At 72.2% G+C, this 55207-nt stretch carries 54 protein-coding genes and 1 riboswitch (1 of these 55 running past the window's edge); of the genes, 28 read left to right on the forward strand and 26 right to left on the reverse strand.

What is annotated here, in order from left to right; translation table 11 throughout:
• The first annotated feature begins 172 nt into the window (after nt 1-172).
• Nucleotides 173-2824, forward strand: coding sequence for an alanine--tRNA ligase (gene alaS, locus ABD269_RS17780; RefSeq protein ID WP_344118910.1), 2652 nt, complete (start codon nt 173-175; stop codon nt 2822-2824).
• A 130-nt stretch (nt 2825-2954) separates the two neighbouring features.
• Here alaS and ABD269_RS17785 read toward each other — a convergent pair whose 3' ends face one another.
• Nucleotides 2955-4142, reverse strand: a complete 1188-nt coding sequence (locus ABD269_RS17785) for an acyl-CoA dehydrogenase family protein (RefSeq protein ID WP_344118912.1) — start codon at nt 4140-4142, stop codon at nt 2955-2957.
• Between the two features lie 137 nt (nt 4143-4279).
• Complete coding sequence (locus tag ABD269_RS17790; RefSeq protein WP_344118914.1) at nt 4280-5062, reverse strand: phosphatase PAP2 family protein; 783 nt, start codon at nt 5060-5062, stop codon at nt 4280-4282.
• 248 nt (nt 5063-5310) lie between these two features.
• Here ABD269_RS17790 and ABD269_RS17795 point away from each other — a divergent pair, with 248 nt between their 5' ends.
• Entirely contained in the window at nt 5311-5961 is a 651-nt protein-coding gene (locus ABD269_RS17795; protein WP_344118916.1) for a TetR/AcrR family transcriptional regulator, read from the forward strand.
• On the opposite strand, the gene ABD269_RS17800 is transcribed toward ABD269_RS17795, so the two are convergent.
• A complete protein-coding gene (locus ABD269_RS17800; RefSeq protein WP_344118919.1) occupies nt 5901-6602 on the reverse strand; it encodes a maleylpyruvate isomerase family mycothiol-dependent enzyme in 702 nt (233 codons plus the stop codon). The genes ABD269_RS17795 and ABD269_RS17800 overlap by 61 nt on opposite strands.
• Nucleotides 6603-6793: 191 nt before the next feature.
• On the opposite strand from ABD269_RS17800, the gene ABD269_RS17805 reads away from it, so the two are divergent.
• A complete protein-coding gene (locus tag ABD269_RS17805; protein WP_344118921.1) occupies nt 6794-7993 on the forward strand; it encodes a serine hydrolase domain-containing protein in 1200 nt (399 codons plus the stop codon).
• Between the two features lie 70 nt (nt 7994-8063).
• On the opposite strand, the gene ABD269_RS17810 is transcribed toward ABD269_RS17805, so the two are convergent.
• Complete coding sequence (locus ABD269_RS17810) at nt 8064-9692, reverse strand: phospholipase D-like domain-containing protein (protein ID WP_344118923.1); 1629 nt, start codon at nt 9690-9692, stop codon at nt 8064-8066.
• A 345-nt stretch (nt 9693-10037) separates the two neighbouring features.
• On the opposite strand from ABD269_RS17810, the gene ABD269_RS17815 reads away from it, so the two are divergent.
• On the forward strand, nt 10038-11069 hold the full coding sequence (locus tag ABD269_RS17815) for a tetratricopeptide repeat protein (RefSeq protein ID WP_344118925.1): 1032 nt from the start codon (nt 10038-10040) through the stop codon (nt 11067-11069).
• 53 nt (nt 11070-11122) lie between these two features.
• The gene (locus ABD269_RS17820; protein ID WP_344118927.1) at nt 11123-12172 is read left to right on the forward strand and encodes a polyprenyl synthetase family protein; all 1050 of its coding nucleotides are present in this window, start codon (nt 11123-11125) and stop codon (nt 12170-12172) included.
• Between the two features lie 30 nt (nt 12173-12202).
• Here the strand turns inward: ABD269_RS17820 and ABD269_RS17825 are convergent, their stop codons facing one another.
• From ABD269_RS17825 to ABD269_RS17840, 4 genes are all read right to left on the reverse strand, one after another.
• Nucleotides 12203-13771, reverse strand: coding sequence for an alpha/beta hydrolase (locus tag ABD269_RS17825; protein ID WP_344118929.1), 1569 nt, complete (start codon nt 13769-13771; stop codon nt 12203-12205).
• Nucleotides 13772-13886: 115 nt separating this feature from the next.
• Nucleotides 13887-14444, reverse strand: a complete 558-nt coding sequence (locus ABD269_RS17830; RefSeq protein ID WP_344118931.1) for a hypothetical protein — start codon at nt 14442-14444, stop codon at nt 13887-13889.
• A gap of 130 nt (nt 14445-14574) precedes the next feature.
• Entirely contained in the window at nt 14575-15717 is a 1143-nt protein-coding gene (locus ABD269_RS17835) for an alpha/beta hydrolase family protein (RefSeq protein WP_344118933.1), read from the reverse strand.
• 51 nt (nt 15718-15768) lie between these two features.
• The gene (locus ABD269_RS17840; RefSeq protein WP_344118935.1) at nt 15769-16467 is read right to left on the reverse strand and encodes an SDR family oxidoreductase; all 699 of its coding nucleotides are present in this window, start codon (nt 16465-16467) and stop codon (nt 15769-15771) included.
• A gap of 109 nt (nt 16468-16576) precedes the next feature.
• On the opposite strand from ABD269_RS17840, the gene ABD269_RS17845 reads away from it, so the two are divergent.
• The gene (locus tag ABD269_RS17845) at nt 16577-16894 is read left to right on the forward strand and encodes an ArsR/SmtB family transcription factor (protein ID WP_344118937.1); all 318 of its coding nucleotides are present in this window, start codon (nt 16577-16579) and stop codon (nt 16892-16894) included.
• A gap of 34 nt (nt 16895-16928) precedes the next feature.
• Here ABD269_RS17845 and hemC read toward each other — a convergent pair whose 3' ends face one another.
• The 3 genes from hemC to ABD269_RS17860 form a co-directional block, all read right to left on the reverse strand.
• The gene (gene hemC / locus ABD269_RS17850) at nt 16929-17864 is read right to left on the reverse strand and encodes a hydroxymethylbilane synthase (protein ID WP_344118939.1); all 936 of its coding nucleotides are present in this window, start codon (nt 17862-17864) and stop codon (nt 16929-16931) included.
• 193 nt (nt 17865-18057) lie between these two features.
• A complete protein-coding gene (locus ABD269_RS17855; RefSeq protein ID WP_344118941.1) occupies nt 18058-18495 on the reverse strand; it encodes a cupin domain-containing protein in 438 nt (145 codons plus the stop codon).
• A 33-nt stretch (nt 18496-18528) separates the two neighbouring features.
• A complete protein-coding gene (locus ABD269_RS17860; protein ID WP_344118943.1) occupies nt 18529-18744 on the reverse strand; it encodes a hypothetical protein in 216 nt (71 codons plus the stop codon).
• A 176-nt stretch (nt 18745-18920) separates the two neighbouring features.
• On the opposite strand from ABD269_RS17860, the gene ABD269_RS17865 reads away from it, so the two are divergent.
• From ABD269_RS17865 to ABD269_RS17875, 3 genes are all read left to right on the forward strand, one after another.
• The gene (locus ABD269_RS17865) at nt 18921-20195 is read left to right on the forward strand and encodes a sensor histidine kinase (RefSeq protein ID WP_344118945.1); all 1275 of its coding nucleotides are present in this window, start codon (nt 18921-18923) and stop codon (nt 20193-20195) included.
• Nucleotides 20192-20878, forward strand: a complete 687-nt coding sequence (locus ABD269_RS17870; RefSeq protein ID WP_344118947.1) for a response regulator — start codon at nt 20192-20194, stop codon at nt 20876-20878. Before ABD269_RS17865 ends, ABD269_RS17870 begins: the two co-directional genes overlap by 4 nt.
• 290 nt (nt 20879-21168) lie before the next feature.
• Entirely contained in the window at nt 21169-23310 is a 2142-nt protein-coding gene (locus ABD269_RS17875) for a PIG-L family deacetylase (RefSeq protein ID WP_344118949.1), read from the forward strand.
• An 83-nt stretch (nt 23311-23393) separates the two neighbouring features.
• On the opposite strand, the gene ABD269_RS17880 is transcribed toward ABD269_RS17875, so the two are convergent.
• Entirely contained in the window at nt 23394-24158 is a 765-nt protein-coding gene (locus ABD269_RS17880) for a thioesterase II family protein (protein ID WP_344118951.1), read from the reverse strand.
• A 166-nt stretch (nt 24159-24324) separates the two neighbouring features.
• Nucleotides 24325-25542 carry an acyl-CoA dehydrogenase family protein gene (locus ABD269_RS17885; RefSeq protein ID WP_425572915.1) on the reverse strand — a complete coding sequence of 406 codons (1218 nt, stop codon included), beginning with the start codon at nt 25540-25542 and terminating at the stop codon, nt 24325-24327.
• Nucleotides 25543-25704: 162 nt separating this feature from the next.
• Here ABD269_RS17885 and ABD269_RS17890 point away from each other — a divergent pair, with 162 nt between their 5' ends.
• Entirely contained in the window at nt 25705-26361 is a 657-nt protein-coding gene (locus ABD269_RS17890) for a TetR/AcrR family transcriptional regulator (protein ID WP_301889510.1), read from the forward strand.
• A gap of 124 nt (nt 26362-26485) precedes the next feature.
• On the opposite strand, the gene def is transcribed toward ABD269_RS17890, so the two are convergent.
• Complete coding sequence (gene def, locus ABD269_RS17895; RefSeq protein WP_344118956.1) at nt 26486-27025, reverse strand: peptide deformylase; 540 nt, start codon at nt 27023-27025, stop codon at nt 26486-26488.
• Between the two features lie 166 nt (nt 27026-27191).
• Here def and ABD269_RS17900 point away from each other — a divergent pair, with 166 nt between their 5' ends.
• From ABD269_RS17900 to ABD269_RS17920, 5 genes are all read left to right on the forward strand, one after another.
• A complete protein-coding gene (locus ABD269_RS17900; RefSeq protein ID WP_301889506.1) occupies nt 27192-28430 on the forward strand; it encodes a MurT ligase domain-containing protein in 1239 nt (412 codons plus the stop codon).
• A gap of 30 nt (nt 28431-28460) precedes the next feature.
• Nucleotides 28461-29189 (forward strand): type 1 glutamine amidotransferase, encoded by a 729-nt coding sequence (locus tag ABD269_RS17905; protein ID WP_301889505.1) that lies wholly within the window; start codon nt 28461-28463, stop codon nt 29187-29189.
• 129 nt (nt 29190-29318) lie between these two features.
• Nucleotides 29319-30344, forward strand: coding sequence for a 6-phosphofructokinase (locus ABD269_RS17910; RefSeq protein WP_301889503.1), 1026 nt, complete (start codon nt 29319-29321; stop codon nt 30342-30344).
• Between the two features lie 105 nt (nt 30345-30449).
• Nucleotides 30450-31400 (forward strand): cytochrome c oxidase assembly protein, encoded by a 951-nt coding sequence (locus ABD269_RS17915; protein WP_344118962.1) that lies wholly within the window; start codon nt 30450-30452, stop codon nt 31398-31400.
• A 104-nt stretch (nt 31401-31504) separates the two neighbouring features.
• The gene (locus ABD269_RS17920; protein WP_344118964.1) at nt 31505-31663 is read left to right on the forward strand and encodes a hypothetical protein; all 159 of its coding nucleotides are present in this window, start codon (nt 31505-31507) and stop codon (nt 31661-31663) included.
• Between the two features lie 17 nt (nt 31664-31680).
• Here the strand turns inward: ABD269_RS17920 and ABD269_RS17925 are convergent, their stop codons facing one another.
• From ABD269_RS17925 to ABD269_RS17960, 8 genes are all read right to left on the reverse strand, one after another.
• On the reverse strand, nt 31681-32073 hold the full coding sequence (locus ABD269_RS17925; RefSeq protein ID WP_301889499.1) for an SSI family serine proteinase inhibitor: 393 nt from the start codon (nt 32071-32073) through the stop codon (nt 31681-31683).
• 259 nt (nt 32074-32332) lie between these two features.
• The gene (locus ABD269_RS17930; protein ID WP_344118967.1) at nt 32333-33925 is read right to left on the reverse strand and encodes an alpha/beta hydrolase; all 1593 of its coding nucleotides are present in this window, start codon (nt 33923-33925) and stop codon (nt 32333-32335) included.
• A gap of 174 nt (nt 33926-34099) precedes the next feature.
• The gene (locus tag ABD269_RS17935) at nt 34100-34897 is read right to left on the reverse strand and encodes an urease accessory protein UreD (protein ID WP_344118969.1); all 798 of its coding nucleotides are present in this window, start codon (nt 34895-34897) and stop codon (nt 34100-34102) included.
• Nucleotides 34894-35589 carry an urease accessory protein UreG gene (ureG, locus tag ABD269_RS17940; RefSeq protein WP_344118971.1) on the reverse strand — a complete coding sequence of 232 codons (696 nt, stop codon included), beginning with the start codon at nt 35587-35589 and terminating at the stop codon, nt 34894-34896. The genes ABD269_RS17935 and ureG overlap by 4 nt, the downstream gene beginning before the upstream one ends.
• A 128-nt stretch (nt 35590-35717) precedes the next feature.
• Nucleotides 35718-36410, reverse strand: a complete 693-nt coding sequence (locus ABD269_RS17945) for an urease accessory protein UreF (protein WP_344118973.1) — start codon at nt 36408-36410, stop codon at nt 35718-35720.
• Nucleotides 36410-38131, reverse strand: coding sequence for an urease subunit alpha (locus tag ABD269_RS17950; RefSeq protein ID WP_344118975.1), 1722 nt, complete (start codon nt 38129-38131; stop codon nt 36410-36412). The genes ABD269_RS17945 and ABD269_RS17950 overlap by 1 nt, the downstream gene beginning before the upstream one ends.
• Nucleotides 38124-38435 (reverse strand): urease subunit beta, encoded by a 312-nt coding sequence (locus ABD269_RS17955; RefSeq protein WP_116210452.1) that lies wholly within the window; start codon nt 38433-38435, stop codon nt 38124-38126. Before ABD269_RS17955 ends, ABD269_RS17950 begins: the two co-directional genes overlap by 8 nt.
• 15 nt (nt 38436-38450) lie before the next feature.
• Nucleotides 38451-38753: an urease subunit gamma gene (locus ABD269_RS17960; RefSeq protein ID WP_301889493.1), complete on the reverse strand. Its 303-nt coding sequence runs from the start codon at nt 38751-38753 to the stop codon at nt 38451-38453.
• An 805-nt stretch (nt 38754-39558) separates the two neighbouring features.
• A riboswitch (cyclic di-AMP (ydaO/yuaA leader) is annotated at nt 39559-39724 on the forward strand.
• 4 nt (nt 39725-39728) lie between these two features.
• On the opposite strand from ABD269_RS17960, the gene ABD269_RS17965 reads away from it, so the two are divergent.
• The gene (locus ABD269_RS17965; protein ID WP_116210454.1) at nt 39729-40199 is read left to right on the forward strand and encodes a C40 family peptidase; all 471 of its coding nucleotides are present in this window, start codon (nt 39729-39731) and stop codon (nt 40197-40199) included.
• Between the two features lie 57 nt (nt 40200-40256).
• On the opposite strand, the gene ABD269_RS17970 is transcribed toward ABD269_RS17965, so the two are convergent.
• Nucleotides 40257-40697, reverse strand: coding sequence for an ATP-binding protein (locus ABD269_RS17970; protein ID WP_116210455.1), 441 nt, complete (start codon nt 40695-40697; stop codon nt 40257-40259).
• Nucleotides 40698-40938: 241 nt separating this feature from the next.
• Here ABD269_RS17970 and ABD269_RS17975 point away from each other — a divergent pair, with 241 nt between their 5' ends.
• Both ABD269_RS17975 and ABD269_RS17980 read left to right on the forward strand, forming a co-directional pair.
• Entirely contained in the window at nt 40939-41808 is an 870-nt protein-coding gene (locus ABD269_RS17975) for a helix-turn-helix domain-containing protein (protein ID WP_344118982.1), read from the forward strand.
• 9 nt (nt 41809-41817) lie between these two features.
• A complete protein-coding gene (locus ABD269_RS17980; RefSeq protein WP_344118984.1) occupies nt 41818-42072 on the forward strand; it encodes a DUF397 domain-containing protein in 255 nt (84 codons plus the stop codon).
• A 2-nt stretch (nt 42073-42074) separates the two neighbouring features.
• Here ABD269_RS17980 and ABD269_RS17985 read toward each other — a convergent pair whose 3' ends face one another.
• A complete protein-coding gene (locus ABD269_RS17985) occupies nt 42075-43226 on the reverse strand; it encodes an 8-amino-7-oxononanoate synthase (protein WP_344118986.1) in 1152 nt (383 codons plus the stop codon).
• A gap of 197 nt (nt 43227-43423) precedes the next feature.
• On the opposite strand from ABD269_RS17985, the gene bioB reads away from it, so the two are divergent.
• From bioB to ABD269_RS18025, 8 genes are all read left to right on the forward strand, one after another.
• Nucleotides 43424-44626, forward strand: a complete 1203-nt coding sequence (bioB, locus tag ABD269_RS17990; protein ID WP_344118988.1) for a biotin synthase BioB — start codon at nt 43424-43426, stop codon at nt 44624-44626.
• Nucleotides 44619-45923: an adenosylmethionine--8-amino-7-oxononanoate transaminase gene (locus ABD269_RS17995; protein ID WP_344118990.1), complete on the forward strand. Its 1305-nt coding sequence runs from the start codon at nt 44619-44621 to the stop codon at nt 45921-45923. The genes bioB and ABD269_RS17995 overlap by 8 nt, the downstream gene beginning before the upstream one ends.
• A 223-nt stretch (nt 45924-46146) precedes the next feature.
• On the forward strand, nt 46147-46866 hold the full coding sequence (bioD, locus tag ABD269_RS18000; protein ID WP_301889484.1) for a dethiobiotin synthase: 720 nt from the start codon (nt 46147-46149) through the stop codon (nt 46864-46866).
• Nucleotides 46867-46956: 90 nt separating this feature from the next.
• Complete coding sequence (locus ABD269_RS18005; protein WP_344118993.1) at nt 46957-47664, forward strand: class I SAM-dependent methyltransferase; 708 nt, start codon at nt 46957-46959, stop codon at nt 47662-47664.
• Between the two features lie 76 nt (nt 47665-47740).
• Nucleotides 47741-48616, forward strand: coding sequence for an LLM class F420-dependent oxidoreductase (locus ABD269_RS18010; RefSeq protein ID WP_344118995.1), 876 nt, complete (start codon nt 47741-47743; stop codon nt 48614-48616).
• A 197-nt stretch (nt 48617-48813) separates the two neighbouring features.
• Complete coding sequence (locus ABD269_RS18015; protein ID WP_344118997.1) at nt 48814-50157, forward strand: hemolysin family protein; 1344 nt, start codon at nt 48814-48816, stop codon at nt 50155-50157.
• A complete protein-coding gene (locus ABD269_RS18020) occupies nt 50154-51167 on the forward strand; it encodes a hemolysin family protein (RefSeq protein ID WP_344118999.1) in 1014 nt (337 codons plus the stop codon). The genes ABD269_RS18015 and ABD269_RS18020 overlap by 4 nt, the downstream gene beginning before the upstream one ends.
• Nucleotides 51168-51236: 69 nt before the next feature.
• Nucleotides 51237-52043, forward strand: a complete 807-nt coding sequence (locus ABD269_RS18025; RefSeq protein ID WP_344119001.1) for an SGNH/GDSL hydrolase family protein — start codon at nt 51237-51239, stop codon at nt 52041-52043.
• A 17-nt stretch (nt 52044-52060) separates the two neighbouring features.
• Here the strand turns inward: ABD269_RS18025 and ABD269_RS18030 are convergent, their stop codons facing one another.
• A complete protein-coding gene (locus tag ABD269_RS18030) occupies nt 52061-52891 on the reverse strand; it encodes an alpha/beta fold hydrolase (protein WP_344119003.1) in 831 nt (276 codons plus the stop codon).
• Between the two features lie 156 nt (nt 52892-53047).
• On the opposite strand from ABD269_RS18030, the gene ABD269_RS18035 reads away from it, so the two are divergent.
• Nucleotides 53048-53935: an RNA polymerase sigma-70 factor gene (locus ABD269_RS18035; RefSeq protein ID WP_344119005.1), complete on the forward strand. Its 888-nt coding sequence runs from the start codon at nt 53048-53050 to the stop codon at nt 53933-53935.
• Between the two features lie 17 nt (nt 53936-53952).
• Here the strand turns inward: ABD269_RS18035 and ABD269_RS18040 are convergent, their stop codons facing one another.
• Complete coding sequence (locus tag ABD269_RS18040; protein ID WP_301889471.1) at nt 53953-54732, reverse strand: SDR family NAD(P)-dependent oxidoreductase; 780 nt, start codon at nt 54730-54732, stop codon at nt 53953-53955.
• 176 nt (nt 54733-54908) lie between these two features.
• Between ABD269_RS18040 and ABD269_RS18045 the strand changes: the two genes are divergently transcribed.
• A protein-coding gene (locus ABD269_RS18045) for a GntR family transcriptional regulator (RefSeq protein WP_344119007.1) crosses the window boundary here: on the forward strand, nt 54909-55207 show its 5' portion. 442 nt of this gene lie beyond the right edge of the window; the window shows 299 of its 741 coding nt (coding positions 1-299); the start codon lies at nt 54909-54911; its stop codon lies off the right edge, out of view.

The raw sequence follows: 55207 nt of genomic DNA on the forward strand, positions 1-55207 counted from the left end.
CCCCCCCACCACCTTGTGTGCAATGGATCTGGAGTCATGGTGTTCACCGTGGGGGCGCGAGCTATCTGCGTCGAGCTGGAGAACTGAGAACCCTCTCAGTCCCTGTTCTCGGCCCGGCTCGGCGTGTGATCTTCCCCCACCTTCCACGACTCTTCCGTGAGGCCATGCCGCCATGCGCTCGACGCAGATCCGCAGCACTTTCACCGACTTCTTCACCTCCTGCGGCCACCAGCAGGTCCCGTCCAGTCCACTGATCCCGGACGACCCCACCCTGCTGCTCGCCAACGCCGGGATGAACCAGTTCAAGCCCTACTTCCTCGGCGAGACTCCGCCCGCCTTCTCCCGCGCCACCAGCATCCAGAAGTGCGCCAGGACCTCCGACATCGACAACGTCGGCCGCACCAACCGGCACGCCACGTTCTTCGAGATGATGGGCAACTTCTCCTTCGGCGACTACTTCAAGGAAGACGCCATCGCTTTCGCCTGGGAACTCCTCACCCAGGGCTACGGGCTGGAGAAGGACAAGCTCTGGATCACCGTCTACGAGGACGACGACGAGGCCGAGCACCTCTGGCGCCGCATCGGGGTCCCCGCCTCCCGCATCCAGCGCCTGGGCATGGAGGACAACTACTGGTCCATGGGCGTCCCCGGCCCCTGCGGCCCCTGCTCGGAGGTCAACTACGACCGTGGCCCCGCCTTCGGCAAGGAAGGCGGCCCTGCCGTTGACGGCGAACGCTACGTCGAGATCTGGAACCTGGTCTTCATGCAGTTCCAGCGCGGCGAGGGCGACAAGAAGGGCAACTTCCCCATCCTCGGCGAACTCGCCAACAAGAGCATCGACACCGGCCTCGGCCTGGACCGCCTCGCCGCGATCCTCCAGGACGCCGAGAACGTCTGCACCACCGACCTGCTGCTCCCCACCATGGACACCGTCCAGAACCTGACCGGCCGCGAGTACCCCGGCCGGGGCGAGGAGAAGGTCTCCTTCCAGGTCGTCACCGAGCATGCCCGATCCATGGCCTTCCTCATCGCCGACGGTGTCCTGCCCGCCAAGGACGGCCGCGGCTACGTCCTGCGGCGCCTGATGCGCCGGGCGATCCGCCACGCTCGACTCCTGGGCATCACCGGGCCGGTCCTCCCTGCCGCCACCGCCAGCGTGATCACCAATCTGGGTGACGTCTGGCCGGAGCTGGCCGCCCAGGCCGCCCTGATCGAGCAGGTCGTCACCGCCGAAGAGGAGTCCTTCACCCGCACCCTGGCCCAGGGAACCCGGCTGCTGGACGCCGCGATCACCCGCACCCGCGAGAGCCGGTCGGCCGCCCTGTCAGGAGAGACCGCCTTCGAGCTGGCCGACACCTTCGGCTTCCCCCTCGAACTCACCGTCGAGGCCGCCCGTGACGCCGGCCTGACTGTCGATGAAGACCGGTTCGCCGTGCTGCTGGAGGAACAGAAGAAGCGCGCGAAGGCCGGAGGCAAGGCCAAGACCACAGAGGCCCTGCGGAAGATGGCCACTTACCGCGAGCTGGCCGCGCAACTGCCGCGCACCGAGTTCCTCGGATACGACCACCTCACCGCCGAGACCACGGTGAAGGGCCTGATCTCCGAAGGGACCGTCGTCACCACCGCCCCCGAGGGCGCCGAGGTCGAACTGGTCCTGGACCGTTCACCGTTCTACGCCGAGGCCGGCGGCCAGATCGGCGACACCGGCACGCTCCGCACCAGCGGCGGCACCCTGCTGCGGATCACCGACACCCGCTACGGCCTGGAAGGCTTCCGCGTCCACACCGCCCGCGTCCTGGAAGGCGAGATCCGTACGGGGGATGGCGGTGAGGCGTCCGTGGACGCCGACCGGCGCAAGGGCCTGATGCGGTCGCACTCAGCCACCCACATCCTTCACGCCGTAGTCCGCGCGACCCTGGGCGACCATGCCGCCCAGCAGGGCTCACTGGTCGAGCCGGACCGGCTGCGGTTCGACTTCGCCCACTTCTCCGCCCTCAACCCCGACCAGCTCGCCCAGATCGAGACGGCCGTCAACGGCCACGTTCTCGACGACCCGGAAGTGCGGGCCTGGCACGCCGACCGTGCCGAGGCCGCAGACGCCATCGCCCTGTTCGGAGAGAAGTACGGCGACACCGTCCGCATCGTCGACATCGGCGACTTCTCCCGCGAACTCTGCGGCGGCACCCACGTCGCCCACGGCTCCCAGGTCGGCACCTTCCGCCTGCTCAGCGAGTCCTCGATCGGCTCCAACCTCCGCCGCGTCGAAGCCCTTACCGGCCACGACACCCTCCGCCACCTCGACACCGAACGCCGCCTGCTGAACGAACTCGCCGGCCTGCTCGGCACCCGACCCACGGAGTCCCCCGACGCCCTGCGCACGCGACTCCAGGCGCTCGCCACAGCCCAGGAACAGCTGTCGAAGCTGCGGGCTGAAGAGCTGCGGCACCAGGCCGCCCTGCTCGGCGACCAGGCCGAGCCGTCCGGCCGTGGCTGGATCGTCGCTCAGCGCATCACCGGTGTCGCCCCGGATGAACTGCGCGGTCTGGCCGCCGACGCGGTCGGCCGTATCCACCGAGGCCCCGCCGTCGTCATCCTCGGCACCGAGCACAACGGCAAGGCCCTGATCGTCGCCGCCATCTCGCACAGCCTCCACCAGGAAGGCGCCGAGGCCGGCCAGATCCTCACCGACGCCGCCCGTACTATCGGCGGCGGCTCCGGCGGACGCGGCCCCCTCGCCAACGCAGGCGGACGCCGCACCGAAGCCCTCGACCAAGCCCTCGCCATCGCGGCCGCCGAAGCCGGGCTGCTCCTGGCCGACGGCTGAGCTCCCGCCCCACAGGTCGACGAAACCCACAGGGGCACCCCGAGTCGCGAACGGCCCCTGTACCGCTACGCGTACACGGACCGCTGATCATCCCTGGTGAGTGACAACTGAAGCCGGGAGTCGCACCGGGTCACCGCCGCACCCTCGGCATGCCCAGCCCGATCCAGGAGATGATCTCCCGCTGGATCTCGTTGTTGCCGCCGCCGAAGGTGAAGATGACGGCGCTGCGGTAGCCGCGTTCGAGGTCGCCGTGGAGGGCCTCGCCCGCCGAGCCCTCCTTGAGGGGGCCCGCGGCGGCGAGGACCTCCATCAGCCAGGCGTAGGCGTCGCGGCGCGCCTCGGAGCCGTAGACCTTGACGGCCGAGGCGTCCTGCGGGGTGAGGGTGCCCCGGTGGAGGGCGTCCACCATCTGCCAGTTGAGCAGCTTCATCGCGTCGAGGCGCAGGTGCGTGCGGGCCAGCCGGCCGCGGACCCAGCCGAGGTCGGCGACGCGGCGGCCGTCGGGCAGCCGGGTGGCCGCCGCCCAGCGCCGGACGTCGCGCAGGGCGCGGATGGCGGTGGTGCCGTGGGCGGCGAGGGTGACGCGCTCGTGGTTGAGCTGGGTGGTGATCAGCCGCCAGCCCTTGTTCTCCTCCCCCACCCGGTTGCGGACGGGGACGCGGACGTCCTCGTAGTACCCGGCGGTCGTGCCGTGGGAGGCGAGGGTGTCGATGGGGGTGCAGGAGTAGCCGGGGGCACCGGTCGGCACGAGGAGGATGCTGATGCCGCGGTGGGGCGGTACGCCGTCCTCGGCGGGCGCGGTGCGCACGGCGAGCCAGATCCAGTCGGCGGTGTCGCCGTTGGTCGTCCAGATCTTCTGTCCGTTGACGACGTAGTCGTCGCCGTCGCGGACCGCGCGGGTCTTCAGCGAGGCGAGGTCCGTGCCCGCGTCGGGCTCGCTGTAGCCGATGGCGAAGTCGATCTCCCCGGAGAGGATCCTGGGCAGGAAGTACGCCTTCTGTTCGGCGGTGCCGTACTGCATGATCGTCGGGCCGACGGTGTTGAGTGCCATGAGCGGCAGGGGCACCCCGGCCTGTGCGGCCTCGTCGAAGAAGACGAACTGTTCCATCAGGGTCATCCCGCTGCCGCCGTACTCCTTCGGCCAGCCCACGCCCAGGCGGCCGTCGGCGCCGAGCCGGCGGATGGTGTCGCGGTAGAAGCGCTTCTGCAGGGCGGGGTCGGTGTGCCGGGCGTAGGCGTTGTCGGGGACGAGGCCGGCGAAGTAGTCCCGCAGTTCGGCGCGGAACCGCCGCTGCTCGGGTGTGTGGCTGAGGTCCATGGGCCCTCCGTAGGGTCGCGCCGTCGCCGCGGGTGACGGCGCACACACTAGAACCCGTTGCAGAAATCCGGAAGGCGCCGGGAACGACGGCGGGCCGGCCGCCACTGGCGACCGGCCCGCTGGTTCCGGTGGGGGCGTCAGCGCCCCGCGTGCTTGCGGTGCCGCCCGCCGGTGGGCGCGGGGCCGCCGCCCGCGGCCCGCCTGCGCCCGCCGGGCACGGTCCCGTGGACGTGCGCCGCGTCGCCCTCGCCCAGCTCGCGGGAGAGTCCGTAGCGCTCCATCAGCGGCAGCCGGTGCAGTCGCGGCAGCGCCCAGGCGTGCCAGACGCCGGTCACGAAGAAGATCGCGGAACCGGCGATCAGCACCGAGCCGAGCGTGTCCGTGGGGTAGTGGGCGCCGACGTACATCCGGGAGAAGGCGACGAGCACCACCGCGAGGACGCCGCAGACCACGGCGGTCCGCCGGTGGCGGCTCTCGCGCAGGAGGAAGTACGCGGCGACCGCCACGGCGACGGTGAAGGCGGTGTGGCCGCTGGGGAAGCTGTTGGAGCCGATCTCGGGGTCGAGCATGAACTCCCGGGGCGGCCGGGGGCGGGCCACGATGGCCTTCGCCAGCTGCGTGCTGTTCCAGCCGATCGCGACGACGAGGAAGGTGGCCACCGCGCGCATCGGCCGCCGCCGCACGAACAGCAGCCAGCCGCTCCAGAGCGCCAGGATCACGACTCCGGCCACGGGTGAGGCCAGGTAGCTGACACCCTCCATCGTGTGATTCAGCCAGCCGGTGCGGAGCTTCTGGATCGTGCGGTCCAGCTGGAGGTCGTGCGGCTGGATCAGATGGGTGTGCGCGGCGACCAGTCCCAGCGTGATCGCGAGCGCGAACAGCAGGATGGAGTTGCGCAACCAGTGGCGCACGTACGGCATGGGTGGGGCGTCCTTTGTATCGGTAGGGCGGTACCGGCACGGCAGTACACGCGCGGGTGACGAGCGCAATGCCGCGCGGGTCGTCGGCACGGCTGTACGCAAAGCTACACGCGACGCCCGCTCGCCCCGTTCCCCCTTCACCGGCCGGACCCCCGGAGTGCGACGGCACGTTACCGTACGCATACGGAAACAGTATCCTCAAACGCCTGCGAAGATCCGGAACGCTGCACCCCGCGCATTCGCGCCCCGTGGGCGGCGGACCCGGCGGCACGCGTACGAGAGAGGGCAGAACACTGACCGGCAGCACACCCCAACGCCCGAAGCGGGGACGGCCGTCCCGGCTGTCGCGCGAGCACATCGTCACCGCCGCCTACGAGATCATCCTCAAGGAGGGCGCGGAGAATCTGACGATGCGCCGGCTGGCCAGTGCGCTGGGGAGCACGGCGATGGCGGTCTATCACCACGTGCGGGACAAGGACGAGTTGCTGACGCTGACCCTCGAGCACGCCGCCCGCGCGCTGCCGCGGCCGGAGCTGCCCGAGGAACCGCGGGAGCGGCTGGCCACGGTCTGCGGGCTGATGCACCAGGCCTTCGTGAGCAACCCGTGGGTGGTCCCCATCGTGGCGCGCGGGGAACTGGTGGACATGCCCGCGGTGTGGATGACGGAGGAGATCGTCGGAGCGCTCGTCGGCTGCGGGCTCAGCCGGGAGCGGGCCGTCGAGGCGCACCGGACGATCTGGTACTACACGGCCGGGCAGATCCTCGCGACCGTGCCACGGCCGGGCGGACCCGGTCTCCCGCCGGCGGCCGCCCCGGCGGAGGCCGAGGGGCGGCACCACTACCTCCGGGGAGTGCGGCACATCCTCGACGGGGTGCTCCCGGCACCCGGTTCCCACTGAGGGCGGCGGCGCAGCTCCTCCGCCCCCGCCCCCGACAGCCGGTCGAGGGCGGCCGGGCGGCCGGTGAGCAGCAGCAGGATCGAGCCGATCGGCCCCTCCACCTCGTGGCCCTCCCCGGCGGCCCACTCGGTGTCCGTCGCGGCGAACCGCAGCCCGTACAGGTTCTTCCGGGCGTGGAAGGGGAAGCCTGTCGTCCAGACGCGGGTGGCGGCGACGGCCGTCGCCTGCGGCGGCATCTCGCGCGGCCTGCCCAGGGGCAGCGCGATGTCCTGGCCGTGCACGAGGACGTCCAGGAGCGGCTCCAGGTGGCTCGTCCCCACGGCGTGGCGGCGGGAGGCGGCCGTGGCGCGGATCTCGGCGGCCAGTGCCGCGGTGGGCCGCCGCGCGGCGTAGCGCCGGGCGGTGTCGCGCACCATGCGGTGGAAGCTGCCCCGCGCCCGTACGAGACCGATCAGCGCGGCGCCGGGGCCGGTGTGCGAGAGGGCGAGGTGGGCGGCGACGTCGCGTACACGCCAGCCCGCGCAGAGGGACGGGCGCTCCCACTCCTCGTCGGAGAGCCGGTCCAGCAGGTCGGCGAGGCTCCGGCGCTCGGCGCCGGTCGTCCGCCAGACCTCTTCCACGTCCATCGCGCTCACCACCATCACGCTCCACACAAAGGAATGACCATTTTAGTCGCCTTTGGGTGTTACGGACACCGCCGGGCGCTCCCTTCAGTCACGCGGAGTGCCGCATGGCCGGATTCCGCCCGCCGCGGTCAACGCGGCTCAACCGGCAGGATGTTGAACGAGTCCTGCTCCGTGCACTGTCGATCGAAGTGGAGGGGTCGTAGAGCATGAAGGTACGCACGATTCACAGAGCACTGGTGGGCGCGCTGGTCACCGCCGCGGTGACCGCGACCGCCCTCACCGCACCCGCCTCGGCCGCGACGGGCCGCGGCACCGACCCGCACGCCGCCACCCGGGCCGCGATGGAGGCGCAGGTCCAGGCCGGGGTGCCGGGGGTGCTGGGGAGCAGCGTGGGAGAGGACGGGGTCTGGCAGGGGTCCGCCGGGGTCGCCGACCGCATCACACAGCGGCCGCGCGAGGCGCAGGACCGCTTCCGGGTCGGCAGCATCACCAAGGCGTTCGTCTCCGTCGTCCTCCTCCAGCAGGAGGCCGAGGGCAGGATCCGGCTCGACGACACGGTCGAGCACTGGCTGCCGGGCGTGGTCCGCGGCCATGGCCACGACGGGCGCGGCATCACGGTCCGTCAACTCCTCAACCACACCAGCGGGATCTACAACTACACCGAGGACCCGGAGCTCCTCAAGACGCTGACCACGGACTTCGACCGGCACCGCTTCGACATCCACACGCCGCGGCAGCTGGTGGACATCGCCATGACCCACGCGCCGGACTTCGGGCCCGGCAAGGGCTGGCACTACTCCAACACCAACTACGTCCTCGCCGGCATGATCGCGGGAAAGGTGTCCGGCCGCTCGTACGCCTCCGAGATCACCCGGCGCGTCATCGAGCCCCTGCGCCTGCGGGCCACGACGCTGCCGGGCACCTCGCCGTGGATGCCGGACCCGCACGGGCGGGCGTACGGCAAGCCGGACACCGCACCGGACGCGAAGATCCGCGACGTCACCGAATTCAACCCCTCGTGGGCGTCCTCCGCGGGCGAGATCATCTCCACCACCGGCGACCTCAACCGCTTCTACCACGCGCTGCTCGGCGGGAAGCTCCTCCCGGAGCGTCAGCAGCGGGAGTTGCTCACCACGGTGCCGACGGGAAGCCCCGGGTTCACGTACGGCCTGGGTGTCCTCACCGGGACGCTGTCGTGCGGGGTGCAGGTGTGGGCGCACGACGGCGGGATCCCCGGATCGACGTCGGTCGTCGCCTCGACGCCGGACGGACGGCACACCGCGGCGTTCAATTTCAACGCGGACTGGACGGGCGACACCAGCGCCCTGATCGAGGCGGAGTACTGCGGCAAGGCGCCCGGCACCACGCCGTCGCCCCTGTCGGCGGCGCTGGCGGCGATGCACTGACCGTGCGCTGACCATGCAAAGAGGCTCCTGCCGGACGTCCGGCAGGAGCCTCCTTCCGTCATGGGCCGGATCAGCCCTGGCAGAGGCCGCGCTCGTAGTCGAACGTGGCGCTCGCCTTCGAGTACTGCCACTGCGGGGCGAGCAGCTTGGCGTCGAGCTGCTTGGCCGCCTCCGGGCTCTCCACGATGTATCCGAAGTCCTGGAGCCAGGACGGGTACAGGTTCTTGGAGCCGATGTAGAAGGCGGAGTCGTCCACGGAGACCAGCTTGTGGTGCTGCGCGTACGGCTTGCCGTCGGCCCACTTGGCGCTGTCGGAGCTACGGGCGGTGGCGAGCTGGAGGTTGGAGCACATCGCCGCCTTGGCGCCCTGCTGCCCGCCGGTGATCAGCGCGAGGCGGTTGCGCAGCAGGTCGCTGATCTCGGACAGGGACTTGATCTGCGAGTAGCCGCCGCTGCCGACGGCGCCGCGGTTGGCGGGGTCGCTGACCACGATGCGGACCTTCACCCCGGCGGCCATCTTCGCGGCGATGGCGTCGTAGAGGCGGACGTCGTAGCGCGGAAGCGGCGGGCAGGTGGCGTTGAGGTCCTGCTGGGAGATCTCGACGTGCTTCTTCGCGCTGCCGACGAGCGCGCGCAGGGCGCTCTCCTCGGGGTTGGCGGTGTCGTAGTCGCGGTCGGCGTTGGTGTTGTCGTGCAGGCCCACGACGCACTTGGTGTCGGAGGCGCTCGGCAGGTCCGGGCGGAAGGACGAGGACGCGTCCTTGTCCTTGATGCCGACGCCGAGGCCGCCGACGGCGATCACCGGCACATCGCCCGTGGCGGGGACCGTCTTGGGGTTCGCGTCCTTCTGCAGCGTCGGCATGCAGTCGGCGCCGTTGGAGGAGGCGAACCAGACGCTCGCGACGTTGCTCTTGTTCTGGCACGTCCAGGACCAGAGCTGGTCCAGGTAGCGGCCCGCGGAACCGGCGGCGGGGCCGGTCAGCGCGAGGTCGACGTCCGACACCGGGTGGGCGGTGTCGACGTAGTCGTCCTTCCAGCCGTTGATGCCGCCGGTGATCGCCGACTGGCCGTCCACGACGAGGAGCTTGGAGTGATTCCACGAGAAGGCGGTCTTCGACGTGGTCATCGACGCGACGTTCAGCGTGATGTCGCCCGCGGCCTTGCCCAGCTTGGAATTGAGCTCGTCACGGTATTTCGACGGCACCACGTTCAAGTGGTAGACCGGGGCGGCGCCGACGAGGATCCGGACCTTCAGCTTGTTGCCGGATTCGGCGGCGGACTTGAGACCGGCGACGATCGCGTCCTGGAACGCGCCGTTGGGGAAGGGCGCGAGCGTGGATATGTCGACCGTGCGCTTCGCCTTGGAGATGTTCTCGGTCATCTTGGCGAGCAGCCGCTTCGTGCCCGGGCGTTCGGCGCACTTGTCGTCGCCCCAGCAGCCGGGGGTCTGGAGCAGCCAGTCGGCCGGGTCGGCGGCGGAGGCGTCCAGCTTGTTGCCGCTGGTCCGCTCCCACACGTCGCCTTCGAGCCCCGGCGAGACCTGACGGAGCGTCTGCTCCACGGCGTCGAGGTGCGGGGTGCCCTGCCCGTCGGCGGAGTCAGCGAGGGCCGGTGAGGCGGGCAGCACGGCGAGCGCGATGGCCGAGGCCGCCGCGCACCCTGCGAGACGGTTTAAACGGCGGAGCCGGTGGCGAGCCAATTTTTGCATCCTTATCGAGGTATCAAGTGATCAACACCTCGAAACTACCAGCTCCAAGGGGTCGCGCCGTCCCTCCGCCGAAGGGTGCGGACCCCCCGTACGGCTGCCCGGAAAATCGTGCTTGCGGGCCTTGACAAGCACGGGAATCCACCGCTTTCACGGGCGGGCAACCCCGAGAGCCGTCAGGGGTATTCGTACATCTCTCGTATGACCCGGCGTCCGATGACCGGTCCTCAGATGGACGGCACACCGACTCCTGGACGGATGCCGCCCCGCCGCCCCCGGCCATAGCTTCGTGATCAGCGGCTGACCCGCCGTCGATCGACCCGAAGTGAGGCACACACCATGTACGGCAAGGCATTCGCACCCGAGTACCGGGGGTCACTGGGCGGCCTCTCGGTGAACGCCTCGCTCGAAGAGGTCCTGGAGACGGCCCTGACACGGCGCCGGGAGGCCGAACTCCAGGGCGCCGCCCTGGAGTCCGCGCACGCCGGGCTCGCCGTCGCCGAGGCGTGCCGGCGGCTGGGCCGCGTCGCGGAGGCGGAGGCCGCGTGGAAGGCCAGCTACCGGGCCGCGCGGCGGGCCGGGGACCGCGGGGCGATGGCCTGGGCGGTGTGGAGCGGCGGGACCCTCGCCCGGCAGCGCGGCGCCCTCGCCCTGGCCTGGCGGTGGCTCTCGCTGGCCGCCGAACTCGCCGAGCGGGGCGGCGACGTCGTCGCCCGCGGCTACTCGCTCGCCGGGCTCGCCGAGACGGGCCGCATACAGGGGGACTACCAGGCCGTCGGCGAGCTGCACGAGAAGCTCCTCGCGGAGGCCAGACGGCGCGGCGAGGCCCGGCACACGGTGTGGGCGCTGGAGGGCATCGCGCAGATGCACCGCAACACCGGTTCGTACGACACGGCCCTGGCGATGTTCGAGGAGGCGGCCGCGATAGCCGGCGGCGCCGACGACGCCCGGGGCCGCGCCTGGGCGCTGCGGGGCATAGCGGACGTGCTGTCCGTGCGGGGCGAGACCGGGCGGGCGCTGGCCCTGCTGTCGGAGGCGGAGGCCACCTGCCGGGAGATGCGGCTGGTGAGCGCGTTGGCGTACAACCACAAGATGCGCGGCAACGTCTTCTTCCGCGCGGGGCGTTACGCGGAGGCCGAAGCGTGTTACAGCGGCGCCCTGGAGGAGTTCCGGGCCATGGACGAGCCACGCGGCGCGGCACTCGCCCGGCTGGGGTGGGTCAAGGCCCGCGCCCGGCTGGGCCGCGACACCGCGGAGACCGCCGCCGACCTCGACGAGCTCCACCGCACGCTCGGCGGGATCGGCCTGCTGCACGCCCGGGACATGGTCGACAAGGCCCGTGCGGAGCTCGGCGTCCTGGCCGCCGGCTGACCGCGCCCGTCCTCGTCCCGCTGTACCCGAACCGGTCCACCACAGGAGCTTCCATGACCACGCACGCCGGACCACGGACGACCGCGCCCGGCGCCCTCGCACGCTGCCGGGCATCGGTCGAACCCGCGCTCAGGGCGGCCGTAGCGAGCCTGCACCCCCAGCCGCGCCGGATGGCGTCGTTCTCGCTCGGCTGGTGCGACGCCGACGGCACGCCGAGCACGGGCTCCGGCGGCAAGGGCGTACGGCAGGCGCTCGCCGTCCTCGCCACCGAGGCGGTGGGCGCGCCCGCGGAACTGGCCGTGCCCGCCGCGGTCGCCGTGGAGCTGATCCACACCTTCTCGCTCGTCCACGACGACATCATGGACGGTGACGAGCGGCGGCGGCACCGGGACACCGTGTGGAAGGCGTTCGGCACGGGACCGGCGGTGCTGACGGGCGACGCGCTCTTCGCCCTCGGGGTGCGGACGCTGGCCGTGGCCGGTGGGGAGCACGGCGCCACGGCCGTGTGCCGGCTCGCCGAGACCCTGGGCGATCTGGTCCACGGCCAGGCCGACGACCTGCTCTTCGAGACCCGGCCGTGGACGGGGCCCGGGGCGGTGGGCCTTGCCGACTACCGGGCCATGGCGGACCGCAAGACGGGGGCCCTGCTCGGGTGCGCGATGGCGCTGGGGCCGGTGCTCGCGGGTGCCGCGCCGCCGGTGGTGGGCGCACTGTCGGAGGCGGGGCGGCAGTTGGGGCTGGCGTTCCAGGTGGTCGACGACCTGCTCGGGATCTGGGGCGACCCACAGGCCACGGGCAAGCCGGTCCACAGCGATCTGCACCGCCGGAAGAAGACGCTGCCCGTGCTGGCCGCGATGGCCCTGGACGAGAAGGCGGCCGAGCGGCTCGGCCGGCTGCTCGGCTCACCGGGGCCGCTGTCCACCACCGACGCGGAGCGCGCGGCCGCGATCGTGGAAGGAGCGGGCGGCAGGGACTTCGCCCTGGAGGACGCCCGCCGCCAGGTGGCCGCCGCGCGCGACTGCCTGACCGCGATGCCGCTGGAGGAGAGCGCGACGCGGGAGATCGTGGCGCTCTCGGAATACTTCCTGGACCGGCAGCTGTGAGGCGCGGAGGGGCCCCTCCGGGGTCCGGGCCTAGCCGTTCCGACCCGCCTCCCGCGAGGACGAGGGCAACGGCGCCGCCTCGCACGCGATGTCGTGCGAGGGCATCGTGCCCTTGATGAGGTAGTCGTTCACGACGGAGTCCACGCAGGCGCTCCCGTCCTGGTACTGGCCATGGTCGCCGCCGTCGACCGTGACCAGCCGCGACCCCCGCAGCCCCCGGTGCGCGCGCACCGCGCCCTCGTAGTACGTCGCCGGGTCGTGGCGGCCGTTGACCATCAGGACGGGCGGCAGCCCCTTGCCGGTGACCTTGATCTGCGGCGCCTTGGCCTCGGGCCAGTTGGCGCAGACGGCGGTGTACGTCAGCTCCCGGGCGCCGGCGAGCGGGTACTTCTCGCTGTCCTCGGCCGCGCTCTTCGTCCACTGGCCGATGTCGCGGTTCCACGGGGTGTCGGTGCACGTCACCGAGAAGAACTCGGCGAAGAAGTCCGCGCTCGGGGACTGGCCGAAGCCCTTGTCGATCATCGCCCGCTCCTCGGCGGTCGCCCGGTCCCAGTGGTCGAGGACGGCGAGCGACTTCGCCAGGCCGGGGAAGTTCGCCCCGTTGTACATCGCCGAGATCACGACGCTGTCGAGCCGGTTGGGGTCGACGAGGGCCTTGCCCCCGGCGATCGGCAGCGGGTGGTCCCGCAGTCGGCCGCGCAGCTTCTCGTACTTCGCCCGGGCCTCGGCGGCGGTGCTCCCGTAGTGGTAGGTGCCGTCGTTCTTCGCGAGCCAGGGCAGGAAGTCCTGCTCGAAGCGGCGCTGGAAGCTCATCGGCTGGCCCTTCTCGTGCCCCTCCCAGGTGCCGGTGAAGTCGATGTTGCTGTCCAGCACGACGCGTTCGACGCGCTGCGGGAACTCCGTCGCGTAGTAGGCGCCGATCACCGTGGCGTAGGAGGGGCCGTAGTAGGAGACCTTCTTCTCGCCCAGCAGCGCGCGGTAGAGGTCCATGTCGTGGACGGTCTGGTCGGTGGTGATGTAGTTCATCAGGTCGCCGCTGCGCGCGCGGCAGCTGTCGACGAACTTGCGGGCGTTGTCCAGTTCGCGCTGCACGGCCGCGGGCGAGCGGTCCCGGGAGTCGCCGTCGAAGTAGCCCTGGAACTCGGCGTCGGTCTCGCACCGCACCCGCGAGCTCTGTCCGACGCCGCGCTGGTCGAAGCTCACCACGTCGTAGGCCGCGCCGATCCCGGGCGACTTCTTGACCAGGGTCGCCGGGCGCAGCAGCCCCTGCCCGCCCGGACCGCCCGCGGCCATCATCAGCACGCCGCGGCGCCGTGCCGGATCGCTCGCCCGCTGCCGCGAGACCGCGATGGTGAGGTCCTCGCCGGTGCCCGGGTGGTACCAGTCGCGTGGGACCTTCATCTGCGCGCACTCCAGCGAGTCCCCCTGCCGGCAGGGCTGCCACGCGAGCTTCTGCGCGGTGTAGCGCTCGGGTACGGGCGGGGGGCCGGGGGTCCTCGCGGCCGCGGTGGCCGCCGGGAGCACCGCGGCCGCGATCGCCGTCGCCACCGCACCCGTCACCGCGGAGCGGGTCCACCGCGACTTCCTGAGCTCGAACATCGTTCCTCCTGAGGTGTTTTCGCTGCACCTCAGATGCTCCTGTGCGGGAAGATCGCGGTCGATCCCACTGGCATCCGTTCCGGGGGTGGCACCAGTTGCACCCCTGGGGGGCGGATCAGTCCCAGGGGTTGGCGCGCTGGTCGTTGATGGCGGTCCACAGGCGGGTGCCCGCGGGCAGGTCGCCGTACGCCCAGAACGACCAGCCGCCGGTCGCGCCGAGGTCCGGCCCGTAGTGCCCGTCGTGGAACTCGGCCATCCGCCAGCCGGCGCCGAACTCGGCCTGGCAGACGCTGTCCGCGGCGGTCCGGCTGTTGAGGCGCGAGCCGCGTACGGGTCTGCTGGCCGCCACCGTGCCCTGGGCCCAGCCCGCGTAGAAGTCGGGGGTGATGCCGTCGGGCACGGGGCTGCCGTCGACCTTCAGGCAGAGCACGGGCCGGACCGCGCTCGCCGGGGTGTCGCCCCGGTACGGGTCGCTCGGGGTGCCGCCGAGGCCGCCGACGTGGACCGTTCCGTCGGGTCCCTGGGCGATCGCCGCCCAGGTCAGTCCGGGGTGGGTGGCGGGCGGGGCGGCGTGCGCGGCGGTGGGAACGGAGAGGAGCGCGGTCGTGGCGAGGACGGCCGCGGCGAGGGCCGAGGCCGGCTTGGTGAGGCGCGTGGTGTGGGCGGAGCGCATGGCGGATCCTCACGGGTGGGGTGAATGGAGGTCAGGCGCCGTTCCGAGGTGTCGGGGCTGAGCATTCTGTACGCCCTTCACCTGGTCTCCACAGTCGGTTACCGGACATCCACCACCCCTTGCCCGTCCGCTACTTGAGGATGGTCACCTCCGGATACGCCGTGGACGGCCGGTCGAGCAGCGGGCTCGGCCGGCCGCGCAACTGCCGGTCGAGGAAGGCGGCCACGTACGCCCTGGTGAGCGCGGTCGCGCGGGCGCCGCCCAGGGTGCCGAACTGGCCCGGGACCTGCTCCGGCGGGATCTGGGCGGGCCGCCCGAAGCGGTCCACGATCCAGGGGACGTCGGTGAAGGTCATGTGTCCGCCGTCGGGCACGTCGAGCCAGCGCTTCCAGCCCGTCAGGTGGGACCAGTTCCGCTCCCAGTCGCCCCGGGAGTCCTCGGTGTCCCGGCCCCGCTGGGCGCCCAGCAGCAGGACCGGCCGGTTCAGGCCCTTGGCGGGCGGATCGAGGAAGAAGTCGCCGTCGAGGTTGACCGCCGCGTCCACCCGCGGGTCCTCGCGCATCGTCTCGACGGCGCTCGCGCCGCCGATGGAGTGCCCCACGACGGCGATCCGGTGCCGGTCGACGCGCAGTTCACTGCCGGGGCCGGTGAGCCGGTCGAGCAGGAACCGGATGTCCTGGGCCCGGTTCCGCACAACGGCGTCGAGGTCCGGCTTCTCGCAGATCAGGCAGGGTTCGATGCGGCCGCCGGGGAATTCCACCGGCGCCTCGTAGGTGTGGTCGAGCGCGGCGACCGCGTAGCCGCGGGAGGCGAGGTCCTCGCCCAGTGCGGTGAGGGTCAGGCGGCTCATCTGGAAGCCCGGCGACAGGACGACGAGCGGACGGGCCACGGGCGCGGGGCGCGCACCGGCGACGGCATGGGTGCGTACACCGCTCAGCACATCGCTGCCCAGCATCGCCTTCGACAGCGCGGCCGACATGTAGGGCGCCCTGCCGGCCCGGGACGGCAGGGCCGGATACCAGAGCGAGACCATGAGTTCGCGGTGGCCCGCGGAGGGTTTCCAGGGGTCTGGGCGTGAAGTGTCGACGAGGTGCAGGGTCTTCGTGCCGAGCGGTTGCCGCGTCGTCGGCGCGGGCGTCTCGACGGCGGACCGGCCCGGGGAGTCCGCCGCGACGGCCGGTGCGGCGGGCGCGGCGAAGGCCAGCAGGAGCGCGGCGGCCACGAAGGACCGCCGTGATGTCTTCCGGTGCGGAAGCGATGCTCTTCTCAACATGATCGACACGGTACGGACCTCGGTCGCAGGCCCGTCGGGCCGGTCCCCCGCTCAGAGCGAGCGGGCGGCGCCGCCGTCGATGCGGATGGATTCGCCGTTGATGTACGCGGCCGCGTCGGAGACCAGGAAGGCCGCGAGCTTGCCGATCTCCGCGACCGTCGCGTAGCGGCCGGCGGGGATGCGGGCGAGGAACTCGGGCTGTTCGGGCCAGCTGTCGACGTAGCCGGGCATGATGCTGTTCATGCGGATGCCCTTGGCCGCGTAGCGGTCGGCGTACAGCTTGGTGAACGATGTGAGGGCCGCGCGCAGGCTGGAGTTGACGGGGATCATCCCGAGCGGCTCGAAGGCGGTGTACGAGGAGAGGTTGACGAACGCGCCTCCCCCGGCCCGCTCCATGTGCGGGGTGACGAGCCTGGCCATCCGTACGACGCCGAGCAGCAGCATGTCGAGCCCGGCGTGCCAGTCCTCGTCGGTGACGTCGAGCAGGTCGTCGTTCCTCGCGTGCCCCGCGCCGTTGACCACCGCGTCGATCCGGCCGTAGCGCTCCAGGGTGCCGTCGACGAGGCGCGCGAGGTCGGCGGGCGCGGTGAGCGAGCCGGTCATCGCCATGGCGCCGAGGTCGCGGGCGAGGTCGTGGACGCCTTCGTCGATGTCGAGGAGGGCGAGCCGGTGCCCGGCCTCGGCCAGTTCGGACGCCATGCCGCGACCTATCCCGGAAGCGGCGGCGGTGACGATGGCGACGGGATTCATGGGGTGCCTTCCGGGCAGGTCTCGGTACGACGGTACGAAATAAACCGTATAATCGAACGGAAGGGTCGGGCAAATCGGTCAGTACGAGATGTCTCGTACAATCACGTGCATGAGCGCCTACCACCCCGACCGCGACCAGCTGCTCATCGAGGACGTGCTGGCGGCCCTCGGCAACCCCGTACGCCTGGGCATCGTGCGCGAGCTGGACGCCTCGCCCGGCGAGCGCACCTGCGGCAGCCTGCCGCTGGAGATCACCAAGGCCACGGCCACGCATCACTGGCGGGTGCTGCGGGAGTCGGGGATCACCCGGGAGCACAAGGTGGGCCGGGCCAAGGCCGTCTCGCTGCGCCGGGAGGACCTGGACACGCGCTTCCCCGGGCTGCTCACGGCGGTTCTCGCGGCGACCGCCCCCGCCCGGCGGGCATGAGGGCCGGGGTCCGGGGCGCGTCGCGAGCGGTGGTTCAGTGGGCGATGCTGTCGATCAGCTCGCGCGCGCCCTGACGCAGGAGGGCGACGGCCACCGACGTGCCCAGGGTGGCGGGGTCGAGGGGCCCTGCCCATTCGTGGGCGTTGAGGACCGTCTTGCCGTCCGGGGTGAACACGCGCGCCCGCAGCGACAATTCGCCGCTGCGCTCGGCACGGGCGTAGCCGGCGATGGGGCTGTTGCAGTGGCCCTGGAGGACGTGGAGGAACATCCGTTCCGCGGTGGCCTCGCGGTGGGTGGCGGGGTCGCCCAGGCCACTGACCGTGTCGATGACCGGGGTGTCGCCCTCGCGGCACTGGAGGGCCAGGATGCCCGCGCCGATCGGCGGACACATCGTGTCGACGGACAGGATCTCGGCGACCACGTCGAGGCGGCCGATGCGCTCCAGACCGGAGACGGCGAGCAGCAGGGCGTCGGCGTCGCCCGCGGCGAGCTTCTCCAGCCGCCTGTTGGCGTTGCCGCGCATCGGTACGCAGTCGAGGTGCGGGTGGGAGGCGGCGAGTTGGGCGGTGCGGCGCACGGAGGAGGTGCCGATGCGGGTGCCCGGGGGCAGCTCGTCGAGGGTGAGCCCGCCGGGGTGGACGAGCGCGTCGCGGATGTCGTCGCGCTTGAGGAAGGCGGCGAAGGTCGTGCCCGCGGGGAGCGGGCGGTCGGCGGGGATGTCCTTGACGCAGTGCACCGCGAGGTCGGCCTCACCGGCGAGGAGGGCGGCATCGACCTCCTTGGTGAACGCCCCCTTCCCCTCGACCTGGGAGAGGTCGCCCATCCATTTGTCGCCGGTCGTTCTGACGGGGACGACGTGGGTGCGGATGCCGGGGTGGAGCGCGGCCAGCTCGGCACGGACGCGCTCCACCTGGGCCAGGGCCATGGGTGAGTCGCGGGAGACGATGCGGATCAGTTCAGGGGCGGACATGTCGCCCACGATAGACCGTCGGAGGTGCACATCGACGCCCAGTCTTGACGCCCATCTGACTGGTGTGGCAAGGAGTTTGGTCGACTCGGGCAGGTGTGCGAGGGAGTCGTCCGCGCGGGGCCTGGTGACCGTCGGGCCGGATGGACCGCGGCAGCACCACCATGCGCCCGCCGACCCGGCCCCTCCTAGATCTCTAGATCTCCTCGAAGTCCTGGAAGTCGAAGCCCGGGGCCACCACGCATGTGACCAGCACCGGTTCGTCGCCCGCCGGTTCCGCCGACTGCCAGCACCCTCCGGGGACCAGGAACTGCGGCTGCTCGCCCCGCTCGACCGCGACCCCCAGCACCGCCTCGACGGCGTCCGCCTCGCTCGGGGTCTTCCCCTCCCCTCCCAGCCGTATCCGCAGCGGCCCGCCCGTGTGCCACAGCCAGAGCTCGTCCGATCGCACCCGATGCCAGCGGGAAGTCTCGCCGGGGTGCAGCAGGTAGTAGATGCCCGTCGCGTACGCCCTCGGGCCGCCGTATCCGTCGGGGACGGCTTCGGCCGTGGTCCGCCACGTCTCGCGGAACCACCCGCCCTCGACGTGCGGTTGGAGGCCGAGGGCCGTGACGAGCCCGGAGATGTCCGCCATGTTCATCCTTTCTCGCGCGCGCCCCGCCGCGCCTCACTGTCCGGACTTGCCCTTCAACGCGTCCGGGGCGATCAGCAGGACCATGCCCAGCACCGCGAGCACCATGCCCGCGTATATCTCGTGCCCCTTGAGGAATCCGATATGGCGCACGACGCCCCAGAGCCGGAAGAACCCCGTGAATTCATGGACGACGGTGGTGATGCCTCCCATGAGGAGGATGACGCCGATGCCCTCCAGCAGCTTCTTCATGCCACGATCGTCCCGCGGGCCCGGCGGCCGGACATCGCCCGGAAGATGCCGGCCCACGGTCGGAAATAGCGAGGTCACCGGGCCTTCGCCGACCAAAGTCTCCGGTCGTGCGACTTTGGTCGCGGGCCGCTCTCCGGCGCTCCCGGGGCGCTCGGCCCGTCAGTAGATTTGTGGTCATGAAAGGCGAGCGAGCTCAGGACATGCCCCAGCCGGACGCGGCCTATCCGTGGCTGCTGCCGTCCGCCGTCATGGAGCCCCGCGCCGGTGGCGGCGGGGCGCGGCGGACCGCGCGCGACTGGGCGGTCGACATCGTCTGCCTGGCCTTCGCCGCTTTCGTCGGACTGCTCGCGGCGGACGACGCGCAGGCGGCCGCGGTGCCGGACTGGGCCCTTCTCGCCGATCAGATCGCGGGGGCCGCGGCCTGCGCGGCGCTGTGGCTGCGGCGCCGGTGGCCGACCGAGCTGGCCGTGGCGCTGGCGGCGGTCAGTGCCGTGTCGCCGTGCGCGGCGGGGGCGATGCTGGTGGCCGCGTTCACCGTGGCGGTGCACCGCCCGTTCCGCGCGGTGGCCGTCGCGGGCGGGCTGGCGATGATCAGCCAGCCGATCCAGGCCGTGATCCGGCCCGATCCCGGCCTGGGGTTCATGGGGGCGTCCGCGATCGGGGCGCTGTTGGTCCTCACCATGATCGGCTGGGGCATGTTCGTGCGGTCCCGGCGGCAGCTGGTGCTGTCGCTGCGCGAGCGCGCGGTGCGCGCGGAGGCCGAGGCCGAGCTGCGGGCCGAGCGGGCCCAGCGCCTCGCGCGGGAGAGCATCGCGCGGGAGATGCACGATGTGCTGGCCCACCGGCTGTCGCTGCTGTGCGTGCACGCGGGCGCCCTGGAATACCGGCCGGACGCGCCTCCCGCCGAGATGGCGCGTGCCACCGGGGTGATCCGCGCGAGCGCGCACCAGGCGTTGCAGGACCTACGCGAGGTGATCGGGGTGCTGCGTGCCCCCGAGGGTGGCGCCGGCTCCGAGGGCGTGCCCGGCGCCGGGTCCGGGCCCGGTGCCGACCGGCCGCAGCCCACCCTCGCGGCGCTGGAGGAGCTGCTGGATGAGTCCCGGCAGGCGGGCATGGCGGTCCGTCTCGACCAGCGGGTGATCGATCCACTGCTGGTGCCCGCGGCCACCGGTCGCACGGCCTACCGGATAGTCCAGGAAGCGCTGACCAACGCCCGTAAGCACGCCCCGGGCGCGGAGGTGGGCGTGGTCGTCGGGGGTTCGCCGGAGGAGGGGCTCACCGTTCTGGTCACCAATCCGGCCGGGGCTTCGGGGGGCACGTCGGTGCCCGGATCCGGGCAGGGGCTCATAGGTCTCACCGAGCGCGCCACGCTGGCCGGCGGGCGGCTGGAGCACGGGCCCGCACCCGACGGCGGGTTCCGGGTCCGCGGCTGGCTACCGTGGCCGGTATGACCGCCGCTCCGACGCCCCAGCCGATCCGTGTCCTGCTCGTCGACGACGACCCGCTCGTCCGGGCCGGGCTGTCGTTCATGCTGGGCGGTCTGGCCGACATCGTGATCGTGGGAGAGGCGGCCGACGGCACCGAGGTGGCCGCCCTCGTCGAGCGGCTCACGCCCGATGTGGTGCTGATGGACATCCGGATGCCGTCGATGGACGGGCTGGCGGCGACCGAGCAGCTGCGCGCCCGGGAGCACGCGCCGGAGGTCATCGTGCTGACCACGTTCAACGCGGACGAGCAGGTGTTGCGCGCCCTGCGGGCCGGGGCCGCCGGGTTCGTCCTCAAGGACACCCCGCCCGCGCAGATCGTGGAGGCGGTGCGCCGGGTGGCGGCGGGCTCGCCCGTCCTCTCCCCCACCGTGACGCGTCAGCTGATCGCCCGGGTGACGGACGGGGAGCCGAAGGACTCCCATGGCAGCCGGGCGCGGGCCCGGCTGGCCGGGCTGAACGAGCGGGAGCGGGAGGTCGCGGCCGCCGTCGGGCGCGGGCAGTCCAACGCGGAGATCGCGGCCGCGCTGTATATGAGCGTGGCGACGGTCAAGACGCATGTCTCCCGCATCCTGACGAAGCTCGATCTCAACAACCGGGTCCAGATCGCCCTGCTCGCCCATGATGCGGACCGGCCCGGCCCGGCCTGAGGTGCTCGCGGCGCCCCCGCGTCCGGCGGTTTCGCGCATCGGCCCCCGATCCGCGCGCGGCCTTGCGTCCATGGGGTCGTGTTGCCCAACCGCCTGGGAACCTACATCCGGTCGACGGCCGGCTGTTACAAAACAGCAGGGAAACGGCAGGTGCCGGGTCATAGGATCGAACTCACGATCAGGGGGTGATCAGTTCTGGCCCCCGCCTTGTTTGACCGTTTGACGATTACGCGCTCTTGGCGCAGGAGAGTAGGGGGACACCTGTGCCAGGGCACATACCGCGTCGCCGTGTGCTGCAGGTAGCCGGCGGGGGCCTTGTCGTCGGAGCGGGTGCCGTGGGCGCCTGGCAGTGGCTCGCCCCCGAGGTGAAGAAGACCGGCACCGACGGCGCCCCGGTGAGTGCCGCGAAGGCGTCGACGTCCGCGTCGTTCGTCCATGTGATCGCCCACCCCGACGACTCGCTCTACTTCATGAACCCGGAGCTGGAGCAGTCCATACTCAGCGGCGCGCCCGCCGTGACCGTATGCCTGACCGGCGGCGAGTCGGACGGCCGCAACGCCCTCTCCCAGGCCCGCGGTTACGGGCGCATGCCGCAGAAGCGGCCGGAGTTCGTCCGTGCCCGGATCAACGGCTTCCGCGCGGCCACGGCCCAGATGGCCACCGGCAACTCCCTCAGCCCCTGGGATGTGGAGACCCTGCGTCTCCTGCCCGGCTTCGAGGTCGAGCTCCAGACGCTGCGCGCCGCACCCCACGTCCAGTTGATCTTCGTGGAGCTGATCGAGGCGCGGTCGCTGCGCTACCCGCACAAGGACAGCCTGCGCGGCCTGTGGCTCGGGGCGACGCCCCGGCTCACCACGCTCACGCCGACGGGGACCCCGGTCACCCGCACCTTCCAGTACGGGCGCCAGCAGCTGATCGACACGCTCGCCGCCGTCTTCGAGCGCTATCAGCCGACCGTGGTGCGCACCCTCGACCCGAACCCGGCCCACCTGGCGAAGCAGCCGGAGTACCGCAACACCCCGGCGGTCCTGGACGGCATCTACAGCCACGACCACCAGGACCACACCAGCTCCGCCTTCTTCGCCCAGGCCGCCCTCGCGGAGTACTGGGGCCGCAAGCACTCCCGGCCCACCGCCGTCGAGAGCTACGTCGGCTACGAGGTCGACGTGCTGCGCAGCAACCTCGACAAGGCCACCACCGACCGCAAGGTCACCTTCCTGGACGTCTACGGCTGGGCCGACAACGGCAAGAACTGCGGGGACGCCGCGGGCTGCGGCGACCGCAAGGTCGGCGACCTGTCCGGCACCAAGTACCACGGCTGGTCGAGCAATTGCCGCCATCGCGCCCCGGGCACGATGCGCTGGGTGCAACCGCTGCCCGACGGCCGGCTCGCGGCCTTCTCCGTCCTCGACGGCGCCGCCCAGTGCTGGACCGAGCGCAAGGCGGGCAGCGGCATCTGGTCCGCGCCCGTCGCGGTCGGCGGCACCATGCTGGAGGGCCAGATACAGGCGGTGCGGCACGAGGACGGCATGCTCCAGCTGTTCTCCATACGCACCGTGCTGCCCGTGAAGGGCGGACCCCACCGGCGCGAGGTCACCACCGCCCTCCAGAGGGGCACGGGCCCCGGCGGCGCCCCGGCGTTCGGCCCCTGGCAGTCCCTCGACTCCCCCGAGGACGACCCCGGTCGCTCGATGGAGGTGGGCTACCCGGTCGCGGTCGTGGCCAAGGACGGCACGGCGCACGTCTTCGTACGCAACTGGGACGGCGGCATCAGCTTCCGCAGCGGCGCCGGCGGCAAGGGCTGGACGGGCTGGGCCCCGCTGCCCGCCGCCGATCCGCGGACGAAGCTCCAGGACGGTCTGGACGCCGCGCTCGACAACGAGGGCCGGATCCACCTCGTCGCCGCCGACACCAAGACCGTCCACCACTGGGTGTCCCAGGGCCCCGGCGGGCCGCTGCAGGAGGCCGGGCCGACCCGGCTCCCCGCCACGACCGGCCCGCTGACCCTGGCCCCCCTCTCCGGCGGGGGCATGCGCATGGCCGTGCGCATGCCGGACACCTCCCGCATCGTCGTCGCCGACCGGCTGACGGACAGCGCGGGCTGGAAGGTCGCCACGGAGTGCCCGACGATCAGCGGCTACGGCCGCGTCGCGCTCGCCCAGGCGGGGACCGTGACCGTGCTCGCCGCGCGCGACGGCAAGGGCCTCGTCCGGCTGTCGGCCGGTTCGGGGCGCCCGGGCCCCTGGCTGGACGAAGGCGTTCCGCACCGTGGCACGGCCGGGATGGTCCAGGACGCCAAGGGCCGCACGGTCGCCGTCGTCCTCGGCATGGACGGCAGGCTCAGCAGCGCCCGGCACACGGGCTCGGGGAAGTCCGGGTTCACGGACTGGCTGTCGCACGACGGCACGGCCCAGGCGGACCTGGAGTCGTAGTCCCCACAGGGGAGTTCACCGCCCCATGAGGCGGGACCGCCGCCCTTCCCCGCATCGCGGGCGAAGGGCGGCGGCAGGTGCGGCTAGGCGCCCTGGTGGGCCCGCAGCCGGTCGGCCATCAGGGTGTTGACCGCCTTCTGGTGCGAGGCCAGGTAGAAGTGGCCGCCCGGGAAGACATGGAAGTCGAACGGGCCCTCGGTGTGCCCGGCCCACGCCCGGGCCTCCTCCAGGGTCACCTTGGGGTCGTCGTCCCCGGTCATCGCGGTCACCGGGCAGCGCAGCGGCTCGCCCGGCTCGTAGGTGTAGGTCTCCGCGGCGTGGTAGTCGGCACGGATCGCCGGGAGGACCATGCGCAGGATCTCGTCGTCGCCGAGGAGCTCCGAGTCGGTGCCGCTCAGCTTCTTCAGCTCGGCGATCACGCCGTTGTCGTCCTGCTGGTGCACGGTCTCGTGCCGGCGCCTGGACGGTGCGCGGCGGGCGGAGGCGAAGAGCCCGGCGAGGACGATGCCCTTCTCCCGCTCGAAACGGCGGGCGACCTCGAAGGCCAGCGTGGCGCCCATGCTGTGCCCGAACAGCGCCAGCGGCCGGTCGGCCCACGGCAGCAGCGCGGCGAACACCCGGTCGGCGAGGTCGGGGATGTTGTCTATGAGCGGCTCCGCGCGGCGGTCCTGGCGGCCGGGGTACTGCAGGCACAGCACGTCGACGGAGTCCGGCATGGCCTGCGACACGGGGAAGTAGAAGCTCGCCGAGCCACCGGCGTGCGGCAGGCAGACCAGCCGGGCGGCGGCGTCCGGGCGCGGGTGGAACCTGCGGACCCACAGGCCGTTGTCCTCGGTGTTGTCGATCACGGGTCGGTCGTTCCTTCCAACGAAAAATCGGCATACGGAACACACTTGATCAAAAGTGACGAACAGCCGTGTGCGGCAGGGCCCTTGCCGGGGCCCCGCCGCACACCGTCACTTCGCCACTTTATGGGGCCGTGACGCCCTGTTCGCTGTTCCGACGGCCTCGCGCTCAGCGGATCGGCATGCCCGAGATCGTCCGCGCGATGACCAGGCGCTGAATCTCGCTCGTGCCCTCGAATATCGTGTAAATGGCGGCATCCCGGTGCATGCGCTCCACCGGATACTCCCGGGTGTAGCCGTTGCCGCCGAGGATCTGCATCGCCTGGGCCGTCACGGTCTTCGCCGTCTCGCCCGCGAAGAGCTTCGACATCGACCCCTCCGCCGCCGTGAAGGGCCTGCCCGCGGTGGCCATCCAGGACGCGCGCCAGACCAGGAGGCGGGCGGCGTCCACCCGGGTGCGCATGTCGGCCAACTGGAAGGCGATGCCCTGGTTGTCGATGATGGGGCGGCCGAACTGAACGCGCGTCTTGGCGTATTCGAGCGCCACCTCGTACGCGGCGCGGGCGATGCCGACCGCCTGGGCGCCGACCGCCGGGCGGGACGCCTCGAAGGTGGCCATCGCGGCGTTCGGCGAACCCGCGCCGCGCTCCCCCGCCGCCCGCTCGCGCGCCCGGGCCAGCCGCTCGTCCAGCTTCTCCTTGCCACCGAGCAGGCAGTGACCGGGAATGCGGACGCCGTCGAGGACGACCTCGGCGGTGTGGGAGGCGCGGATGCCGTGCTTCTTGAACTTCTGGCCCTGGGAGAGCCCGGGGGTGCCCGGCGGGACGATGAAGGAGGCGTGGCCGCGCGAGCCCAGCTCCGGGTCGACCACGGCGACGACGACGTGGACATTGGCGATGCCGCCGTTGGTCGCCCAGGTCTTGGTGCCGTTGATCACCCATTCGTCCTTGGCCTCGTCGTAGACGGCGCGGGTGCGCATGGCCGAGACGTCCGAGCCGGCGTCGGGCTCGGAGGAGCAGAAGGCGGCCACCTTCACATCGGCCGCGTCGCCGTACATCTGTGGCACCCAGGTGCCCACCTGCTCCTCGGTGCCGTTGGTGAGCACGCCGATCGCGGCGAGGCCGGTGCCCGCGATGGCGAGCCCGAGGCCGGCGTCGCCCCAGAAGAGCTCCTCCAGGGTCATGGGCACGCCGAGGCCGGTGGGGTCGAAGAACTGCTGGGCGTAGAAGTCGAGGGAATAGAGCCCGATCTTGGCCGCCTCCTGGACGACCGGCCAGGGGAACTCCTCGCGCTCGTCCCACTCCGCGGCGGCCGGGCGCATCACGTCGACCGCGAAGCCATGGATCCAGTCACGAATGCCCCGCTGGTCCTCGTCGAGCTCCATCATGAACTGCGTCACGACCCCTCCAACTCGTCATTACTCGCGGTAACATGAGTATGTTACCCGCGAGTAGAGGTGTCAACTGCCCGGCCTCCCGGATTCGCTGAGTGGGCTTGGTGTTACGTTGCGCAGGCGTTACCGGAACACAGGGGCGGGGAGGCAGGTCCTATGGAAACCAGTCAGCGGGACGATCAGCAGCGGGCCGCGGAGCGACGGCGCAGAGAACTGCTGGAGGCCGCGGACCGGGTGGTGCTGCGGGACGGACCGGGGGCGTCGATGAACGCCATCGCGGCCGAGGCGGGCATCACCAAGCCCATCCTCTACCGGCACTTCGGCGACAAGGGCGGCCTCTACCGCGCCCTGGCCGTACGGCACACGGACGCGCTGCTCGCGGGGCTGCGCGCCGCGCTCGACGCCCCGGCGGCCACCCGGCGCGAGCGCGTCGAGGCGACGCTCGACACCTACCTCGCGGCCATAGAGGCACGGCCGCAGGTCTACCGCTTCCTGATGCACCCCGCCGACGAGGGCCACCCCTCCGACCAGGGCGAGCAGGGCTTCGACGTGGGCCGGCACTCCGCCCCGCTGCTGCGCCGGCTCGGCGAGGAGCTGGCCCAGGTGATAGCCGAGCGCGTCGACCTCGGGCCGGGCAGCGACGAGCTGGCGCGCGCGTGGGGGCACGGCATCGTCGGCATGATGCACGCGGCGGGTGACTGGTGGCTGCGCGAACGGCCGTTCCCTCGGGCGCACCTGGTGCGCCACCTCGCGGATCTGCTGTGGGGCCGGCTCGCGGCGGCGGGCGACCTGGAGGGCGGGCCGGGGTTCTGACCGGGGCTCAGCCCATGGACGGGCTTGATCTGGCATCCACATCGGCCAGGTTGAGCCCGTGGGGGCACCTCCCAGCGGTAGCTGGGGGAGGAAACGGACCCGCACCCGGAAAACAACGCCCCGCTCAGGCCGCCCAAGGCGCCCTCCGGGCAGCCCGCAGTGCCCGGTAGCGGCGCAGGCCGGTGAGGTGGTCGAGGTAGAGGCCGCCGTCGAGGTGGTCGCACTCGTGCTGGAGGCACCGGGCGAAGAACCCGGTGCCGCGCGCGTGGACCGGTGCCCCGTCCGCGGTGAACCCCTCCACCTCGGCGTGGTCGAAGCGCGGGGTGCCCGCCTCGATGCCGGGCACGGACAGACAGCCCTCGGGCCCGCGGACCGTGACGCCGTCGGCCACCACCAGCCGGGGGTTGACGAGGTGCCCGAGGTGACGGCGGTCCTCGTCGTCCGGGCAGTCGTAGACGAAGACCCGCAGCGGGACGCCGATCTGGTTGGCGGCCAGGCCCACGCCCTCGGCCGCGTACATCGTGGCGAACATGTCCTCGACAAGTTTCGCGAGGTCGGGACCGAAGTCCGTGACCTCCTCGCACGGTGCGCCGAGACCCCGGTCGCCGAGCAGCCGCATGGGCCGCACCTGTCCTGTACTGCCGGGAATCGAGCCTGTTCGCATGGGGTCAAGCGTACGTTCCAGGGGCTCTGGGTTCGGGCCCGCGGCCGGATCTCGATAGGCTGAGCCCCGACCGAAGCCTCCTGGCTGGCGATTCGGCGCGGAGGGGGCGTTCCACCGGCGGACCAGGGACAGGCAGCGGCGCCGGATGCAAGGAGGATCTAGGACGATGGCAGGCAACACGGGGCCGCTGTCGCCGCGGGCCAAGCTGGCCGTGACGGCGGGCAAGGCTGCTGCGGCAGTGTCGCGAGCCGCGGGCCGCGGCAGCGGATCGGTGATCGGCGGCAAGGTCGCGCTCAAGCTCGACCCCGATCTGCTGGCCCGGCTGGCGACCCACCTGGACGTGGTCCTGGTGTCCGCCACCAACGGCAAGACGACCACGACCCGGCTGATCGCCGAGGCGCTGCGGGCCAGCGGCCCGGTGGTCTCCAACGCGCTGGGCGCGAACATGCCGGCAGGCATCACCTCCGCCCTCGCGGGCGGCTCGGACGCGCGCTACGGCGTGATCGAGGTGGACGAGAAGTACCTGGCGGGAGTCGCCCGGGATGTCTCGCCCAAGGCCATAGCGCTGCTGAACCTCTCGCGCGACCAGCTCGACCGGGCCGCGGAGACGCGCATGCTCGCCGAGAAGTGGCGCGAGGGGCTGGCGGGCACGAAGGCCGTGGTGATCGCGAACGCCGACGACCCGCTGATCGTATGGGCCGCCTCCTCCTCGCCGAACGTGGTGTGGGTGGCGGCCGGCCAGGAGTGGAAGGACGACGCCTGGTCGTGCCCGTCGTGCGGTGGCGTGATGCAGCGCCCCGGCGACGACTGGTTCTGCGGCGAGTGCGGTTTCCGCCGGCCGACGCCGAGCTGGGCGCTGTCGGGTGACTACGTCCTCGACCCGCACGGCAGCGCGTGGCCGATCCACCTCCAGCTGCCGGGCCGGGCCAACAAGGCGAACGCCACCACGTCGGCGGCCGTCGCGGCCACCTTCGGGGTGCCGCCGCAGGTCGCGCTGGAGCGGATGTACCAGGTGCAGGCGGTCGCGGGCCGGTTCGACGTGGTGTCGTTCCTGGGCCGTGACGTCCGGCTGCTGCTGGCGAAGAACCCGGCCGGCTGGCTGGAGACCTTCTCCCTCATCGACGGACCGCCGGCCCCGGTGATCCTCGGCGTGAACGCGCGCGGCGCGGACGGCACCGACACCTCGTGGCTGTGGGACGTCGACTACACCCGCCTCGCCGGGCACCCGATCTTCGTGATCGGCGACCGCAAGCTCGACCTCGCGGTGCGGCTCGAGGTCGCGGGCCTGGACTTCCGGGTCTGCGAGACCGTCGACGAGGCCGTGCAGTCCGCGCCGCCCGGCAGGATCGAGCTGATCGCGAACTACACGGCGTTCCAGGACGTGCGCCGTCGCGTCGGCAACTGAAGACCCCACAAGCACTGAAGGATTGTGAGCATGAGCCAGAACAGTCTGCGTGTGGTGTGGGTCTACCCCGACCTGCTCAGCACCTACGGCGACCAGGGCAACGCCCTGGTCCTGGAGCGGCGCGCGCGCCAGCGCCGCCTGGACGTCCAGCGGGTGGACATCCGCTCCGACCAGCCCATCCCGACCTCGGGCGACATCTACCTGATCGGCGGCGGCGAGGACCGTCCGCAGCGGCTGGCGGCCGAGCGGCTGCGCCGTGACGGCGGCCTGAACCGGGCCGTGGCCAACGGCGCGATCGTCTTCTCGGTGTGCGCCGGCTACCAGATCCTGGGCCACGAGTTCATCAACGACCTGGGCCAGCGCGAGCAGGGCCTGGGGCTGCTGGACGTCGTGAGCACCCGTGGCGACGGCGACCGGTGCGTCGGTGACGTACTGGCCGACATCGACGAGCGGCTGGGCCTGCCCCCGCTGACCGGCTTCGAGAACCACCAGGGCATCACCCATGTCGGCCGCAACGCGCGTCCCTTCGCGCGGACCCGGGTCGGCAGGGGCAACGGCACGGGCGACGGCACCGAGGGCGCGTACAACGACACCGTCTTCGGTACGTACATGCACGGTCCGGTCATGGCCCGCAACCCGCACATCGCGGACATGCTGATCAAGCTGGCGCTGGACGTCAACGCCCTGCCGCCGGTCGACGACCGCTGGTACGAGGCGCTGCGCGACGAGCGGATCGCGGCGGCGACCCAGCCCGCGTAGCGCGGCACGGGCCGTCCGGCCCGTATGACGGACGGTTGTGTTCCCCGCCACCCACCGCTTGTAGGGTGGCGGGGATCCAGCCGGACGACGGGGTCCGGTCTCCGGCCCCTGTTGTGAAGGTTCGCTGTCATGCGCATTGGTGTACTCACCTCCGGTGGCGACTGCCCCGGTCTGAACGCCGTCATCAGGTCCGTCGTGCACCGCGCCGTGGTCGACCACGGCGACGAGGTCATCGGTTTCCACGACGGCTGGCGGGGGCTGCTGGAGGCCGACTACCGCAAGCTCGACCTGGACTCCGTGGCGGGCATCCTCGCCACCGGCGGCACGCTCCTGGGCTCGTCGCGGGTGCAGCCCGCGCAGCTGCGGGACGGGGTCGAGCGGGCCAAGGGCCACGTCGCCGACCTCGGTCTCGACGTCGTCATCCCGATCGGCGGCGAGGGCACGCTCAAGGCGGCGCGGCTGCTGTCGGACGCCGGGCTGCCCGTCGTGGGCGTCCCGAAGACCATCGACAACGACATCGCCTCGACCGATGTGACCTTCGGCTTCGACACGGCCGTGGGCGTCGCCACGGACGCCCTGGACCGGCTGAAGACGACCGCCGAGTCGCACCAGCGCGTGCTGATCGTCGAGGTCATGGGCCGCCACACGGGGTGGATCGCCCTGCACTCGGGCATGGCCGCGGGCGCGCACGCCATCGTCGTACCGGAGCGGCCCTTCGACATCGACGAGCTAACCGAGGTCGTCGGCCGCCGCTTCGAGGACGGCAAGCGCTTCGCGATCGTGGTGGTCGCCGAGGGCGCCAAGCCGCGCGAGGGCTCGATGGCCTTCGAGATCGGCGCCACGGACGTCTACGGCCACGAGCGCTTCGCGGGCGTGGCCCGGCAGCTCGCCGGTGAGCTGGAGCGGCGCCTGGGCAAGGAGGCCCGCCCGGTGATACTCGGCCATGTGCAGCGCGGCGGTACGCCCACGGCGTACGACCGGGTGCTCGCGACGCGGTTCGGCTGGCACGCGGTGGAGGCCGCGCACCAGCGGGCGTTCGGGATGATGACGGCGCTGCGCGGCACGGACATCACGCTGGTGCCGCTGGCGGAAGCGGTCGAACGGCTCAAGACGGTGCCGCACGAGCGGTACGCGGAAGTGGAGTGCGTGCTCTAGCCGCTCCCGGCGGCCACCGTCGCAAAGCGCGCCCCCGCCCGGAGCTCCGGCCGGGAGCGCCTCTAGTCTTGACGAGGCGCATTGGTGCGAAATGGGAGAGAGCGGATGGATCACAGCGGGCACGGCATGATGATGGACATGCCGCCGTTCACGCTGGGACGGGGGTTGCAGTACAGCAGCGAACCCTTCTTCTTGATCGGCTGCCTGCTGGCGCTGGGACTGTACGGCTGGGGCGTGGTCCGGCTGCGACGGCGGGGCGACGCCTGGCCGGTGGGCCGGATCGTGGCGTTCGTGGCCGGCGTGCTGACGGTGGCGCTGGTGATGTGCACCAAGCTGAACGACTACGGCATGGTCATGTTCAGCGTGCACATGGTGCAGCACATGGTGATCAGCATGCTCTCGCCGATCCTGCTGCTGCTCGGCGCGCCGGTGACGCTGACGCTGCGGGCGCTGCCCACGGCCGGGCGGGGCCGCAAGGGGCCCCGCGAGCTGCTGGTGTCGCTGCTGCACAGCCGCTACATGCGGATCATCACGCACCCGGCGTTCACGATCCCGCTGTTCATCGCGAGCCTCTACGCGCTCTACTTCACCCCGCTCTTCGACTTCCTGATGGAGTCGAAGACCGGGCACATCGCGATGATGGTGCACTTCCTCGCGGTCGGCCTGGTGTTCTTCTGGCCGATCATGGGCGTGGACCCGGGGCCGCACCGGCCGGGCTATGTGATGCGGATGCTGGAGCTGTTCGCGGGCATGCCGTTCCACGCGTTCTTCGGCATCGCGCTGATGATGGCGTCGGAGCCGATGATCGGCACGTACATGCACCCCCCGGCGTCGCTGGGCATCGACCCGCTGGAGGACCAGCAGGCCGGCGGCGGCATCGCCTGGGCGTTCAGCGAGATCCCCTCGGTCGTGGTGCTGCTGGCCCTCGTCCTCCAGTGGTACCGCTCGGAGCAGCGGCAGGCCCGGCGCTTCGACCGGGCCGCGGACCGCGACGGCGACAAGGAGCTGACGGCCTACAACGCGTACCTGGCGTCGCTCCAGAGCCGCGGGCAGTAGGCACAGCCGTAGCGGCAGGGGCCGCGGCCGGGAGACGATGGTCTCCTGGCCGCGGCCCTTTTCCGTTCTTCCACGCATCCGGGCCGCCGTGAGGAGGTACGGGCATGCCCGGATCGACGAAGGCGATGGCGGGGCTGACGGTGGGCACGCTCGTCGTCGTGACCGCGTACACGGTGACGATCGGCAGCGACGGCTGGCTGTGGTTCACATGGGTGTTGCTGGGGCTGCTGACGATAGGGGCGTCGGCGGCCAGGAGAACGTGAGGGGGCGGGCGGCCCGGTCAGAAGCGGAAGACGGGGCCCGTCGCCACATCGAGGGCGCACGCGTTGGGGTACGTCTTGTGCCAGACGATCGGGCGCCCGTTCCAGTCGCCTTCGGCCGTCGCGGTGACCGGGTCGTACTCCCGCGTGCAGAGGTGGTTCTCACCGGCCACCTCGCCCGGCTCCCCCTGTGCCCGGCGCAGCGCCGCGCAGGCCTCCGGCCCGTGCGGGTGGTGCCCGCCCGCCTCCGGGCAGGTGAGCTGGAGCCCGCGGGTCCAGGTGTTCTGGGCACCGGACACGGTCAGGAAGAGCCGTCCGTGTTCGGATTCGCCGGCGGCCGCGGGGGGCGCGGCGAGGGCGAGCAGGGCGGCGGCGCTCGCCGCGGCTGCCGTGGCGGCGGTACGTACGGACATTTCGGTGCCTCCTGGGGCGCGGGGGTGCCCGGAGCAAGCTCATCGCGCGCGGGAGCCGCGACGCAAGCGACCGCACCGGACGGTCGTCCGACCGGCGGCACACCGTCACCCACCCGGCCGTGCCGCGGTGCCGCACGGAATCCCCTCCGCCGCGACAGAGGATAGCGCCGTCGCGGGCGGCTTCCGGCCCCGGGAACGGCCTTGCCCCGGTCCGCGGAGGACCGGGGCAAGGTGTGCTGCGAGAGGCGTGAGCCCGGGGTCACTTCCCCGTCGTGGGCTCCGGAATGGCGTGCGGGGCGCACGTCACGTCCTTGGCGTCGGCCTTGCCCTCGAGGAGGTAGGCGTCGACGCGTGAGTTGATGCAGGGGTTGACGAGCCCCGTGACGCCGTGGGAACCGGCGCCCTGCTCCGTGATCAGGCGCGAGCCCTTGAAGCGCTTGTGGAGCTCGACCGCGCCCGCGTACGGGGTGGCGGCGTCACGCGTGCTCTGGACGATGAGCGTCTGCGGCAGACCCTTGTGGGTGGCGACCTCGACGGGCGTGCCCTGGGGGCCCTTCCAGGTGGCGCAGGGCAGGTTCATCCAGGCGTTGGCCCACGTCATGAAGGGGGCCTTCTTGGCGACGCGGGTGTTGTCGCGGTCCCACTTCTTCCAGCTGGTGGGCCACTTGGCGTCGGCGCACTCCACCGCGGTGTAGACGGCGTTGCCGTTCTCCTTGGCGATGTTGCCCGCCTTGTCGGCCAGGTCCGGGCCGGCCGCGGCGACCAGCGGCTTGCTGTCACCGGCGACATACTTGCTCCAGGCGTCGGCGACCGGGACCCACGAGGAGTCGTAGTACGCGGCGCTCTGGAAGAAGTTGATGAGCTCGGCCGGGCCGACGACACCGCCGATGGGGCTCTTCTTGGCGGTGGCCCGGATCTTCTCCCAGCCCTGCTGGACCTTGGCCTGGGTGGTGCCGAGGTGGAAGACGGAGTCGTGCTGGGCGACCCACGCCTCCCAGTCCTTGAAGCGGCCCTCGAAGGCGACATCCTGCTCCAGGTTGGCCTGGTACCAGATGTTCTCCTGCGCCGGGTTGACGACGCTGTCGACGATCAGGCGGCGGACGTGGTCCGGGAAGAGCGTGCCGTAGACGGCGCCGAGGTAGGTGCCGTAGGAGACGCCCAGGTAGTTGAGCTTCTTCTCGCCGAGGGCGGCGCGCACGACGTCGACGTCACGGGCGGTGTTCGCCGTCGTGAGGTACGGGAGGAGGTCACCGCTGCGCTCGGCGCAGCCGTCCGCGTACTGGCGGGCGAGCTTGCGCTGGGCGAGCTTGTCGGCCTCGTTGGAGGGCACCGGGTCGGCCTTGGGGGCCGCCACGAAATTCTGCGGGTCGATGCAGGAGATCGGGGCGGAGTGGCCCACACCGCGCGGGTCGAAGCCGACGAAGTCGTACGCCTTGGCGGTCTTGGTCCACAGCGGGCTCTTGGTCGTGATCCGCTTGGGGAACCGCATGCCGGAGCCGCCGGGGCCGCCCGGGTTGTAGACCAGTGAGCCCTGGCGCTCGGCGGCGCTGCCGGTGGAGCGGGCGCGGTCCACGGCGATCTTGATGGTGCGGCCGTTGGGCTTGCGGTAGTCCACGGGAACCGTGACGAAACCGCACTCGATCGGCTTCTCCAGGGCCCAATCGGCAGGACAGTCCTGCCACTTGATGCCCGTCTTCGCCGCCTTCGCGGCGGCGACCTGCACACCGTGCGCCTCGGCGGCGCCGCCCGGCACGGGCTCGCCCGCGCTGGCGGCCGGGGCGGTCAGGAACCCGGCCACCAGCGCGCCGGTCACCGCAGTGCCGGCCGCGCCGAGTATTGATGTAGGTCTCACGTAGGAATCCCCCTGCTGATGCGCCGCTTGGCGCGGTGATGATCGCAATACTGCTGCTCGGATCCTTCCGTCTCCCATGCCATAAAGGACAGGTTGTGCAGGGGTTTCTTTACTAATCCGTAAGAATGAAGACACAAAAGATGCCACATGTGGCGACGTTCGCCCCTCGGCGCCTCAAATCGCCTGGATGGCTCCATCTGCCGTCAAGTCGCCTGATTCCAGTGCTTTTCTGAGCTGGAGGCCGTCCGGGGCGACGGCGCTCACCACGGCGGCCGGACCGGCGAGCGGCGCGAGGACGGCCGTCGCCCCGAGCACGCGCGGTGCCACCGGGGCGTCCTCGAAGGCCGGGTCGACGACGAGGAGTTGACCCACGGCCCGGTGCCCGCCCAGCACCGCGCCGCCGTCCCAGCCGGGCGCCCCGGGTCCATAGCAGAGCTCCTGGTCGAAGAGCGGGCGGCCGTCGCGGTGGACCGTCAGCCGGGCGCTCAGCCGGCCGGGCGGCTCACCCGCGCGGCCGAGGATCTGCTCCTCGCGGAGCACCAGCCGCGCGGTCGGCGCGAGTTCGACGCGGGTGGTGCTCCGCAGGTCGCTGCCCCGCGCGGAGATCAGCGGCTCGGGCAGCCAGTGCAGCGTGGCCCCGTCGCCGACCCGGATCCGGGTGTCGTACGTGGCCGGTGCGCCCGTACGGCCGGGCAGCGCGATGGTCGCCGCCGTGGTGGAGAAGCGCAGGGCGGCGCCGTCCTCGACCTCGGCGGTGAGGGTGAGCCGGTCGCCGCCGAGGGGCGCGCTCATCGCGCCGACGAGGGCGACCCGCGCCCCGGGCCCGTACGCCCGCAGCCTGCGCAGCGCGAACGGGCCGGCGCCGTCGAGGACGGGCAGGGCCGTGCCGCCCCTGCCGTCGGGGGCGGCGACGATCCGGGCGGTGGCGCGGATCCCCGACGCGGGCTCGGGCCGTGCGGGTGCGGTGGTCATCGGGGGCCGGCGGTCCAGGCGGCGAGCTGCGCGCGCACCCAGTCGGCGACGGGCCCGACGCCGCCCTCGGTGGCGAGCGAGGTGAACGCGACGGGGAGGTCGCCGCGCTGAGCCTTCGCGTCGCGGGCCATGCCCTCCAGGTCGGCGCCGACATAGGGGGCGAGGTCGGTCTTGTTGACGACGAGCAGGTCGGCGGTGGTGACACCGGGGCCGCCCTTGCGCGGGATGTCGTCGCCGCCCGCGACGTCGATGACGAAGATCTGCGCGTCGACGAGCCCCTTGGAGAAGGTGGCGGTGAGGTTGTCGCCGCCGGACTCGACGAGGATCAGATCCAGCGGCCCGACCGCCTCCTCAAGATCCTCGACGGCTTCGAGGTTGGCGGAGATGTCGTCCCGGATCGCGGTGTGCGGGCAGGCTCCGGTCTCGACGGCCGTGATGCGCTCGGGCGGCAGCACGGCGTTGCGGAGCAGGAATTCGGCGTCCTCGCGGGTGTAGATGTCGTTGGTGACGACGGCGATGGAAAGCCGGTCGCGCAGCTCGCGGCAGAGCGCGGCGACGGTCGCGGTCTTACCGGAACCGACAGGTCCGCCGAGCCCTATGCGCAGGGCGCGGCGCGAGCCGTCGCCGCGGAGCGGGTGGGCGGCGCTGTAGGTGTGGCGGTGGGGGTAGGCGTCGGGGTGGTCGAGGTGCATTTTCCCTCCCGGGATGTCAGTGGTCGTCGTGTGGGTCGGCTTTGCCGGACGGGCTGAATATGCGCACCCCGGGGGTCTGGGGCGGAGCCCCCAGTTTCGGGAAGGGGCGGGATTGGGGAAAAGTCCCCCTACGTCGCGAACAGCCGCACAGGCCACGCCGCATGCACCTCCGCCGTGATGTCGAGCAAGGGCGCGGAACAAGCAGGCAGGGCGTCCACGCCCCCGCGCGCCGCGTCGGCCGCGCGTGCCGCGACCGCGTCCAGCTCCGGTGTCAGCCGCGCGAGGACACCCGTCGCGTCGAACGGATCGAGGCTGAGCAGGCGTACGACCGCCGTCGCGGGACCGCTGACCGACTCGTAGACGGCGGCGTACGCGGCGTCCAGCGGGGTGAGCCCGGCGGTGCGGGCGGCCAGTCCGAGGACGACGGGCTGGTGGGCGCCGCGCGGGCGGGCCGCCGCGAGGGCGTCCAGTTCGGGCGAGGGCCACGTGGCCCGTACGGCGCGGGTCAGCTGCCGTCCGAGCCGGCGCGCGGCGGCGCGCAGGGCGGGTGAGGGGGTCCGGGCGTCGGCGGCCTCGTCGAGCGCGAGCGGGTCGAGGCCCGCGGCCGCCGCGGCGGCGAGCCCGGCCGCGGTGAGCCCCGCGGTGTGCAGTCGCCCCCGGCAGAACGCCTCCAGGGTGGCCGCGTCCCGGACCCGGCCGGCCTTGACGGCGGCCTCGGCCCCGCCGGAGTGCGCATGGCCTCCGGCGGGGAACCGTCCGTCGGCGAGGACGAGCAGCGCGGCCCGCGAGGCAGCGGGCGGTATCGCCTCCCCCGCCGTCATCAGAAGAGGAAGTAGCGCTGTGCCATGGGCAGTTCCGCCACCGGCTGGGGTTCGATCACCGTGCCGTCGACCGTGACCGTGAACGTGTCGGGGTCGACCTCCACATGGGGGCGGGCGTCGTTGTTGCGCATGTCCGCCTTGGTGATGCCGCGAGTGCTGCGGATCGGGGTGAAGCGCTTGCCGAGCCCGAGCCGCTCGGGGAGCCCGTCGTCGAGGGCCCACTGGGTGACGAAGTTCAGGGAGTTGGCGGCGGGGGCCCGGCCGGTGGCGCCGAACATGGGGCGCGGGAGGATCGGCTGCGGTGTGGGGATGGACGCGTTCGCGTCGCCCATCTGCGCGTACGCGATCTGTCCGCCCTTGATGACGAGCAGCGGCTTGACGCCGAAGAACGCGGGTTCCCACAGGACGAGGTCGGCGAGCTTGCCGGTCTCGACGGAGCCGATCTCGTGGTCGAGGCCCTGCGCGACGGCCGGGTTGATGGTGTATTTGGCGACATAGCGCCGGGCCCGCCGGTTGTCGGCGGCACCGTCGCCCGGCAGGGCGCCGCGCCGCCGCTTCATCACGTGCGCCGTCTGCCAGGTGCGCAGCACCACCTCGCCGACGCGGCCCATCGCCTGGGAGTCGGAGGAGATGATGGAGATGGCGCCCAGGTCGTGCAGGACGTCCTCGGCGGCGATGGTGCCGGGCCGGATCCGGGACTCGGCGAAGGCGAGGTCCTCGGGCACGGCGGGGTTGAGGTGGTGACAGACCATCAGCATGTCGAGGTGTTCGTCGACGGTGTTGACGGTGTGCGGGCGGGTGGGGTTGGTGGAGCTGGGGAGGACGTTGGCCTCGGAGACGACGGTGATGATGTCGGGTGCGTGCCCGCCGCCCGCGCCCTCCGTGTGGTACGCGTGGAGGGTGCGCCCGGCGATCGCGGCGAGAGTGTCGCCGACGAACCCCGCCTCGTTGAGCGTGTCGGTGTGGATGGCGAGCTGGGCGCCGCTCTCCTCACAGACGGACAGGCAGGCGTCGATGACGGCGGGGGTGGCGCCCCAGTCCTCGTGGATCTTGAATCCGACGGCTCCGGCGCGCAGTTGGGCGCGCATCGAGTCGTAGGAGACGGTGTTGCCCTTGCCGAGGAGGCCGATGTTCAGCGGGTATCCCTCCATCGCCTCGAACATCCGGGCGAGGTGCCAGGAGCCGGGGGTGATGGTGGTGGCCTTGCTGCCCTCGGCCGGGCCCGTGCCGCCGCCGACGAGCGTGGTGACGCCGGAGGCGAGCGCCTCGTCGGCGATCTGCGGGCAGATGAAGTGGACGTGGGCGTCGACGGCCCCGGCGGTGAGGATCTTGCCGTTGCCCGCGATGATCTCCGTCTCGGGGCCGATGACGAGATCGGGGTGGACGCCGTCCATGGTGTCGGGGTTGCCGGCCTTGCCGATGCCGGTGATGCGGCCGTCGCGGATGCCGATGTCGGCCTTGACGATGCCCCAGTGGTCGAGGACGACGGCGCCGGTGATGACGGTGTCGGGGGCGCCGTCGGCGCGGGTGGCGCGGGACTGGCCCATGGACTCGCGGATGACCTTGCCGCCGCCGAAGACCGCTTCGTCCCCTGCGTGGCCGGGGCCGCCGCTGCGGTCCTCCTCGATCTCGACGAGGAGGTCGGTGTCGGCGAGGCGGATGCGGTCACCCGCGGTGGGGCCGAACAGGTCGGCGTACGCGGCCCTGCTGAGTTCAGTCATCCAGCGGCCCTCCGCACTCGCCGCGCAGCCCCTCGACGATGCGCTTGCCGCCGATCGGCACCAGGGCGACCTCGACGGGGATGCCGGGCTCGAAGCGCACGGCGGTGCCCGCGGCGATGTCGAGCCGCTTGCCGCGGGCGGCGGCGCGGTCGAAGTCGAGGCCGGGGTTGGCCTCGGCGAAGTGGTAGTGCGAGCCGACCTGTACGGGCCGGTCGGCGGCGTTGAGCACGGTGACGCGGGTGCGATGGAGCCCCTGGTTGAGGGCGACGGGCGCGTCGGCGAGGAGGATCTCTCCGGGTATCACGTTGGGCACTTCCCCTCAGCCGATGGGTTCGTGGACGGTGACGAGCTTGGTGCCGTCCGGGAAGGTGGCCTCCACCTGGACCTCGCGGATCATCTCGGGGATGCCCGTCATCACCTCGGAGCGGCCGATCACCTTGCGCCCGGAGGACATCAGCTCGGCGACGGTCCGGCCGTCGCGGGCGCCTTCGAGGACATGAACGGTTATCAGGGCCACCGCCTCGGGGTGGTTGAGCAGCAGCCCACGGGCCCGGCGCTTCTCGGCTACGTCGGCGGCCACATGGAGAAGCAGGCGTTCCTGCTCATGCGGGGAGAGTTGCATGCGTCCACCTCACTGACGAACCAGGCCCCCTAGCGGAACCCAATGGGGGCACACAAGAGTTCTACACACTGTTGACCTGGGCTTCTTCATCGGACAGCCAGGGATTGCAGATTAGAGCGGAACCTTTTCCAACGCGTTAACTGACTCTTTGCGCATCCATGGCCAGGGGTGAGGGCGCGGGTCCCGACGGCCGGGCGGACCCGGCGGTCAGGGCCAAGGGTTCGTGCAGCTGCCGTCTGCACCTACGGGATCTCCTGGGCCGGATCACTCCGCTCCTCCCGCACGACACGTACGGCAGGCTACGGGCACCGCAGACCGCGCCCGTCGCCGGCGCCGGGCCGCCGAAGTCCCTCGCAGCCGTGTTCGAGGGCGGCGGCCGGGAGTTACTCGGGGGCACCCTGGCGCGCGCGATGCCGGTCCCGGCGGGGGCGCGGCGGGCGCGTCGGGGCGCGGTCCCGCTCACACTCCCGCCCACACCCATGGATCACGGGTCGGCGGGCGAATAAACACCGCTCCCCCAGACGCCGGACGGTGTCGTAGACGGCGCGCGGTGATCGATTTCAACCGGGCACGCACGCCGCGCCGGAGCGGTGCCGACGGGCCCCAGGCCAGGGGCTCAACAGGGTTTTCCCGAACCGGACAATCCCCGTCGTGTCCAGCGGAATTGCCCGGGAGTGAGCAGCCTCACATACCTCTGGTTCCGCTCGGAATCCGTACCTGGGCTGCGCCAAGATCCCGTCGACGACAAGACCCCGCCATCCCGGCGGGGCGGTCCAGGCGGACGCCGAACCCCGCCGCTGTCTGGATGCCGGGTCGACCGAACGCACCGGTGGGGATGGAGGACCCGAGCACGGTGGGACGACCAAGAGTAGTGCGGTCGGCCCTTGGGGTGAAGCCGTTGACACGGCCGGGCATTCTTCGCCTGCCCGAACCCGACAGGTCATCCTTCACAGGCGGCTGACGAAGGGTTGGCACATGGGCGCGCACAAACGTCCGTCAATGATGTCCAGGGCCGGCGCAGCCTCGGCCCTCACGCTCGCCGCCGTCGGTGCCACGGTGCTGGTGCCGGGCGGCGCGACGGGGGCAGAGGCATCGACCGTCGCCACCAACGCACTGCACATCGCGGCCTCGAAACAGGGCTCCCCCTACCAGTGGGGTGCGACCGGCCCCTACCGCTTCGACTGCTCGGGCCTGACCCTCTACTCCTTCAAGCGGGCCGGGAAGACCCTGCCCCGCACCGCCGCCGAGCAGTACAACCGGACCACCCACATCTCCCGCGGCGACCGCGAACGAGGGGACCTGGTGTTCTTCGTGTCCGGCCGGGGCGTCTACCACGTGGGCATATACGCGGGTGACGGCAAGATCTGGCACGCGCCCAGGACCGGGGCGGTGGTCCGCCTGGAGCGGATCTGGAGCAACAGCGTCCTCTACGGCCGGGTGGACTGACCGATCCCACGCGCCGCACCGGGCCCCCGCACGGCGTGCGGGGGCCCGGCCCGCGCCTCAGCGCTCGGCGCTGAGGGCGGGCACGGTCCAGGGCAGCGAGATCCACACGGTCTTGCCGCCGTCGGGGTTCGGGGTGAAGAAGAGTCTTCCCCCGCGCTCCGCGGTGAGGCAGCGGATGATGACCATGCCCCGTCCGTTGTCCTGCTGGACGGCGGCGGGCAGTCGGCGGGGGAAGCGCGGGTGGCTGTCCGTGACCCCGATCCGCAACTGCCGGTCGAGTTCGAGCCGGACGTCGACGGTGAAGGTGGGCGACTGGCCGCGGGTGTGCTGCACGGCGTTGGTGGCGAGCTCGGAGACGATCAGCCGTACGGTCTCGGCGGTGTCCGTGTCGCCCGGCAGCCCCCAGTCCGCGAGCACACCGGCCACATAGCGGCGTGCGGTGGAGACCGAGGCGGGGGCGCTCGGCAGAGTGACGGTGGCTTCTTGGTGGTCTGCCATGACGCTGTCCCTTTCCCGCCGGGTACGGACTCCGACGCAATGCGTCGTGAAGTCGAGAGCGTTCCCGGACGGCTCTGAGCGACAGACTGCCACCGAAAACGGTGGTGATGCGGGCGATCCCTCAAGATGTGCATATATCTGTCGCTCGAAGCGGTGAACTCTACGACGACAGACCGGATATGGACGGCACACTGGTCTATTGACGAGAAACACCATGTTCACCACAGGCGGAGGCAGGGCTATGCGAAACGGACCCGCGGTGCGCCGCCGCAAACTCGGCGGGGAGCTGCGCCGCCAGCGCGAACTCGCCAAACTGACCAGCCTGGAGGCCGCGCACGCGGTGGGCTGGCACCAGTCGAAGATCAGCCGGATCGAGACGGGCAGCAGTGGCGTGAAGTCCTCGGACGTTGCGCTCCTGCTGGACGCGTACGGGGTGTCGGACCCCGAACTGCGGGCGCTGCTGGGGGCGCTGTGCGGCGCGGGCACCGCCGATGCGGAGGGCGCCCGCCGGGGCTGGTGGTACGCCTACCGCAATCTGCTGCCCCCGGCCTATCTGGACTTCATCAGCCTGGAATCGGAGGCGTCGCGGTTACGCACGCTGGAGACCACGGTCGTGCCGGGACTCCTCCAGACTCCCGCCTACGCCAGGGCCGTCACCCGGGCGGCGCTCAACGACCCGCCGCCGGAGCAGGTGGAGAAGCTGGTGCGGGTGCGCATGGCGCGGCAGTCGGTGCTCCGCGGCGACCGTCCGCTGGAGCTGTGCGCCGTGCTGGACGAGGCGGTGCTCCGCCATGAGGTAGGCGGACGGGAGGTCATGGCCGGGCAGTTGCGGCACCTGGTGGAAACGGGTTCGCTGCGCCATGTGCGGCTGCATGTACTGCCGTTCTCCAGGAGCGGCCACATTGGCATCACAGGGCCTTTTGTTATTTTCTCATTTCCGCGCATTGCTGATCTGGACGTGGTTGTTCTCGACCATTTGACGAGTAGCCTCTACCTGGAGCGGAAAGAAGACCTCCGGGCGTACGCCGCGGCATTCACCACGTTGCGGGCGCACGCCCTCTCGCACGAGAACTCGCTGGATTTCATCGCCGGGATCAACGGCGGCGCGTAAGGAGGCACCATGTCCGCAATGCCTCGGTACGTACCTTCTCAATCGGCTCTGTGCGGCGCAGTGTGGCGACGCAGCAGCTACAGCACCGGAATGAACAACTGCGTGGAGACGGCCGGCCTGGGCCCGGGGCTCCTGGCCGTGCGCGACTCGAAGAACACCGCCCTGTCCGCCTTGTTGCTCTCCCCCGCCGCCTGGTCCTCCTTCGTCGGAGGACTGTGCGACGGTTCCCTCCGTCCCCTCGACCGCCCCGACGGCGCGACCTGACGTCAGACGGCCGGTGCGGTCCGTACGACCGTGCCGGCCGCCTCCTCGACCTGACGGTCCGACAGGTCCGCGCGGGCGGTCAGCCGCAGCCGCGAGACCCCGTCGGGCACGGACGGCGGCCGGAAGCAGCCGACCGCGAGACCCGCGGTCCTGCAGTCGGCCGCCCAGCGCACCGCCGCCTCGGGGGACGGCGCCCGCACGGACACCACCGCCGCGTCGGGGCGTACGGCTTCGAGACCCGCGGCCGTCACTCTCCGGTGCAGCTCGCGGGCGACGTGGCGGGCGCGGGCCGCGCGCTGCGGCTCGCGGCGCAGCACCCCGAGGCCCGCCAGGGCCGCGCCCACGGCGGCCGGGGCGAGGCCAGTGTCGAAGATGAAGGTCCTGGCGTTGCTGACGAGGTGCCTGATCACCCGGGCGGGGCCGAGGACCGCGCCGCCCTGGCTGCCCAGCGACTTGGACAGGGTGACGGTGGTGACGACGTCGCCCGCGCCCGCCAGCCCCGCCGCGTGCACGGCGCCGCGGCCGCCGTCGCCGAGGACCCCCAGACCGTGCGCGTCGTCCACGAGCAGGGCCGCGCCGTGCGCCCGGCAGGCGTCGGCGAGCGCGGCCAGCGGGGCGGCGTCGCCGTCGACGGAGAAGACGGAGTCGGTGACGGCCAGCGCGCGGCCGCCGTGGGCGTCGAGCGTCTTGCGGACCGCCGCCGGATCGGCGTGCGGGACGACGGCCGTCTCGGCGCGGGCGAGCCGGCAGCCGTCGATGAGCGAGGCGTGGTTGCCCGCGTCGGAGACCACCAGGGTGCCGTTGTCCATCGGCCCGGTGAGCGCGGTGACGGCGGCGAGGTTGGCCGCGTAACCCGAGGAGAACACCAGGGCCGCCTCGAACCCGCAGAACTCGGCCAGTTCCTCCTCCAGCCGGGCGTGCAGCGCGGTGCTGCCGGTGACCAGCCGCGAGCCGGTCGAGCCCGCGCCCCAGCGCAGCGCGGCGTCGGCGGCCGCCCGGGTGACCTCGGGGTGCCGGGTGAGCCCCAGATAGTCGTTGCCCGCCAGGTCGACCAGCGGCGAATCGGCGGGGCGCGGGCGCAGGTCCCGCACCAGACCGGCGGCGAGGCGGCGCTCGTGGTGCCGGTCGATCCAGTCGAACGGGTCCTGGGGCATCGGCCGTCCTTCTCGTTCCGTGGTGCGTCGGTCGCCTGCGGGAGTGCGTGGGCCCGAGGGCCCTGTTTGTATGCAGTGCATAGAACGTAGTCCTCGCCGTGTCCGGGCAGGGTGTGGCAATACACACACCTCAAAAGGCGGCTGTTGTGCGATATCTCCATTGGCCCGGGGCGGTGCGGTGCGTAAGGATCTCCGCCATGGACCTGCTGAACACGCTGGTGGACAAGGGGCTGCGGCGGGAGCTGCCGACCCGTGAAGAGGCGCTCGCCGTACTGGCGACGTCCGACGACGAACTGCTCGATGTGGTGGCTGCCGCGGGCAAGGTGCGCCGCAAGTGGTTCGGGCGCCGGGTGAAGCTCAACTACCTGGTCAACCTCAAGTCCGGGCTCTGCCCGGAGGACTGCTCCTACTGCTCGCAACGGCTCGGTTCCACGACCGGGATCCTCAAGTACACCTGGCTGAAGCCGGAGGAGGCCTCGCAGGCCGCGGCCGCCGGTGTCGCGGGCGGTGCGAAGCGGGTCTGCCTGGTCGCCAGTGGGCGCGGGCCGACGGACCGGGACGTGGACCGGGTCACCAGGACCATCGAGGCGATCAAGGAACAGAACGAGGACGTCGAGGTGTGCGCCTGCCTCGGGCTGCTCTCCGCCGGGCAGGCGGAGCGGCTGCGCGCCGCGGGTGCGGATGCCTACAACCACAACCTGAACACCTCCGAGGCCACGTACGGCGGCATCACCACGACGCACACCTACGCCGACCGCGTGGACACCGTGCAGCAGGCGCAGGCGGCGGGCATGTCCGCCTGCTCCGGGCTGATCGCGGGCATGGGCGAGACCGACGCGGACCTCGTCGACGTGGTGTTCTCGCTGCGCGAGCTGGACCCGGACTCGGTGCCGGTCAACTTCCTCATCCCCTTCGAGGGGACACCGCTGGCGAAGGAGTGGAACCTCACCCCGCAGCGCGCGCTGCGGATCCTGGCCATGGTGCGGTTCGTCTGCCCGGACGTGGAGGTCCGGCTGGCGGGCGGGCGCGAGGTGCACCTGCGGTCGATGCAGCCGCTCGCCCTGCACCTGGCCAACTCCATCTTCCTCGGCGACTACCTGACCAGTGAGGGCCAGGAGGGCAAGACCGACCTGGCGATGATCGAGGACGCGGGCTTCGAGGTGGAGGGCGCGGACACCACGACCCTGCCCGAGCACCGCGCCGACGCCCTGGCCGGCGGCTGCGGCGGGCACGGCGGTGGCGGCTGCGGGCCGTGCGGGGACGGCGCTGCCGAGGCCGCGCCGGAGACCGCCGTCGTCGCGGAGGCCGGTGCTCCGGCTCCGGGCGCCGGTGAGGTGCGCACGGACCTGGTCGCGGTGCGCCGCCGCGGCGCGGGGACGGACCTGCCGCCCAATGCCTGACCCCCTCGCCCCCGGTGAGCTGCTCGCCCTCGACCGGCAGCACGTCTGGCACCCGTACGGCCCGATGCCGGGCCGTCAGGAGCCGCTGATCGTCGCGTCCGCGTCGGGGGTGCGGCTGCGGCTCGCCGAACCGGCCCACGGCGCGGACGAGTTGATCGACGGGATGTCGTCGTGGTGGTCCGCCGTCCACGGCTACAACCACCCCGTCCTCAACGCGGCCGTGCAGGAACAGCTGGGCCGGATGAGCCATGTGATGTTCGGCGGGCTCACGCACGAGCCCGCCGTGCGGCTCGCGGCCCGCCTGGTGGAGATCACGCCCGAGGGCCTCGAACACGTCTTCCTCGCCGACTCCGGTTCGGTGTCGGTCGAGGTCGCCGTGAAGATGTGCCTGCAGTACTGGCGCTCGGCCGGCCGGCCGGAGAAGCACCGGCTGATGACCTGGCGCGGCGGCTACCACGGGGACACCTGGCAGCCGATGGCCGTGTGCGACCCGGACGGCGGGATGCACGAGCTGTGGTCGGGGGCGCTGCCCCGGCAGGTGTTCGCGGACGCGCCCCCGCACGACTACGACACGGACGCGGTGCCCGCCTATTCGGCGCACCTGAGGGAGGTCGTCGCGCGCCACGCGCACGAGCTGGCCGCCGTGATCGTGGAGCCGGTGGTGCAGGGCGCGGGCGGGATGCGCTTCCACGACCCGGTGTATCTGCGGGTGCTGCGCGAAGCGTGCGACGAGCACGGCGTGCTGCTGGTCCTGGACGAGATCGCCACCGGCTTCGGCCGTACGGGCCGGCTCTTCGCAGCCGAGCACGCGGGGATCACCCCCGATGTGATGTGCCTGGGCAAGGCGCTGACCGGCGGTTATCTCACGATGGCCGCGACCTTGTGCACGGCGCGGGTCGCGGACGGCATCTCCCGGGGCGAGGTCCCGGTGCTGGCCCACGGCCCGACGTTCATGGGCAACCCGCTGGCGGCTGCCGTGGCGTGCACGTCCATCGACCTGCTGCTGTCACAGGACTGGCAGATGGAGGTCAAGCGCATCGAGTCCGCCCTGCGCGACGGGCTCGCCGACGCGGCGTCACTTCCCTCGGTACGGGACGTGCGGGTGCTCGGCGCGATCGGCGTGGTCGAGCTCGACCACGAGGTGGACGTGGCGGCGGCCACGCGGGCGGCGGTGCGCGAGGGGGTCTGGCTCCGGCCGTTCCGGAACCTCATCTACACGATGCCGCCATATGTGACGGGTGATTCGGATGTGGCCCGGATCTGCACGGCGGTGTGCGCGGCCGCGCGGGTGGGGTGAGGGCTCCCCGGATGCCGCCTGCGGCGAGCTTTCCCCCACCCCGCCCCTTCCCGAAACCGGGGCGCGTGCCCCGGACCCCCGGCTGCGGGTCCGTTGCTCCCCCAGCTACCGCTGGGAGGTGCCCCCACGGGCTGGAAAATCCAGCCCGTCCGGCGTTTGAGGACAAGCGGCGCAGCCGCTTCGCGGGGCTGGGGAACAAACAACGTAACGGAGGCAGAGAACCATGACCGTCACGGTCATCACCGGCACCAACACCGAAGTGGGCAAGACCATCGTCACCGCGGCCATCGCGGCAGCGGCGACAGCCGCCCACCGCACCGTCGCCGTCCTCAAACCCGCACAGACCGGCGTCACCCCTGACGAACCCGGAGACATCGCGGAAGTGCAGCGGCTCGCCGGCCCGGTCACCGGTGCCGAACTCGCCCGCTTTCCCGACCCCTTGGCCCCCGCGACCGCCGCCCGCCGGGCGGGCCGCGCGCCCGTGCGGCCGCGCGAGGTCGAGCGGGCCGCGATCCGTCTCGCAGGGGATCACGACCTGGTCCTGGTCGAGGGCGCGGGCGGGCTGCTCGTCCGCTTCGACGAGGCCGGTTCGACGCTGGCGGACGTGGCGGGCCTGCTGGCCGCCCCCGTGCTGCTCGTGGTGCAGGCGGGCCTGGGCACGCTCAACGTCACCGCGCTCACCGCGGAGGCGCTGCGCGCCCGTGGCCTGCGCTGTCAGGGTGTCGTGATCGGCAGTTGGCCCGCGGATCCCGGCCTCGCGGCCCGCTGCAACCTCGCGGACCTCCCCGAGGCGGCGGGCGCGCCGCTGCTCGGTGCCGTGCCGGAGGGTGCGGGCGCGCTGTCGCCCGCGGACTTCCGTGCCGCGGCCCCCGGCTGGCTGGCGCCGGAGCTCGACGGCACCTGGGACGCGACCCGTTTCGCGGCGGCCGGCCACGGCCGGTAGTACCGGAACCCGAAAGAGTGCCGGAGGTGCGGGTGGGCCGGGCGGGGGAAGAATCGCGGTAACCGTCGTATCCCCGGGAAGGGGTGTGCCATGTCGCTCCGGTCCACCACGACGCCGCACGACACCGTGCACCATCCGGTGTTCGCCCGGTTCTACGCGAAGCTGAGCCCGGTCGTCGACGAGCACGCGGGCGTGGCCGCGCACCGAAGGGAGTTGCTGGCCGGGCTGTCGGGCCGGGTGATCGAGATCGGCGCGGGCAACGGCCTGAACTTCGCGCACTACCCGAACACGGTCTCCGAGGTGGTGGCGATCGAGCCCGAACGGCTGCTGCGCAGACGCGCGGTGGACGCCGCGGTCCGGGCGGGCGTTCCGGTCGACGTCGTGCCGGGGTCTGCGGAGGCGCTGCCGGTCAAGAGCGAGGCGTTCGACGCGGCGGTGACGTCGCTGGTGCTGTGTTCCGTACGGGATGTGCGGCGGGCGCTCGGGGAGTTGCGGCGGGTGCTGCGGCCGGGTGGCGAGCTGCGGTTCTTCGAGCACGGCCGGGCGGAGGGCCCGGTGCTGGGGACGGTGCAGCTGGCGCTGGACGCCACGGTGTGGCCTGTGTTGTTCGGCGGGTGCCACACGGCCAGGGATCCGCTGGCGGCGATCGAGGCGGCGGGCTTCGAGCTCGGGGCGTACCGGCGGCTGCGGGTCCCGGCGAGCAGGGTGCCGACCCCGGCCTCGCCCTGTGTGCTGGGGGTGGCCCGGCGCCCGGCCGAGCGGGAGCGGGCCGCGCCGGGCGACGGCACCGGTCCGTGAACCGGATCACCGGCAGGCAATAAGCGGAGGGAACCTCCGTTAATATTCCTGGCAGAGAACGATCAAGGGGGCCCTCATGACACGTCCGTTCCGTTTCGCCGTCAACATGCTCTCGCCCGGCTCCGCCGCCGAGTGGCGCGAGAAGTGCCGCCGGGCCGAGTCCCTGGGCTACGACGTCATCCTCGCGCCCGACCACCTCGGCATGCCCGCACCGTTCCCGTCGCTGGTCGCGGCGGCGGAGGCGACCGAGCGGCCGCGCCTGGGCACCTTCGTGCTCAACGCCGGGCTGTGGAATCCCGCCCTGCTCGCGCGCGAGGTGGCGACCACCGACCAGCTCACCGGCGGGCGCCTGGAACTCGGACTGGGCGCGGGCTATGTGAAGGAGGAGCACGACAGGGCGGGGCTGCCGTTCGGCTCGCCGCGCGAGCGCGTGGACCACCTGGAGCACACGGTCACCGAGCTGGCCCGGCTGCTGGGCGACCCGGAGCACATACCGCAGCCCGCGCAGGCGCCGCGCCCGCCGCTGCTGCTCGGCGGCAACGGCAAGCGCATGCTGCGGCTCGCCGCGCGATACGCCGACATCGCCGCCTTCACCGGGGCCACGACCGAACCCGGCGCCCTGCGGCTGCTGAGCCCGGCCGTCATCGAGGAGCGGATGGCCGTCTACCACGAGTTCGCCGCCGACCGCGAGACGCCCGCCGAGCTGAACTACCTGTCGCACGTCGTGGCCGTCGACGCGGACCGGCGGGCCACCGCGCGCAAGCTCGGCGAGTACGCCCCGGACCTCACCGAGGACGAGCTGATCGAGCACCCGGCGGTGCTGGCCGGCTCGGTCAAGGACATCGCCGAGCAGGTGCGCGGGCACCGCGAGCGCTACGGCTTCACCTACTTCACCGTCCTGGAGCCGAACATGGAGGCGTTCGCCCGGGTGATGGAGGAGCTGCGCCCCTGACGGCCGCACCGGAAGGGGGCGCGGGTGCCGCGCCCCCTGACCCACTCACCGCTTTGCCCGTCCTTTACCATGGATGGTCACCCGTACCTTCACTTGTTCGAAAGGTGTGAGCGTCCGCCCATGGGCGAGCCTCCCAGTAGCCGACATCGCGCGATCCTCCCTGCCCTGTCCGATCATGGGACGGAGGTGTGGAACCGATGATGGAAGTGCTGCTCCTGGCGGTGGCCCTGCTGCTGACGCTGGCGTGCGCCGTCTTCGTCGCGGCGGAGTTCTCGCTCACCACCGTCGAACGCGGCGAGCTGGAGCGCGCCGCCGCCCAGGGCGACCGCGGCGCGCAGAGCGCGCTCAAGGCCGTACGCACCCTGACCTTCCAGCTCTCCGGCGCCCAGCTCGGCATCACCGTCACCGGGCTGATCATCGGCATGATCTCCAAGCCGTCCATCGCGGCGCTGCTCACCGGCCCCGTGGAGGCGCTCGGCCTGTCCCGCGCCACGGCCTCCTCGACCGCGCTGGTCCTCGGCACCGTGCTCTCCACGGTCGTCCTGATGGTGATCGGTGAGCTGGTCCCCAAGAACTGGGCGATCTCGCGCCCGCTGCCGATGGCCAAGAAGGTCGCCGGGCCGCAGCGCGCCTTCAGCGCCGCCTTCCGCCCGCTGATCCGGCACCTCAACAACACCGCGAACCGTGCCCTGCACCGGATGGGCCTGGAGCCCGCCGAGGAGCTGGCCTCCGCGCGCGGCCCGCAGGAGCTCGCCGCGCTCGCCCGGCACTCCGCCAAGGAGGGCGCGCTGGAGGCGGACACCGCCGAGCTGTTCATCCGGACGCTGAACCTCGCCGAGCTGACGGCCGAGAACGTGATGACGCCCCGCGTCCAGGTCACGGCGCTCGACTCGCACGCCACCGCCCAGGACGTCGTGGACGCCACCCGGGCGACCGGGCTCTCGCGCTTCCCCGTCTACCGCGGCAACCTCGACTCCGTCATCGGCACCGCCCACGTCAAGGACATCCTGGCGATACCGGCGGAGCAGCGCCCCCAGCACCCCGTCACCACGATGCTGCGCGAGCCGCTGCTCGTCCCCACGTCGCTGACGGTGGACCGGCTGCTGGACCGGCTGTCGGGCCGGCGCACCATGGCCGTCGTCATCGACGAGTACGGCGGCACGGCCGGGGTGGTCACCCTGGAGGACATCGTCGAGGAGGTCGTCGGCGAGGTCCGCGACGAGCACGACCCCGACGAGCTGCCCGACCTGGCCCCCGCCGGCACGGACGCCGAGGGCCGCCGGCTCTACGACGCCGACGGCGCGGTCAGGACCGACCAGCTGGAGATCATCGGGCTGCGCGCGCCGCACGGCCCGTACGAGACACTCGCCGGAGTGGTCGCCACCGAGCTCGGCCGGATCCCGGCCGTGGGCGACACCGTCGAGATCGCGGGCTGGCGGATCGACGTCGTCGACGCCGCGGGCCGCCGCGCGGCCCGGGTCCGGCTCGCCGCCCCGGTGCCCGGCAACGGCCCCCGTACCGGAGAGGAGGCGGGCCGATGACCGTCGTCCAGCTGATCATCGGCCTGGCCACCCTCGTGGTCAACGCCTTCTTCGTGGGCGCCGAGTTCGCGCTCATCTCCGTGCGCCGCAGCCAGATCGAGCCGTACGCCGACCAGGGCGACCGGCGGGCCCGCAGCGTGCTGTGGGGCCTGCGGCACATCTCCGCGCTGATGGCCGCCGCCCAGCTCGGCATCACGCTGTGCACCCTGGTGCTCGGTGTGGTCGCCGAGCCCGCCATCGCCCATCTGCTGCAGCCGGTCTTCCACGCCGCCGGACTGCCCGCCGGGCTGATCCATGTGGTGTCGTTCGTGATCGCGCTGGCCGTGGCGACCTATCTCCACATGCTCTTCGGCGAGATGGTCCCGAAGAACGTCGCGCTCGCCGAGCCGGTGCGCACCGCCCTCTTCCTCGGCCCGCCGCTGGTCACCCTGGCGCGGGCGCTGCGCCCGGTGGTCTTCACCATCAACTCGCTCGCCAACGCCCTGCTGAAGCTGATGCGGGTCGAGCCGAAGGACGAGGTGGCGGCGACCTACTCCGACGACCAGCTGGCCCGGATCGTCGCCGACTCCAGCGCGGCGGGGCTGCTCGACGACCGCGCGACCGAGCGGCTGCGGGACGCCCTGGAGCTGGGCACGCGCCCGGTGAAGGACGTGGTCACCCCCGTGGAGCAGGTGGTCTCCGTACCGCTCGGGGTCACGCCCGAGGAGCTGGAGCGGCTCTCCGCGGAGTCCGGCTTCTCCCGCTTCCCGGTGCTCGACGACACCGGCCGGCTCATCGGCTACATCCATGTGAAGGACGCGCTGGACACCACCCCGCGCGACCAGCCGTTCCCCTTGCAGCGGATGCGCCGGATCGCGACCGTACGGGCGGCGACCCCGCTCGACGACGTGATCACGACGATGAGCGGCACCGGCACCCACCTCGCGGCGGTCATCGGTGACGACGACCGGCCGGTGGGGCTGGTGACCCTGGAGGACGTGCTGCGCGAGCTGGTCGGGCAGCGCTCCTAGGGCCGCGCCCGGGGCGGTGCCGGCACCGCCCCGGGGGCGCCCGCCGGACAGGAGTAGGATCGCGGCGCCATGCAGATGAATGCCACATACACCAGCTTCGTCGCGGTCGGCGACTCCTTCACCGAGGGGATGTCCGACCGGCTGCCCGACGGTTCCTACCGCGGCTGGGCCGATCTCCTCGCGGCGCGGCTGGCGGCCCGTGCGCCCGGCTTCCGCTACGCCAATCTGGCCGTGCGCGGGAAGCTGATCGGCCAGATCGCGGACGAGCAGTCGGCCGCCGCCGCGGCCATGGGCGCCGACCTGGCGACCCTGGTCGGCGGGCTCAACGACGTGCTGCGCCCGAAGTGCGACGTGGACCTGGTGTGCGCCCGGCTGGCCGAGGCGGCGGACCGGATCGCGCCGAGCTGCGGGCAGCTGGTGCTGATGCGCAGCCCCGGGCGGCACGGCCCGGTGCTCGAGCGGTTCCGGCCGCGCATGGAGCAGCTCTTCGGCTTCGTCGACGAGCTCGCCGCGCGGCACGGCGCGCTGGTGGTGGACCTCTTCGGGGCCGATGTGCTCGGTGACCCGCGGATGTGGGCGGAGGACCGGCTGCACCTGAACGCGGAGGGCCACCGGCGGGTGGCCGAGGCCGTGTGGCAGGCGCTCGGCCATGAGCCGGAGCTCGACTGGCGCGCCCCGCTGCCCCCGTTCGTCCGGCCCGGCTGGGCCGCCCGCCGGGTCTCCGACGCCCGGTTCGCCCGGGAGCACCTGCTGCCGTGGGTCGGGCGCCGGCTGACGGGCCGCTCGTCGGGGGACGGACGGGTGGGGGCGCACTTCGACGCCGAGCTGGGCACGGCCCGGCCGGTGGTCCTGGGCCCGTCGCGCACCGAAGGCTGACGGCCGGAGGCCGGCGGTCAGCGGGTCGCGTCGAGGATGACGCGGGCGACCAGCTCCGGGTCGTCGTTCATGGGCACGTGCCCGCAGCCGGACAGCCGCAGCAGCCGGGCGCCCGGGATCGTCTTCTTGGCGCGGATGCCCTGCCGCGGCACCAGCAGCCGGTCCTTGCTGCCCCAGCCTATGGTGACCGGGACGTCGGGCACGTCGTGGGTGAACCGCCCCGACCGGCCCGCGGCCAGGGTCGCGTCGAAGCCGGTGGCCTCGCGCAGGGCCCGCGTCTCGGCGATCACGGCGTCGGGCGAACGGAGCGCGGGCCGGGCGTAGATGGACCCGACCAGCATCGCCCGCCCCGCGGTCGTACGGGCCAGCCGGGCCACCAGTCTCGGGGGCATGGTCACGGCGCCGTGCCGCATCGCTCTGAGCACCCCGAAGGCGTAGAGGCGTTCGGCCTCGTTCCAGAACCCGGCGGGCGAGAGCGCCGTGACGGAGCGTGCGAGCTTGTCGTGGCCGAGCTGGAGGGCGAGCAGCCCGCCGAGGGAGTTGCCCACGACGTGCGGCTGCCGCACGCCGAGCACCTCGAAGAGCCCGGTCAGGACGGGGAGCACGCCCTGGAGGTCGTAGCGGATCCCGTCGGGCAGCGCCGGGGAGCGGCCGAAGCCCGGCAGGTCGACGGCGATGACGTCGCGCTCGGCGGCGAGGATGCCCGCGACGGGGTCCCACACCTGGAGGTGGTGGCCGATGCCGTGCAGCAGGACCAGGGGTTCCCCGCCGCCGAGCCGTTCGTAGGACACCTCGGCGGTCCGCTCTCCTGCGGGGGTGTCGATGGTGAAGGCGACCGTGTCGGCCATGGGGCGACTCCTCGTCATCCACGGGTCACTGCTGGGCTGTCGAGACAGGATGTCAGCAACGATTACCGCTGGGTAGACCCCGGAACGGCGCGGCCGCCGCGGGTGAGAGGCGGCTCATATGGACAACTCCGGCCCGGTCACGGTGGGATGGACCCCGTGACCGTACGTGACCCCGCGCTCGACGTCTTCGAGGAGCACCGCAGCGTCCTGACCGGCGTGGCCTATCGCATGCTGGGCCGCGTCGCGGACGCCGAGGACGTCGTGCAGGATGCGTGGCTGCGCTGGTCGCGCGCCGACCGCGAGGAGGTGCGCGACGCCCGCGGGTTCCTGGTGCGCGTCACCACCCGGCTGGCGATCGACCGGCTGCGCCAGGTGCAGTCCCGGCGCGAGACCTACGTCGGCCAGTGGCTCCCGGAGCCGCTCGCCACGGACTTCGGGGCGACCGTCCCCGACACCGCCGAGCGGGCCGTGCTCGCCGAGTCCGTCTCGCTGGGCGTGCTGGTCGTCCTGGAGTCGCTCTCGCCGCTGGAGCGCGCGGTCTTCGTGCTCCGCGAGGCCTTCGCGTTCCCGTATCAGGAGATCGCCGCCGTGCTCGACCGCTCGGAGGCGGCCGTGCGGCAGCTCGCCGGACGGGCGCGCCGCCATGTCGACGAGGGCAGGCCGCGGTTCCCGGTGGACGCCGCCGAACAGCGCGCCCTCACCGAGAAGTTCCTGGCGGCCGCGACCGGCGGGAGCCTCGAGGACCTGCTGGCGCTGCTCGCGCCCGACGTGCGGCTCGTGGGCGACAGCGGCGGGAAGTCCAAGGCCCCGCTGCGGGTCCTTCAAAGCGCCGACAAGGTCGGGCGGTTCCTCTTCGCGGTGTCCCGGACGGGCGTGGCCGAGCCGGAGTTCCGCTTCCTGGAGCTCAACGGCCGGCCCGCACTGCTCGTCCTGTCGGCGGGCCGACCGGACAGCGTCCTCAGCATCGAGCTCTCCGGCGACGGCCGGATCGCGGCCGTCTACATCCAGCGCAACCCCGACAAGCTCGCGGGGCTCGCGCCCTGACCCCGGTGTCCCATCGGTCAGTGCACGGAGAAGCCGCCGTCGACGAAGATCGACTGGCCGGTGACATAGGCGGAGGCGCGGCTCGCGAGGAACACCGCCGCGCCGGCGAAGTCCTCGGCCAGGCCGTTGCGTCCGACCATCGTGCGCGCCGCCAGCGCCGCCACCCTCGCAGGGTCGGACGACAGCTGTGCGTTCAGCGGCGTCATCACGAAGCCCGGCACGAGCGTGTTGCAGGTGACGCCGTACGGCGACCACGCCTCGGCCTGTGAGCGGGCCAGCGATTCCAGCGCCCCCTTGGAGACGCCGTAGGCGCCGCTCTGGACGAACGCCCGGTGCGCCTGCTGGGAGGTGATGTGGATGATCCGGCCGAAGCCGCGCTCGGCCATGCCGGGGCCGAACCGCTGTCCCAGCAGGTGGGGCGCCTCCAGGTTCACCGCCATCGTGGTGTCCCAGACCTCGTCGCCCAGCTCGCCCATCGGCGGCCGCAGGTTGACCCCGGCACAGTTGACGAGGATGTCGGGCTCCCCGAACACCCCGGCCGCCTCCTCGGCCGCGGCGCGCACACCCTCGCGGGTGCCCAGGTCGGCGCTCACCCAGCCCGCGCGGCAGCCGTCGGCCGTCAGCTCGTCGACCGTGGCGGTCAGCTCCGCCTCCCTGCGCGCCACGACCACGACGCCCGCCCCGGCACGGGCGAGGGCCCCGGTGATGGCCCGGCCGATGCCGGAACTCCCGCCGGTCACCACGGCCACCCGGCCGTCCAGCGAGAACAGTTCGGAGAGATACGCCTGCGCAGTCATGCCCGCACCCTAGACGGCGCACCCCCGCGGGCGGCGCCCGGCCCCGGCCCGTGCCCGCCCGGTCCGACAATCACGGCATTGGTCTTGACCAAGTCTGTGTGCCGCCTTATGGTCGCAGGCATACTGCAACAACCTTTAATAAAGAAGCGCGCGAAAAGCCTTTGCGGAGGATCAGGGTGGGGACCACGCAGCTGGACACGGTGCCGGAGCCGAAGTACTGGCACCTGAAGACCGTGCTCACCGACGCACTCGACTCCGAGTTCGCGGTGGGCGAGATCCTGCCGAACGAGCGCGAGCTCGCGGCCCGTTTCGGCGTCGCGCGGGCCACGCTCCGCCAGGCACTCGAACAGCTCGAGCTGGAAGGGCGCCTCCAGCGCCGCCGCGGCGTCGGCACCACCGTCGCCCCGCCGCGCATGGGCGTCGCCGTCGGTGACACCGAACACTCCTGGCCCGGCGCCGGTCCGGACGCCTGGCT

It is taken from the genome of Streptomyces blastmyceticus (assembly GCF_039521185.1).
GTDB lineage: Bacteria > Actinomycetota > Actinomycetes > Streptomycetales > Streptomycetaceae > Streptomyces > Streptomyces blastmyceticus.

Bases quoted from the DNA above. Each gene is read 5' to 3' on its own strand.
- alaS (WP_344118910.1), top strand. From the start codon at position 173: ATGCGCTCGACGCAGATCCGCAGCACTTTCACCGACTTCTTCACCTCC.
- ABD269_RS17785 (WP_344118912.1), bottom strand. From the start codon at position 4,142: ATGGACCTCAGCCACACACCCGAGCAGCGGCGGTTCCGCGCCGAACTG.
- ABD269_RS17790 (WP_344118914.1), bottom strand. From the start codon at position 5,062: ATGCCGTACGTGCGCCACTGGTTGCGCAACTCCATCCTGCTGTTCGCG.
- ABD269_RS17800 (WP_344118919.1), bottom strand. From the start codon at position 6,602: ATGGTGGTGAGCGCGATGGACGTGGAAGAGGTCTGGCGGACGACCGGC.
- ABD269_RS17805 (WP_344118921.1), top strand. From the start codon at position 6,794: ATGAAGGTACGCACGATTCACAGAGCACTGGTGGGCGCGCTGGTCACC.
- ABD269_RS17815 (WP_344118925.1), top strand. From the start codon at position 10,038: ATGTACGGCAAGGCATTCGCACCCGAGTACCGGGGGTCACTGGGCGGC.
- ABD269_RS17820 (WP_344118927.1), top strand. From the start codon at position 11,123: ATGACCACGCACGCCGGACCACGGACGACCGCGCCCGGCGCCCTCGCA.
- ABD269_RS17825 (WP_344118929.1), bottom strand. From the start codon at position 13,771: ATGTTCGAGCTCAGGAAGTCGCGGTGGACCCGCTCCGCGGTGACGGGT.
- ABD269_RS17830 (WP_344118931.1), bottom strand. From the start codon at position 14,444: ATGCGCTCCGCCCACACCACGCGCCTCACCAAGCCGGCCTCGGCCCTC.
- ABD269_RS17835 (WP_344118933.1), bottom strand. From the start codon at position 15,717: ATGTTGAGAAGAGCATCGCTTCCGCACCGGAAGACATCACGGCGGTCC.
- ABD269_RS17840 (WP_344118935.1), bottom strand. From the start codon at position 16,467: ATGAATCCCGTCGCCATCGTCACCGCCGCCGCTTCCGGGATAGGTCGC.
- ABD269_RS17845 (WP_344118937.1), top strand. From the start codon at position 16,577: ATGAGCGCCTACCACCCCGACCGCGACCAGCTGCTCATCGAGGACGTG.
- hemC (WP_344118939.1), bottom strand. From the start codon at position 17,864: ATGTCCGCCCCTGAACTGATCCGCATCGTCTCCCGCGACTCACCCATG.
- ABD269_RS17855 (WP_344118941.1), bottom strand. From the start codon at position 18,495: ATGGCGGACATCTCCGGGCTCGTCACGGCCCTCGGCCTCCAACCGCAC.
- ABD269_RS17860 (WP_344118943.1), bottom strand. From the start codon at position 18,744: ATGAAGAAGCTGCTGGAGGGCATCGGCGTCATCCTCCTCATGGGAGGC.
- ABD269_RS17865 (WP_344118945.1), top strand. From the start codon at position 18,921: ATGAAAGGCGAGCGAGCTCAGGACATGCCCCAGCCGGACGCGGCCTAT.
- ABD269_RS17870 (WP_344118947.1), top strand. From the start codon at position 20,192: ATGACCGCCGCTCCGACGCCCCAGCCGATCCGTGTCCTGCTCGTCGAC.
- ABD269_RS17885 (WP_425572915.1), bottom strand. From the start codon at position 25,542: ATGATGGAGCTCGACGAGGACCAGCGGGGCATTCGTGACTGGATCCAT.
- ABD269_RS17890 (WP_301889510.1), top strand. From the start codon at position 25,705: ATGGAAACCAGTCAGCGGGACGATCAGCAGCGGGCCGCGGAGCGACGG.
- def (WP_344118956.1), bottom strand. From the start codon at position 27,025: ATGCGAACAGGCTCGATTCCCGGCAGTACAGGACAGGTGCGGCCCATG.
- ABD269_RS17900 (WP_301889506.1), top strand. From the start codon at position 27,192: ATGGCAGGCAACACGGGGCCGCTGTCGCCGCGGGCCAAGCTGGCCGTG.
- ABD269_RS17905 (WP_301889505.1), top strand. From the start codon at position 28,461: ATGAGCCAGAACAGTCTGCGTGTGGTGTGGGTCTACCCCGACCTGCTC.
- ABD269_RS17910 (WP_301889503.1), top strand. From the start codon at position 29,319: ATGCGCATTGGTGTACTCACCTCCGGTGGCGACTGCCCCGGTCTGAAC.
- ABD269_RS17915 (WP_344118962.1), top strand. From the start codon at position 30,450: ATGGATCACAGCGGGCACGGCATGATGATGGACATGCCGCCGTTCACG.
- ABD269_RS17920 (WP_344118964.1), top strand. From the start codon at position 31,505: ATGCCCGGATCGACGAAGGCGATGGCGGGGCTGACGGTGGGCACGCTC.
- ABD269_RS17925 (WP_301889499.1), bottom strand. From the start codon at position 32,073: ATGTCCGTACGTACCGCCGCCACGGCAGCCGCGGCGAGCGCCGCCGCC.
- ABD269_RS17935 (WP_344118969.1), bottom strand. From the start codon at position 34,897: ATGACCACCGCACCCGCACGGCCCGAGCCCGCGTCGGGGATCCGCGCC.
- ureG (WP_344118971.1), bottom strand. From the start codon at position 35,589: ATGCACCTCGACCACCCCGACGCCTACCCCCACCGCCACACCTACAGC.
- ABD269_RS17945 (WP_344118973.1), bottom strand. From the start codon at position 36,410: ATGACGGCGGGGGAGGCGATACCGCCCGCTGCCTCGCGGGCCGCGCTG.
- ABD269_RS17950 (WP_344118975.1), bottom strand. From the start codon at position 38,131: ATGACTGAACTCAGCAGGGCCGCGTACGCCGACCTGTTCGGCCCCACC.
- ABD269_RS17960 (WP_301889493.1), bottom strand. From the start codon at position 38,753: ATGCAACTCTCCCCGCATGAGCAGGAACGCCTGCTTCTCCATGTGGCC.
- ABD269_RS17965 (WP_116210454.1), top strand. From the start codon at position 39,729: ATGGGCGCGCACAAACGTCCGTCAATGATGTCCAGGGCCGGCGCAGCC.
- ABD269_RS17970 (WP_116210455.1), bottom strand. From the start codon at position 40,697: ATGGCAGACCACCAAGAAGCCACCGTCACTCTGCCGAGCGCCCCCGCC.
- ABD269_RS17975 (WP_344118982.1), top strand. From the start codon at position 40,939: ATGCGAAACGGACCCGCGGTGCGCCGCCGCAAACTCGGCGGGGAGCTG.
- ABD269_RS17980 (WP_344118984.1), top strand. From the start codon at position 41,818: ATGTCCGCAATGCCTCGGTACGTACCTTCTCAATCGGCTCTGTGCGGC.
- ABD269_RS17985 (WP_344118986.1), bottom strand. From the start codon at position 43,226: ATGCCCCAGGACCCGTTCGACTGGATCGACCGGCACCACGAGCGCCGC.
- bioB (WP_344118988.1), top strand. From the start codon at position 43,424: ATGGACCTGCTGAACACGCTGGTGGACAAGGGGCTGCGGCGGGAGCTG.
- ABD269_RS17995 (WP_344118990.1), top strand. From the start codon at position 44,619: ATGCCTGACCCCCTCGCCCCCGGTGAGCTGCTCGCCCTCGACCGGCAG.
- bioD (WP_301889484.1), top strand. From the start codon at position 46,147: ATGACCGTCACGGTCATCACCGGCACCAACACCGAAGTGGGCAAGACC.
- ABD269_RS18005 (WP_344118993.1), top strand. From the start codon at position 46,957: ATGTCGCTCCGGTCCACCACGACGCCGCACGACACCGTGCACCATCCG.
- ABD269_RS18010 (WP_344118995.1), top strand. From the start codon at position 47,741: ATGACACGTCCGTTCCGTTTCGCCGTCAACATGCTCTCGCCCGGCTCC.
- ABD269_RS18015 (WP_344118997.1), top strand. From the start codon at position 48,814: ATGATGGAAGTGCTGCTCCTGGCGGTGGCCCTGCTGCTGACGCTGGCG.
- ABD269_RS18020 (WP_344118999.1), top strand. From the start codon at position 50,154: ATGACCGTCGTCCAGCTGATCATCGGCCTGGCCACCCTCGTGGTCAAC.
- ABD269_RS18025 (WP_344119001.1), top strand. From the start codon at position 51,237: ATGCAGATGAATGCCACATACACCAGCTTCGTCGCGGTCGGCGACTCC.
- ABD269_RS18030 (WP_344119003.1), bottom strand. From the start codon at position 52,891: ATGGCCGACACGGTCGCCTTCACCATCGACACCCCCGCAGGAGAGCGG.
- ABD269_RS18040 (WP_301889471.1), bottom strand. From the start codon at position 54,732: ATGACTGCGCAGGCGTATCTCTCCGAACTGTTCTCGCTGGACGGCCGG.